This is a genomic window from beta proteobacterium MWH-UniP1 (genome assembly GCA_036362785.1).
Taxonomy (GTDB): Bacteria; Pseudomonadota; Gammaproteobacteria; order Burkholderiales; family Burkholderiaceae_A; genus Lacustribacter.
Genome location: CP143625.1, coordinates 1,432,646 through 1,490,316 on the forward strand (window position 1 = coordinate 1,432,646; position 57,671 = coordinate 1,490,316).

At 54.8% G+C, this 57,671-nt stretch carries 58 protein-coding genes, 1 tRNA gene and 1 pseudogene (2 of these 60 running past the window's edge); 18 read left to right on the forward strand and 42 right to left on the reverse strand.

The window, feature by feature from the left end; all coding sequences use genetic code 11:
* Positions 1 to 607 carry the 3' portion of a transcriptional repressor LexA gene (gene lexA, locus AOB54_06975; GenBank protein ID WVN41232.1) on the forward strand. The gene continues 92 nt to the left of window position 1, outside the view, so the window shows 607 of its 699 coding nt (coding positions 93–699); its start codon lies beyond the left edge, outside the window; it ends in the stop codon at positions 605 to 607.
* 14 nt (positions 608 to 621) lie between these two features.
* Here the strand turns inward: lexA and AOB54_06980 are convergent, their stop codons facing one another.
* On the reverse strand, positions 622 to 942 hold the full coding sequence (locus AOB54_06980; protein ID WVN41233.1) for a type II toxin-antitoxin system YafQ family toxin: 321 nt from the start codon (positions 940 to 942) through the stop codon (positions 622 to 624).
* A complete protein-coding gene (locus AOB54_06985) occupies positions 911 to 1,219 on the reverse strand; it encodes a type II toxin-antitoxin system RelB/DinJ family antitoxin (protein ID WVN41234.1) in 309 nt (102 codons plus the stop codon). The genes AOB54_06980 and AOB54_06985 overlap by 32 nt, the downstream gene beginning before the upstream one ends.
* 196 nt (positions 1,220 to 1,415) lie before the next feature.
* On the opposite strand from AOB54_06985, the gene imuA reads away from it, so the two are divergent.
* Genes imuA through AOB54_07000 form a run of 3 tightly spaced genes read left to right on the forward strand, consistent with a single transcriptional unit; the run spans position 1,416 to position 6,895 of the window.
* Positions 1,416 to 2,228 (forward strand): translesion DNA synthesis-associated protein ImuA, encoded by an 813-nt coding sequence (gene imuA, locus AOB54_06990; GenBank protein WVN41235.1) that lies wholly within the window; start codon positions 1,416 to 1,418, stop codon positions 2,226 to 2,228.
* Positions 2,140 to 3,588, forward strand: coding sequence for a DNA polymerase Y family protein (locus tag AOB54_06995; protein WVN41236.1), 1,449 nt, complete (start codon positions 2,140 to 2,142; stop codon positions 3,586 to 3,588). Before imuA ends, AOB54_06995 begins: the two co-directional genes overlap by 89 nt.
* A 40-nt stretch (positions 3,589 to 3,628) precedes the next feature.
* A complete protein-coding gene (locus tag AOB54_07000; GenBank protein WVN41237.1) occupies positions 3,629 to 6,895 on the forward strand; it encodes an error-prone DNA polymerase in 3,267 nt (1,088 codons plus the stop codon).
* Here AOB54_07000 and AOB54_07005 read toward each other — a convergent pair.
* From AOB54_07005 to AOB54_07100, 20 genes are all read right to left on the reverse strand, one after another.
* A complete protein-coding gene (locus AOB54_07005) occupies positions 6,892 to 7,332 on the reverse strand; it encodes a universal stress protein (GenBank protein WVN41238.1) in 441 nt (146 codons plus the stop codon). The genes AOB54_07000 and AOB54_07005 overlap by 4 nt on opposite strands.
* A 74-nt stretch (positions 7,333 to 7,406) precedes the next feature.
* Positions 7,407 to 8,705, reverse strand: coding sequence for a Coenzyme F420 hydrogenase/dehydrogenase, beta subunit C-terminal domain (locus tag AOB54_07010; GenBank protein ID WVN42797.1), 1,299 nt, complete (start codon positions 8,703 to 8,705; stop codon positions 7,407 to 7,409).
* A gap of 11 nt (positions 8,706 to 8,716) precedes the next feature.
* Positions 8,717 to 9,934, reverse strand: a complete 1,218-nt coding sequence (locus AOB54_07015) for an O-succinylhomoserine sulfhydrylase (protein WVN41239.1) — start codon at positions 9,932 to 9,934, stop codon at positions 8,717 to 8,719.
* On the reverse strand, positions 9,924 to 11,435 hold the full coding sequence (gene purF, locus AOB54_07020) for an amidophosphoribosyltransferase (GenBank protein WVN41240.1): 1,512 nt from the start codon (positions 11,433 to 11,435) through the stop codon (positions 9,924 to 9,926). Before purF ends, AOB54_07015 begins: the two co-directional genes overlap by 11 nt.
* Positions 11,423 to 11,989, reverse strand: coding sequence for a CvpA family protein (locus AOB54_07025; GenBank protein ID WVN41241.1), 567 nt, complete (start codon positions 11,987 to 11,989; stop codon positions 11,423 to 11,425). The genes purF and AOB54_07025 overlap by 13 nt, the downstream gene beginning before the upstream one ends.
* Positions 11,989 to 12,714, reverse strand: coding sequence for an SPOR domain-containing protein (locus AOB54_07030; GenBank protein ID WVN41242.1), 726 nt, complete (start codon positions 12,712 to 12,714; stop codon positions 11,989 to 11,991). The genes AOB54_07025 and AOB54_07030 overlap by 1 nt, the downstream gene beginning before the upstream one ends.
* A complete protein-coding gene (folC, locus tag AOB54_07035) occupies positions 12,701 to 13,993 on the reverse strand; it encodes a bifunctional tetrahydrofolate synthase/dihydrofolate synthase (GenBank protein WVN41243.1) in 1,293 nt (430 codons plus the stop codon). Before folC ends, AOB54_07030 begins: the two co-directional genes overlap by 14 nt.
* A 21-nt stretch (positions 13,994 to 14,014) precedes the next feature.
* Complete coding sequence (accD, locus tag AOB54_07040; GenBank protein WVN41244.1) at positions 14,015 to 14,884, reverse strand: acetyl-CoA carboxylase, carboxyltransferase subunit beta; 870 nt, start codon at positions 14,882 to 14,884, stop codon at positions 14,015 to 14,017.
* Entirely contained in the window at positions 14,881 to 15,708 is an 828-nt protein-coding gene (gene trpA, locus AOB54_07045) for a tryptophan synthase subunit alpha (GenBank protein ID WVN41245.1), read from the reverse strand. The genes accD and trpA overlap by 4 nt, the downstream gene beginning before the upstream one ends.
* Before the next feature lie 11 nt (positions 15,709 to 15,719).
* Positions 15,720 to 16,955: a tryptophan synthase subunit beta gene (gene trpB, locus AOB54_07050; GenBank protein WVN41246.1), complete on the reverse strand. Its 1,236-nt coding sequence runs from the start codon at positions 16,953 to 16,955 to the stop codon at positions 15,720 to 15,722.
* Positions 16,956 to 16,988: 33 nt separating this feature from the next.
* Positions 16,989 to 17,675 (reverse strand): phosphoribosylanthranilate isomerase, encoded by a 687-nt coding sequence (locus tag AOB54_07055; GenBank protein ID WVN41247.1) that lies wholly within the window; start codon positions 17,673 to 17,675, stop codon positions 16,989 to 16,991.
* Complete coding sequence (gene truA, locus AOB54_07060; GenBank protein ID WVN41248.1) at positions 17,645 to 18,418, reverse strand: tRNA pseudouridine(38-40) synthase TruA; 774 nt, start codon at positions 18,416 to 18,418, stop codon at positions 17,645 to 17,647. The genes AOB54_07055 and truA overlap by 31 nt, the downstream gene beginning before the upstream one ends.
* A 15-nt stretch (positions 18,419 to 18,433) precedes the next feature.
* A complete protein-coding gene (gene asd, locus AOB54_07065) occupies positions 18,434 to 19,561 on the reverse strand; it encodes an aspartate-semialdehyde dehydrogenase (protein ID WVN41249.1) in 1,128 nt (375 codons plus the stop codon).
* Between the two features lie 24 nt (positions 19,562 to 19,585).
* Positions 19,586 to 20,656, reverse strand: coding sequence for a 3-isopropylmalate dehydrogenase (gene leuB, locus AOB54_07070; GenBank protein WVN42798.1), 1,071 nt, complete (start codon positions 20,654 to 20,656; stop codon positions 19,586 to 19,588).
* Positions 20,657 to 20,709: 53 nt separating this feature from the next.
* The gene (gene leuD / locus AOB54_07075) at positions 20,710 to 21,378 is read right to left on the reverse strand and encodes a 3-isopropylmalate dehydratase small subunit (protein ID WVN41250.1); all 669 of its coding nucleotides are present in this window, start codon (positions 21,376 to 21,378) and stop codon (positions 20,710 to 20,712) included.
* A 9-nt stretch (positions 21,379 to 21,387) separates the two neighbouring features.
* Positions 21,388 to 22,791: a 3-isopropylmalate dehydratase large subunit gene (gene leuC / locus AOB54_07080; GenBank protein WVN41251.1), complete on the reverse strand. Its 1,404-nt coding sequence runs from the start codon at positions 22,789 to 22,791 to the stop codon at positions 21,388 to 21,390.
* Positions 22,792 to 22,850: 59 nt separating this feature from the next.
* Positions 22,851 to 24,014, reverse strand: coding sequence for an MFS transporter (locus AOB54_07085; protein ID WVN42799.1), 1,164 nt, complete (start codon positions 24,012 to 24,014; stop codon positions 22,851 to 22,853).
* 21 nt (positions 24,015 to 24,035) lie between these two features.
* Positions 24,036 to 25,136, reverse strand: coding sequence for a chorismate synthase (aroC, locus tag AOB54_07090; protein WVN41252.1), 1,101 nt, complete (start codon positions 25,134 to 25,136; stop codon positions 24,036 to 24,038).
* Between the two features lie 25 nt (positions 25,137 to 25,161).
* Positions 25,162 to 26,580 (reverse strand): glutamate--tRNA ligase, encoded by a 1,419-nt coding sequence (gene gltX / locus AOB54_07095; protein WVN41253.1) that lies wholly within the window; start codon positions 26,578 to 26,580, stop codon positions 25,162 to 25,164.
* A gap of 25 nt (positions 26,581 to 26,605) precedes the next feature.
* A complete protein-coding gene (locus tag AOB54_07100; GenBank protein ID WVN41254.1) occupies positions 26,606 to 27,505 on the reverse strand; it encodes a LysR family transcriptional regulator in 900 nt (299 codons plus the stop codon).
* 75 nt (positions 27,506 to 27,580) lie between these two features.
* Between AOB54_07100 and AOB54_07105 the strand changes: the two genes are divergently transcribed.
* From AOB54_07105 to AOB54_07115, 3 genes are all read left to right on the forward strand, one after another.
* Positions 27,581 to 28,372 (forward strand): class III extradiol ring-cleavage dioxygenase, encoded by a 792-nt coding sequence (locus AOB54_07105; protein WVN41255.1) that lies wholly within the window; start codon positions 27,581 to 27,583, stop codon positions 28,370 to 28,372.
* A 54-nt stretch (positions 28,373 to 28,426) separates the two neighbouring features.
* Positions 28,427 to 28,828, forward strand: coding sequence for a DoxX family protein (locus tag AOB54_07110; protein WVN41256.1), 402 nt, complete (start codon positions 28,427 to 28,429; stop codon positions 28,826 to 28,828).
* A gap of 114 nt (positions 28,829 to 28,942) precedes the next feature.
* Positions 28,943 to 29,017: transfer RNA gene (locus AOB54_07115), tRNA-Val, on the forward strand.
* 147 nt (positions 29,018 to 29,164) lie between these two features.
* Here the strand turns inward: AOB54_07115 and AOB54_07120 are convergent.
* On the reverse strand, positions 29,165 to 29,455 hold the full coding sequence (locus tag AOB54_07120; protein WVN41257.1) for a nucleotidyltransferase family protein: 291 nt from the start codon (positions 29,453 to 29,455) through the stop codon (positions 29,165 to 29,167).
* Between the two features lie 30 nt (positions 29,456 to 29,485).
* A pseudogene (locus tag AOB54_07125) lies at positions 29,486 to 29,667 on the reverse strand (type II toxin-antitoxin system HicB family antitoxin).
* 72 nt (positions 29,668 to 29,739) lie between these two features.
* Between AOB54_07125 and AOB54_07130 the strand changes: the two are divergent.
* The 3 genes from AOB54_07130 to AOB54_07140 are packed head-to-tail and all read left to right on the forward strand — an operon-like array spanning position 29,740 to position 34,585.
* The gene (locus AOB54_07130) at positions 29,740 to 30,735 is read left to right on the forward strand and encodes an efflux RND transporter periplasmic adaptor subunit (protein ID WVN41258.1); all 996 of its coding nucleotides are present in this window, start codon (positions 29,740 to 29,742) and stop codon (positions 30,733 to 30,735) included.
* Positions 30,732 to 33,458, forward strand: a complete 2,727-nt coding sequence (gene rbbA, locus AOB54_07135) for a ribosome-associated ATPase/putative transporter RbbA (GenBank protein WVN41259.1) — start codon at positions 30,732 to 30,734, stop codon at positions 33,456 to 33,458. The genes AOB54_07130 and rbbA overlap by 4 nt, the downstream gene beginning before the upstream one ends.
* Positions 33,455 to 34,585, forward strand: coding sequence for an ABC transporter permease (locus AOB54_07140; GenBank protein WVN41260.1), 1,131 nt, complete (start codon positions 33,455 to 33,457; stop codon positions 34,583 to 34,585). Before rbbA ends, AOB54_07140 begins: the two co-directional genes overlap by 4 nt.
* A 30-nt stretch (positions 34,586 to 34,615) precedes the next feature.
* Here AOB54_07140 and AOB54_07145 read toward each other — a convergent pair whose 3' ends face one another.
* The 3 genes from AOB54_07145 to AOB54_07155 form a co-directional block, all read right to left on the reverse strand.
* Entirely contained in the window at positions 34,616 to 35,230 is a 615-nt protein-coding gene (locus AOB54_07145) for a rhodanese-like domain-containing protein (GenBank protein WVN41261.1), read from the reverse strand.
* 84 nt (positions 35,231 to 35,314) lie between these two features.
* Complete coding sequence (locus AOB54_07150) at positions 35,315 to 35,596, reverse strand: DUF167 domain-containing protein (GenBank protein ID WVN41262.1); 282 nt, start codon at positions 35,594 to 35,596, stop codon at positions 35,315 to 35,317.
* Position 35,597: 1 nt separating this feature from the next.
* Positions 35,598 to 35,972 (reverse strand): HNH endonuclease signature motif containing protein, encoded by a 375-nt coding sequence (locus AOB54_07155; GenBank protein ID WVN41263.1) that lies wholly within the window; start codon positions 35,970 to 35,972, stop codon positions 35,598 to 35,600.
* Between AOB54_07155 and AOB54_07160 the strand changes: the two genes are divergently transcribed.
* Entirely contained in the window at positions 35,971 to 36,777 is an 807-nt protein-coding gene (locus tag AOB54_07160) for a cytochrome b/b6 domain-containing protein (GenBank protein ID WVN41264.1), read from the forward strand. The two genes, AOB54_07155 and AOB54_07160, sit on opposite strands and share 2 nt — an antisense overlap.
* A gap of 53 nt (positions 36,778 to 36,830) precedes the next feature.
* Here the strand turns inward: AOB54_07160 and AOB54_07165 are convergent, their stop codons facing one another.
* Positions 36,831 to 37,262, reverse strand: coding sequence for an HU family DNA-binding protein (locus tag AOB54_07165; protein ID WVN41265.1), 432 nt, complete (start codon positions 37,260 to 37,262; stop codon positions 36,831 to 36,833).
* Positions 37,263 to 37,343: 81 nt separating this feature from the next.
* Between AOB54_07165 and AOB54_07170 the strand changes: the two genes are divergently transcribed.
* Positions 37,344 to 37,520 carry a DUF2256 domain-containing protein gene (locus tag AOB54_07170; GenBank protein WVN42800.1) on the forward strand — a complete coding sequence of 59 codons (177 nt, stop codon included), beginning with the start codon at positions 37,344 to 37,346 and terminating at the stop codon, positions 37,518 to 37,520.
* On the opposite strand, the gene fabI is transcribed toward AOB54_07170, so the two are convergent.
* The 6 genes from fabI to AOB54_07200 all read right to left on the reverse strand — a co-directional run bounded on the left by fabI (position 37,517) and on the right by AOB54_07200 (position 44,026).
* Positions 37,517 to 38,269 (reverse strand): enoyl-ACP reductase FabI, encoded by a 753-nt coding sequence (fabI, locus tag AOB54_07175; protein ID WVN41266.1) that lies wholly within the window; start codon positions 38,267 to 38,269, stop codon positions 37,517 to 37,519. The genes AOB54_07170 and fabI overlap by 4 nt on opposite strands.
* Before the next feature lie 117 nt (positions 38,270 to 38,386).
* Complete coding sequence (katG, locus tag AOB54_07180; protein WVN41267.1) at positions 38,387 to 40,561, reverse strand: catalase/peroxidase HPI; 2,175 nt, start codon at positions 40,559 to 40,561, stop codon at positions 38,387 to 38,389.
* 270 nt (positions 40,562 to 40,831) lie between these two features.
* On the reverse strand, positions 40,832 to 41,482 hold the full coding sequence (locus tag AOB54_07185) for a cytochrome b/b6 domain-containing protein (protein WVN41268.1): 651 nt from the start codon (positions 41,480 to 41,482) through the stop codon (positions 40,832 to 40,834).
* Positions 41,482 to 43,098 carry a tetrathionate reductase family octaheme c-type cytochrome gene (locus tag AOB54_07190; protein WVN41269.1) on the reverse strand — a complete coding sequence of 539 codons (1,617 nt, stop codon included), beginning with the start codon at positions 43,096 to 43,098 and terminating at the stop codon, positions 41,482 to 41,484. The genes AOB54_07185 and AOB54_07190 overlap by 1 nt, the downstream gene beginning before the upstream one ends.
* A 156-nt stretch (positions 43,099 to 43,254) precedes the next feature.
* Entirely contained in the window at positions 43,255 to 43,695 is a 441-nt protein-coding gene (locus AOB54_07195) for a DUF4395 family protein (GenBank protein WVN41270.1), read from the reverse strand.
* A 25-nt stretch (positions 43,696 to 43,720) separates the two neighbouring features.
* A complete protein-coding gene (locus tag AOB54_07200; protein ID WVN41271.1) occupies positions 43,721 to 44,026 on the reverse strand; it encodes a metalloregulator ArsR/SmtB family transcription factor in 306 nt (101 codons plus the stop codon).
* A 217-nt stretch (positions 44,027 to 44,243) separates the two neighbouring features.
* Between AOB54_07200 and AOB54_07205 the strand changes: the two genes are divergently transcribed.
* From AOB54_07205 to AOB54_07215, 3 genes are all read left to right on the forward strand, one after another.
* Positions 44,244 to 45,200 (forward strand): sodium-dependent bicarbonate transport family permease, encoded by a 957-nt coding sequence (locus tag AOB54_07205; GenBank protein ID WVN41272.1) that lies wholly within the window; start codon positions 44,244 to 44,246, stop codon positions 45,198 to 45,200.
* An 88-nt stretch (positions 45,201 to 45,288) separates the two neighbouring features.
* Positions 45,289 to 45,750, forward strand: a complete 462-nt coding sequence (locus AOB54_07210; protein WVN41273.1) for a BLUF domain-containing protein — start codon at positions 45,289 to 45,291, stop codon at positions 45,748 to 45,750.
* Between the two features lie 26 nt (positions 45,751 to 45,776).
* Complete coding sequence (locus AOB54_07215) at positions 45,777 to 47,006, forward strand: MFS transporter (protein WVN41274.1); 1,230 nt, start codon at positions 45,777 to 45,779, stop codon at positions 47,004 to 47,006.
* Here AOB54_07215 and AOB54_07220 read toward each other — a convergent pair.
* The 5 genes from AOB54_07220 to AOB54_07240 all read right to left on the reverse strand — a co-directional run bounded on the left by AOB54_07220 (position 47,003) and on the right by AOB54_07240 (position 52,681).
* On the reverse strand, positions 47,003 to 48,379 hold the full coding sequence (locus AOB54_07220; protein ID WVN41275.1) for a phenylacetate--CoA ligase family protein: 1,377 nt from the start codon (positions 48,377 to 48,379) through the stop codon (positions 47,003 to 47,005). The two genes, AOB54_07215 and AOB54_07220, sit on opposite strands and share 4 nt — an antisense overlap.
* A 10-nt stretch (positions 48,380 to 48,389) precedes the next feature.
* Entirely contained in the window at positions 48,390 to 48,824 is a 435-nt protein-coding gene (locus AOB54_07225; protein ID WVN41276.1) for a DUF3429 domain-containing protein, read from the reverse strand.
* Between the two features lie 64 nt (positions 48,825 to 48,888).
* Complete coding sequence (locus tag AOB54_07230; GenBank protein ID WVN41277.1) at positions 48,889 to 49,818, reverse strand: ZIP family metal transporter; 930 nt, start codon at positions 49,816 to 49,818, stop codon at positions 48,889 to 48,891.
* A 129-nt stretch (positions 49,819 to 49,947) separates the two neighbouring features.
* A complete protein-coding gene (locus AOB54_07235) occupies positions 49,948 to 51,423 on the reverse strand; it encodes a ferric reductase-like transmembrane domain-containing protein (protein WVN41278.1) in 1,476 nt (491 codons plus the stop codon).
* 52 nt (positions 51,424 to 51,475) lie between these two features.
* Positions 51,476 to 52,681, reverse strand: coding sequence for an aminoacetone oxidase family FAD-binding enzyme (locus tag AOB54_07240; protein WVN41279.1), 1,206 nt, complete (start codon positions 52,679 to 52,681; stop codon positions 51,476 to 51,478).
* Between the two features lie 80 nt (positions 52,682 to 52,761).
* Here AOB54_07240 and AOB54_07245 point away from each other — a divergent pair, with 80 nt between their 5' ends.
* Positions 52,762 to 53,493 carry an SDR family oxidoreductase gene (locus AOB54_07245; protein WVN41280.1) on the forward strand — a complete coding sequence of 244 codons (732 nt, stop codon included), beginning with the start codon at positions 52,762 to 52,764 and terminating at the stop codon, positions 53,491 to 53,493.
* On the opposite strand, the gene AOB54_07250 is transcribed toward AOB54_07245, so the two are convergent.
* Genes AOB54_07250 through AOB54_07260 form a run of 3 tightly spaced genes read right to left on the reverse strand, consistent with a single transcriptional unit; the run spans position 53,488 to position 56,322 of the window.
* Positions 53,488 to 54,270, reverse strand: coding sequence for a sulfite exporter TauE/SafE family protein (locus AOB54_07250; protein ID WVN41281.1), 783 nt, complete (start codon positions 54,268 to 54,270; stop codon positions 53,488 to 53,490). The two genes, AOB54_07245 and AOB54_07250, sit on opposite strands and share 6 nt — an antisense overlap.
* On the reverse strand, positions 54,267 to 55,031 hold the full coding sequence (locus AOB54_07255; protein ID WVN41282.1) for a sulfite exporter TauE/SafE family protein: 765 nt from the start codon (positions 55,029 to 55,031) through the stop codon (positions 54,267 to 54,269). Before AOB54_07255 ends, AOB54_07250 begins: the two co-directional genes overlap by 4 nt.
* Before the next feature lie 4 nt (positions 55,032 to 55,035).
* Positions 55,036 to 56,322 (reverse strand): malonyl-CoA decarboxylase family protein, encoded by a 1,287-nt coding sequence (locus AOB54_07260; protein ID WVN41283.1) that lies wholly within the window; start codon positions 56,320 to 56,322, stop codon positions 55,036 to 55,038.
* A 147-nt stretch (positions 56,323 to 56,469) separates the two neighbouring features.
* Between AOB54_07260 and AOB54_07265 the strand changes: the two genes are divergently transcribed.
* On the forward strand, positions 56,470 to 57,327 hold the full coding sequence (locus AOB54_07265) for a class I SAM-dependent methyltransferase (protein ID WVN41284.1): 858 nt from the start codon (positions 56,470 to 56,472) through the stop codon (positions 57,325 to 57,327).
* Positions 57,328 to 57,671, forward strand: partial view of an amino acid permease gene (locus AOB54_07270; protein ID WVN41285.1) — the 5' end (the start) only. The gene runs 991 nt beyond the window's last position; only the first 344 of its 1,335 coding nucleotides appear in the window; it begins with the start codon at positions 57,328 to 57,330; its stop codon lies off the right edge, out of view.

The window sequence follows — 57,671 nt, forward strand, 5'->3', positions numbered from 1 at the left end:
CTGCCAGGCCCTTGGCTTTAAGTCCCCCAATGCCGCCGAAGAGCACCTAAAGGCCTTGGCCCGCAAAGGCGTCATCACCCTGACATCGGGGGCCTCCCGCGGCATTCGGCTAACCGGTGAAACCGTCACCTCCCGAAAACCCAGCAGCAAAGAATCGGGAATCAAGGGGGCATTGCAGCGGGCCCGTGAAATGGCCAGCGACATGGTGAGCATTCCCTTGGTGGGTCGGGTTGCTGCCGGCCAACCCATCTTGGCCCAAGAACATGTGGAAGCCAGCTATGCCATTGACCCCGCACTGTTTGCCCAGGCGCCCGACTACTTTCTGAAAGTCCGCGGCATGAGCATGCGGGATGCTGGCATTTTGGAAGACGATTTATTGGCTGTGAAAAAACTTCCTGGCGGCGTGAACGACGCCCGCAATGGCCAGATCGTGGTGGCCCGCCTGCAAGACGATGTCACCGTGAAGCGTTTTAAGCGTGACGGCCAGCAGATTTTTTTGCTGCCCGAAAACCCAGACTTCAAGCCGATTGTGGTTACCCCCGACGATGACTTTGCCATCGAGGGCTTGGGCGTTGGCGTAATTCGTAATCCGAAGTTGCTGTCGTAATAAAAGCAAACGCCCTATTTAAAAAGCTCTGAGTGCGTTCCTATACGTGCGAAAACGAGCCTTTCGACTTTAGATTCATGTGCGATTTTATAAATCAGTAAAAAATCGCCCCCAATATGGCACTCTCGGTAATCACTGTACTCACCCTGTAAAGGGTGGTCTCTCCACTCTGGGCCAAGCAGCTCACCCCCAATCAAAAGCATCATGACCGCTTTTGCACGCGAAAGATCATATCTACCAGACTGAGTAAGCCGCTCCCAATCTTTTAGAAACTGACTTGTTTTGAGAACGTCGCGCGGGGGTTTATCGCGCTTTCCGTTTTGATTGGGTCTCAAGCTCTTCAAAAAATACTCGCGGTGTTTGCCCCCGTTTGCCAGATTTTGCTAATTGACGGCCTTCTTGAAGCGCTGCAACAGTTGTCGCGTTTGGCGCCTTGACCTTGAAAGGTAAACCACGTTGCGAAACAACTTGGCGCAAAAACAAACGAACCGCATCAGAAATATTGAGCCCACAATCGGCGAGCACAGCCGTCGCTTCATTTTTTAATTGTGGTGATATCCGAGTGCGGACTTCAGCGGTCATATTTTTACTATCAGCGGTAACAGGGATCATGGTGGACTCCGTTTGTAGCTACATTGACGGAGTATATTGTTCCGGATTCTTCCGGGAAATGCTTTAAAAATCTTAGAGATCCCGGACCCGTCCAACCATCAACCAAGCGCCGTAGACCGAATCTATCCCCCCCAGGCTTGCAGTCTTAGGCTGAAAGAAGTACTGTACGCATATTCAGTACTTTCGATAGCCAACCATGCAAACCATCACCACCCCCCATCCCGCCGTCTGGCGCGGCCAAGCCATCCAGGCCCAGGCCAGTACTGGCGTGAGCAGCAGCTTTCGTCTTTTAGACCGGGAACTCCCGGGCAATGGCTGGCCACGTGGCTGTCTGACCGAACTGCTGGTCCAATCCATGGGCATTGGCGAGCTGCGCTTTCTGGCCCCCACCCTGCGGGCGCTCACCCAGGCCGGTAAACACATTGTTCTGCTCGCCCCACCCCACACGCCTTACGCCCCCGCCTTTGCAGCCATGGGCATCGATCACAGCAAGATCCTGGTGGTCCACGCCAATCGGCCAGTCGATCGGCTCTGGGCAGTAGAACAGGCCATCAAAAGCAATTCTTTTGGTGCACTGATTACCTGGCTGGATCACAGCACCGGCCCGCACGCCACCCCGGTGAAACCGGAACTCATTCGTCGACTGCAATTGGCAGCCGCCAGCACACAGGGGCTGACCTTTGTATTTCGGCCATTTGATGCCCAACACCATGCATCGCCAGCGCCACTGCGTTTATTGCTGCTGCCACGTCGCTACCCCGGCCTAGCGGTGCAGATCATCAAGCGCCGTGGGCCAGTCATGTCGGCACCAATCGACATCGCCATTCCTATTCCTGGGGTTGGACTGCGGCCACTCGAAGACCGCGAGGCCATCATCGCTGCGCCTGCCGCAGCACCGACCACCAACATTAGCCGTCATCATGCTGTGGATCGCATGCGTTATTCCTCGTCGTTACCGGGCGCCATTTCACCAGCCGCTTCCGTTAACGGTTCGGCAGCACGCAACTGAGTCCTGTGGCCAGGTCGTGGCACGCATGGCCCAATGGGCCCTGCAGTTCACGCCCTGCGTGACCACGCATGACCAACATCACACGCTGCTCTTGGAAGTCGCCGCTAGCCTGCGGCTATGGGGTGGCCATGCTGCGCTTCTTACTCGTTTAACCCAGGGTTGGCGCGACTTCGGCTGGCTGCCCCCAGACACAGTCACGATGGCATGCGGCCCCACGGCACGTTATGCCCAGTGGTTAGCAATCTATGGCGCTGAACTTGACCACCCCCCTGAGCTCATGCCGGTTGTGGTGTCAGGCACCTCGCTCTTATCGCCACTACCAGTTTCAGTCATCGAAGAATTACAGCCCCACTTAGATGTCTTGGCCCGAATGGGGGTTCGCACAATTGGACAGCTCAACAAACTGCCGCGTGGCGGCATGACACGGCGATTCGGCAAAACGATTTTGCATGTCTTGGATCAGGCGTATGGAAAAGCACCCGATACCCGTCTATGGCTAAAGAGTGCCGAGCACTTTTCAGTGCGCCGTGAGTTATCTGCACGTGCAGACAACACCGCATTGATTGAGCAGGCTGCATCCCGCTGCCTGCACGAACTTGCAGCCTGGCTTACCGCACGTCAGCTGGGCGCCAAAGAGATCGCCCTTACACTGCATCACGACAACCCGCCACCCACACCACTGCCACTTCGGTTTGCCAGCCCCACACGGGACATCACACGGTTTCAACGGCTACTCAGTGAGCGGCTTGCTCGCTTTCAGGTGAATCAGCCTGTCTATGAGATTGAACTGCACGCCAACACTACCGAATCACTTGCCCATACGACCAAAGATTTTCTAGGGGGCGGTGCGTCTGAAAAAGAAGACCTGCAGATTCTGATTGAGCGTTTGGAAGCACGGCTTGGCCCAGAACAAGTGCAACGTTTGTGCGTACTCGATGAACATCGGCCAGAGCAATCCGTCGCACTGCAGGCAGTCGCTGATCAAACTAGCGAATCTAAGACGTCTTACTCGCGACAATCAGCCCAACCGCTCTCTGCAGTCAAATCTTCAAATTCGCTACCTTCAGCGCCACTCACTGCAACTCTATTGGCCCAGGAGCCTTTTCACTTAAGTAGCCACCGGCCAAGCTGGTTGCTCAATCCGCCCATACCACTGCGCATCCAGGGCCATCGGCCCCATTACCAGGGGCCACTGCAACTACTCTGCGGCCCAGAGCGTATCGAAGCGGGCTGGTGGGATGACAGCCCGAACGGCCCGACACAGCGAGACTACTTCGTTGCCCGCACCACACAAGAGGCCATGGTCTGGGTTTTTCGCACGCCTGCCCATGAGTGGTATCTGCATGGATTTTTTAGCTGACCGTTTTTATACGCGGATATCCAACAGGGTTTGCTAATCCATGGACTATGCTGAGCTCTTTTGCCGCAGCAACTATTCGTTTTTGCAGGGTGCGTCTCACCCTGCAGAATTAGTCGAGCGGGCCCACAGTCTTGGCTATACGGCGCTTGCCATCACGGATGAAGCATCGGTAGCAGGGGTTGTCCAGGCCCACGTGGCTGCAAAGTCAGTGGGCCTGAAGTTATTGATTGGCGCACAGTTTGCCTCTAGTGATTTTTCTGGTCGCATCAGTGTGCTGGCCACATCGCGAACAGGCTACGCCCAGCTTGGCCACTTAATCACCCAGACACGGCGGCGCGAAGCCAAAGGCCAGTATCGACTCCATCGCCAAGACTTAGAATCTGGCTTAACGGAATGCTTGGTCATTTGGCTACCCGACCCCAGCGATAGCCCAACGGATCACCACCGTTGCGCCACCTGGTTAAAAGCATTATTTGATGATCGGCTCTATATTGCCTGCACACTACTTTTGCGCGGCACAGATGCCGTCTGGCGAGATCACTTACACACACTGGCCGCACTCCAGCGATTGCGCATTACCGCAAGCAGTGATGTGCTCATGCACCGCCGATCACGCAAGCCACTGGCCGACACACTCACGGCCATTCGGCATGGCCTGCCACTCTCGCAGTGCGGCAGGCGATTCACACCGAACGCTGAACAGCACCTGCGCAACCGGTTGCGGCTGGCCCGGCTCTACCCCCCAGAAATGCTTGCCACCAGCATTGAGATTGCCAGCCGTTGCCACTTTTCATTAGATGAGCTGCGCTATGAGTACCCAGATGAAATCGTGCCCAATGGCTTTACACCCACCCATTGGCTTCGGCACTTAACTGAAGAAGGCATTCGCCACCGCTACCCTGCTGATCGCTATCCCAACGGCCTGCCAGAAAAAGTACGCCGCCAGATTGAACATGAACTCACGCTGATCCAGGAGCTGCGTTACGAAGCCTACTTTTTAACGGTCTATGACATTGTGGCCTTTGCCAAAGGCCGTGGAATTCTATGCCAAGGCCGGGGCTCAGCGGCCAACTCTGCAGTCTGCTATTGCCTGGGCATTACCGAAGTCGACCCCGACCGTATGAGCATGCTGTTTGAGCGCTTTATTTCTAAAGAACGCAACGAGCCGCCCGATATTGATGTCGACTTTGAACACCAGCGGCGCGAAGAAGTTATTCAGTACATCTATCAAAAATATGGCCGTGATCGGGCAGCCTTGGCCGCATCGGTCACCACCTATCGGCCACGCTCTGCCCTGCGCGACACGGGCAAGGCCTTGGGCTTTGATCCGCAGCTGATTGACCATGTGGCCAAACACCACCAATGGTGGGACGGCAGGCGTGTTCAAGTCGAGGCCTTGCGTGAACACATTCACTGTGCCGTAACCGAGCTTTGTAACGACATTGGAGAGCCCATCATCCCCATGCCCAGTGATCAACAGATTGAACGCTGGGCTGATCTTTGCAATCAACTCATTGGCTTTCCACGACACTTATCTCAGCACGTGGGCGGATTCATTATTGCCCGCACACGGCTATCGGACTTAGTGCCCGTTGAAAACGCGGCCATGCCCGAGCGAAGTGTCATTCAATGGGACAAAGACGACATTGAAGCACTCGGCCTACTAAAGGTGGATGTCTTGGCGCTCGGCATGCTCTCCGCTATTCGGCGGGCCATGGAATTCATTGGTCAGAAACTCGGCAGGCCCATGCTGATACAAGACATTCCACCGCAAGACAGTGCCACTTACGACATGATCTGCGCCGCGCAAACAGTGGGCGTATTTCAGATTGAGTCGCGGGCCCAGATGTCGATGCTGCCGCGGCTCAAGCCCCGCTGTTTTTACGACCTGGTGATTGAGGTTGCTATTGTTCGGCCGGGACCCATTCAGGGCGGCATGGTGCACCCCTACCTGCGCAGACGTCAGGGCTTAGAGCCCGTGGACTATCCCAGCCCTGCCGTGAAAGAAGCACTCTCGCGCACTTTGGGCGTGCCCATCTTTCAAGAGCAAGTCATGCAGCTGGCCATTCTCGCAGCGGGTTTCACTGCGGGGGAAGCCGATCAACTGCGCCGCTCTATGGCCGCCTGGCGGCGCAAGGGTGGCTTAGAGCACTTTCATGATCGAGTGGTGGGCGGCATGCTGGCCCGCGGCTATCCACGGGAATTTGCCGATCGTGTCTTTCGTCAGATCGAAGGCTTTGGTGAATACGGCTTTCCCGAATCTCATGCCGCCAGTTTCGCGCTACTGGTTTATATCAGCTGCTGGATGAAATGCCATCATCCGGATGCATTTTTGGCCGCCATGCTCAATGCACAGCCCCTTGGGTTTTATTCACCATCTCAACTCGTGCAAGATGCTCGCCGCAACGGGGTGAAAGTGCTGCCGGTGGATGTCACCGTCAGTGATATTGAGAGCAGTTTAGAGATCCCACCATCAAAGCACTCGGCAACGGTTCGTGCGTCACACCAGACGCAGGGCAATACGTCATGTATTACGCAATACAGCAATCATTTACCGCAGGCACGTCATCCTGTGCGTCTGGGCCTGAATCGAATCGCCCAACTTCCCATAACGGCTGCCGAACGCATCGTGGCAGCACGCCAACAACATGCATTTGATAGCGTAGAAGATCTGGCCGCGCGGGCCGAACTTGATCGTGCCGACTTAAATGCGCTTGCCGCCGCTGGCGCATTGAAGTCTCTTGCGGGCAATCGCCATCAGGCCGTTTGGGAAAGCAGTGGTTATCAGCCTATGCCCAAGGTGCTGAAACAAAGCCGGATTGATGAACCCAAACTCACATTAACAGCGCCCACCGAGGGCGACGATCTGGTGGCTGACTATGCCAGCCTGGGATTGACACTGGGCCGCCATCCAATGGCCATACTACGCCCGCAATTGGCAGCGCTGGGTGCGCAGCCTGCTATCAAATTAGCCGGCTATCGACACGGGCAACTCGCCCGCGCGGCGGGCCTGGTCACCCACCGACAACGGCCTGGCACCGCCAATGGCACCTTGTTTATTTCTTTGGAAGATGACACTGGCATGGTGAATGTGATTGTCTGGCCAGATGTCTTGCAACGGTTTTACGATGCCGTATTGTATTCGCAGCTCATGCTGGTCTATGGCACCTGGCAGCGGGACACCACCATCAACCCCGCTGCGCCTGGCCAAGTCCGCAACCTACTCGCCCAGCGAGTAGAAGACCAAAGCCATCTGTTGCAGACACTCATTGGCGACCTAACGGTGCAGTCCCGGGATTTCCATTAACGCAGTACTAGCACCGGAATATTGGCGTGGGCCAATACCTTTTGGGTTTGACTGCCAAGCATCATCTTGGCCAAGCCAGTGCGGCCATGAGAGGCGATTGCAATCAAATCACAGCCATGTTGCTTGGCGGCCTCAACAATTTCGTCTGCCACGAATTCACTCACCACATAGCTGGTAACACAAGCCACCCCGGCTGCCTGACAGGCTTGCTGTATCTCTTTCAGAACCTGCTGTCCGCTTTCCGCCGCTTTTTCGCTGTAGTCCTCGGGCATGTAGGCTGCTTCCGGAAGATAAGCACGAACGGTGGAGTTGATATCCGGCACCACATGAAAGCCGGTGACTTTTGCGCCCACACTCTTGGCCAATGCTACGGCACTGGCCAGTCCACGCTTTGAGACTTCCGAGCCGTCGTAAGGCACCAAAATATTTTTAAACATAACGTTCCCCTTCGTAAATGAACCTGATTGCCGTCCATTATGAGCAGGCGGGTGAACTTTGGAATTGACTTAGATCAGGAGTCTACCCGGTGGGCCTGGGGTGGCGGCTCAGGTCGCTCGTCTGACGTGGGCGTCACCCCATAAGGGGCGACCAGCTGCCAGACATGCCCAGGCACCATGTTCTTGATCCGCCTGGGCTCTTGGCGGCGCAGATGAATCACCGTTTCGACAGCCTTCATCTCCACCCGGGCCCTGGCAAATTCCAAGCCGCGTGGGCCGACCTTGGGCATAAGCCAGCCCACCAAAGGCCGCAGCCAATTGGGCATGCTGCGCAGCGGCAGACCGCCCGCCGCACGTTCGGTGTTTTGCATAAAGCCTTTAACAGGCCCCTGCCGCTTGCCGGCAGAACCCGGCCCGGCCAACGAGACTTCATCGCCCAGCAATTCCAATAATTCCACACCACGTGGGTTACGCACCACCAACCACTGCTGCCCCTCGCCCCCCATATAGCCCACCGTGATGTCGGACAAGACATTGGTGTAATCCACGCAGGTACGACAAGTTAGCGGAAAAAAATCAGAGGGCAGCTTCGATAAGGGCAGCATCAAAAACGGAATACGTTTGATTCGGCCATCAACAAACCGAATCTCCACGTGATAGTCCGCACAAAACTCGAGATAGGTAATGGTCTCGGGCCGATCTGAAATCAGACTTAAAAACTCATGAAACCGCTCGGTGGTGGTGTTGTCTGAACACGGCGTGCCAATCACATAGAGTTTTTCAAACCCAAGCTCTGCTTCAAGTGAGCGCAGCGCATACACCTGACAAGGAATACCAATCACGGCCAGCCGTTTTATCCCTTGGGCCCTGGCAGGCTCGAGCATTGCAAGCAAAGGGGCATAGCCCATCCGCATGCCACGGCAGGCGGCCAGATCTTCTTTGCGGGTCACCAACACGGGCACAGGCCGCCATTGATCCTGCTCATCCGGCGCCATGGTCAGCACGGCATCGACACGACCCTCTTCTAATAGGCGCTCTGCAAGTCGGGTGGTAATGCCCGTCCACTGGGCGCCAACCGAGGGCGACTTGAGCGCAGCGCGATAGAGCCGCTGATAAGGGCCAAAGAAGAGCTCGTCGGCGTTAGCCTGGACTGCACCAGCGCTTGATGCTGTGTGTTGATCCCCGCTCGTATTTACGCCTAGCGCCGGTGATCCGCGTGTGCGGCCATGGACCTGGGTTTCCATCTTGGGGTAGTCCGGCGCAATAAATTGGCAGGCAGTGCCGCAGCGCTTCGGATCGCTGGTGCGCGAGACGCCACAGTCAGTACAAAGATCGCGATGGGGTGCAGGTTCTTTCGAGACCCAACGCTGCATGGCGGTCACACTTAGCCAGCTAGGCCGCGTTCAAGATCTTGCTTCAGGTCTTCTATATCTTCCAGACCAACAGCGACACGCAGCAAGGACTGTTTAATACCCGCCTTAGCACGCGCCTCTTCCGAGATGCGGCCATGCGTGGTGGTGCCGGGGTGCGTAATGATGGTGCGCGTATCGCCCAAATTACCCGTAACCGACATGATCTCGACCGAGTTGATCACACGATGGGCATTGGCACGTTGCTCTTCTGGGGTGCTCCCCACCACCTCGAAGGACACCACCGCGCCACCAGTCGACTGCTGCTGCATGGCCAGGGCATGCTGGGGGTGGGACGGCAGGCCGGGATAAAGCACACGGCTTACCCGTGGGTGTTGCTCTAACCACTGGGCCAACGCAAGCGCCGATGCACTGTGGGCCTTCATGCGTATATCGAGTGTTTCCAAACTCTTATGCAAAACCCAGGCATTAAAGGGGGCAAGTGATGGGCCACAGGTTCGCACGAACTGATAAATCGGATCAGTCAAGGCCTTGCTGCCTGCCACGGCACCACCCAAGACACGGCCCTGCCCGTCAATATATTTGGTGGCCGAGTGAAGCGTGAGGTCTGCGCCCAAGGCCAAGGGCTGCTGGATCGCAGGTGTGCAAAAACAGTTATCCACCACCAATACAACACCAGCCGCTTTGGCAGTCGCCGCAATTGCACGAATATCTGCAACTTCGGTAAGAGGATTCGACGGCGTTTCCAGATAAAAGAGTTTCGTGTTGGGCTGGATCGCAGCCTTCCAAGCAGCCGAATCGGTCAGCGAGACATAGGTCACGCTCACACCGAACTTCACCATGTAGTTGTCAAAGAGCTGGACGGTAGAACCAAACAGGCTGGGGGTAGTGACGATATGGTCCCCCGCTTTGAGAAGCGCCATGCAAGTCGCCAAAATAGCAGCCATGCCAGAGCTGGTGGCCACACAACGCTCAGCATTTTCAAGCGAGGCAAGCCGCTCTTCAAACATCTGCACCGATGGGTTGGTAAACCGCGAATAGACCATGCCTGGCTCTTGATTCTGGAACCGGCGCGCTGCCTGCTCTGCATCATCAAACACAAAGCTCGATGTCAGATACATGGCTTCCGAATGCTCGCCGTATTCCGAGCGCGTGGTGCCCGCACGCACAGCCCGCGTTGCGAAACGCAGGTCGCGCCGGGTGGCCGATTTCGGGGTCTTTTTAGTCGTCATTGTTTAAGTTTAATGCCAGCTGCTTGCGGGTGGCTTCAGTGCCGCCATGAATTCTGGAAGATTCCAAAATATCCAAGAGCTTATCGGTGACATCGCCGGTAACGTAGTGGCCATCAAAACATGAGGCTTCTAGCTCCTGGATGGACTTATTTAAGCCCATCACATCACGCTTCATTGACTCAATATCTTGATAGATCAAGGCATCGGCGCCGATGGCCTTGCAGATTTCGTCATCGGTTCGGTTAAAGGCAATCAGCTCACTGCGGGTGGGCATGTCAATGCCGTAGACATTGGGAAAGCGCACCGGCGGCGCAGCAGAGGCAAATATCACTCGCTTGGCACCCGAATCCCGGGCCATCTGAACAATCTCTTGGCTGGTGGTGCCGCGAACAATCGAATCGTCTACGATCAAGACACTCTTGCCCTTGAACTCGTAGGGAATCGCATTGAGTTTTTGGCGAACCGACTTTTTACGCGCCGCCTGGCCCGGCATGATAAATGTGCGGCCGATATAGCGGTTTTTAATAAAACCTTCCCGGTAGTCAATGCCAAGCTTCATGGCCAATTGCATCGCCGCTGGCCGGCTGGAGTCAGGAATGGGCATGACCACATCAATCTCACCGCTTGGAAACGCTGCGCGGATTTTTTCTGCAAGTGATTCACCCATGCGCAGCCGTGCATCGTAGACACTCACGCCATCAATCACCGAATCTGGCCGGGCAAAGTACACGTATTCAAATACGCACGGGTTAAGCGATGTTTTCGCCGCACAGATCTGAGAATGGACTTCGCCATCCAGCGTGATGATCACGCACTCACCCGGTGCGACATCTCGCACGGGGGTAAAGCCCAGGCCCTGAATGGCCACGCTTTCCGAGGCCACCATCCACTCTTCACCAAGCGCATCAATGTTTTTACCAAGAACCAGAGGGCGAATGCCATATGGGTCACGAAAGGCCACCACACCAAAGCCTGCAATCATGGCCACGCAGGCATAGGCACCACGCACACGAGCATCCAAGGCTGACACTGCCGCAAAGACCGAACGTGCGTCGAGCGATAAGCCCGAGACCGCCTGCTGCAGCTCATGAGCAAACACATTGAGCAACACCTCCGAATCGGATTCGGTGTTGATGTGCCGGCGATCCCGCCGATACATGTCTTGCTGTAACTCTTCGGCATTGGTCAGGTTGCCGTTGTGTCCCAGCACAATCCCAAAAGGCGCATTCACATAAAACGGTTGCGCCTCTTCAGAATTGGCGGCGCTACCGGCAGTGGGGTAACGGACATGGCCAATACCCATCTGCCCCTGCAGATTACGCATATCACGTGTGCGAAAAACGTCGCGCACCAGGCCGTTGTTGCGGTGAATATGAATACGCTTGCCCTGGGCAGTTGCAATGCCTGCGGCATCCTGACCACGGTGCTGCAAAAGCAATAGGCCATCGTATAAGAGCTGGTTAACCGGTGAATGTCCAACAATGCCGATTACGCCACACATGGCCGAACTCCTTGCAGATTCAAATCATCAGATAGCGCGGAAGACTTGCCCGTCTTAAGTAGGCGTTCTTCCACCACATCCGGCAGCCACGGCGTGGCCGTGCGAATGCCCAACTCTAAAAATGGTCTTGTCTTGGCTTCTCGCCAGGCAGGCTCCCCGGGCAGCGATGTCATAGCGGCCAACACTGCCAAGACCACAACAATCAAGACGCCGCGGGCCAGGCCAAAAAAAGTGCCCAAGAAACGATCAAAGCCTGCCACGCCCGTGGCACTCACCAACTCTTTGAGTGCCATGGTCACCAGTTTTCCGATCAACAAAATGATCACCAAGACCACCAAAAATCCCACCGTTTGCTGGATGGGGGGCGTGAGCCACTGTGGCAATAACTCGGCAACGAAATGGGCCAGCCGACTGGCGCCCACCACGGCAATCACCCACACCGCCAGCGAGGCCACCTCTTTTACTAGACCACGGGCCAGCGACAACAGCGTTGAGGCGGTGATCACCACAATGACCACCATGTCGACCCAAGTCAGTGCGCCAAAGAAATCCATCAGGGGTTCACCACCACGGCGTCGTAACCTTGGCCCTTGGCACGATCACGCACCGAGAGGGCCTGTTCACGAGTTTCAAAAGGACCGATCCGAACCCGATACCGGTCGGCACCGTCTTCAGCTTTGATGGTTTCCATCACCACGCGATGGCCGCCTGCAGCGAGCTTTGTTTTTACTGCATTTGCAGATTCCAGCTTGGCATAGGCGCCCACCTGCACCAAGAAACCTTTGGCAGGTGCCACTTTCTTATCAGTAGCGGTCGCTGGTGCTGCAGCAGTGGTTGCGGACTTGGCAGTAGCCTTTGCATCGGCCGTAGCTTTGGTATCAACAGCAGACTTGCCATTGGTCTTCGCTTCCGACTTAGTGTCGGCTTTTTGCTCTGGCTTGGCCTCTGCCTTTGCTTCGGCTTTTGGTGCGCTTGCCGCCGGCGCAACGGGGGCTGTTGCCGGTGTCGCGGCTGCAGGTGCCTGTGGCGCTTCTGTTGCAGCAGGCTTCAGACTATCAATCTTGTTGAAAGCCGAATTCTTGGACGGAATATCGATCAACAAATCCTGAGAAAGCGGCCGGGCCTGATCTTCTAGAAAAATTGGGGCAACCGCTGCTACCGCACCTGTAATGATCAGCGCGCCCAACAGGCGCCAACGGGCACGACGTTTGTGTTCCGCCATGGGATCGGATCGTTGGTGCTCACGTTGTGATGAACCGGAATCGCTATCGGCGGGCATGGCGCAATGAGATGATCTCTGCAACGGTCACAAAGGAACCGAAGACCAGAATTCTATCATCGGGCTTAGCCAACCCAAGCGCATCCGCATAAGCCTGTGCAGGCCCATCAAAGCAACTCACCTTGGCCTTGGGGAGCACGGCAAGCAGCTCTTGCTTCAGGTCCTCTGCACTTCTGGGTCTGCCGTTGGTATCTGGGCCAGACAGGCCCGCAAGGCACCAATGATCCACACGATCGCCCATGCGCTTAAAGAGCGCTTTCGCATCTTTTCCAGCCAAGATGCCCACCACCGCGTAGGTATTCGGAAAAAACCCCATCTGATCCAGATTGGCTGCCAGTACTGCTGCCGCATGGGGGTTGTGGGCCACATCCAAGACAATCGCAGGCTGGCCGGGCAAAACCTGGAATCGGCCTGGCAGCTCGACCAAGGCCAGGCCAGCGCGCACGGCCCCCTGCGTGACCGGCAGTCGCTCGCGCAACGCAGCCAGCGCGGCCAAGGCTGCCGATGCATTGAGCAACTGATTGGCGCCGCGCAGCGCGGGATAGGCCAGCGCGTTACGCCGCTGCCCACGGCCAGCCCAGCTCCACTGCTGCCTGTCCCCCTGAAAGTTGTAATCCACTCCAAATTGCCAGAGATCTGCCCCAATGGCCTGAGCGACTTCTATCACCGTGTGGGGTGGTTCAGGGTCAGCACAGATAAAGGGCCGATTGGGCCGGGCAATATGGGCCTTTTCCCAGCCAATGGCCTCTCGGGTGTCGCCCAGAAAATCCTGGTGGTCCATATCGACCGACACCAAGACCGAGCAATCGGCATCGACAATGTTGACCGCATCCAATCGGCCCCCAAGACCAATCTCTAATACGGCCACATCCACTTTGGCCCGCTTAATCAAATCAAAACAGGCCAGCGTTGTGAATTCAAAGTAAGTGAGCGATGTACCAGCCTGCGCGGCTTCCACACGTTCAAAGGCAGCGATGAGATCGGTGTCAGACACCATCTCGCCGTTAATCCGCAGCCGCTCATTAAAGTGCAGTAAGTGCGGTGATGTGTAAGTCGCCACACGAAAACCGGACTGCAACAGAATCGATTCCAAAGTGGCGCAAGTTGATCCCTTGCCGTTGGTACCGCCAACCAGAATCGACAAGCAGCCCAGCGCAACGCCATGGGCGCCCTTTTCAAAGCCCATGGCATGGGCCACCTTGGTGACGCGATCTAGGCCAAGCTCAATGGTCTTGGCGTGTCGCGACGATATCTTGCTAAGCCAGTCCGAAAGCGTCAATTGGCCATCAACGCTTCAAGATTAACGCACTGCCTCTGCTGGCTGACGCATCAAAATGGTCAACAAGTCGGCGATCTCGTCCCGCATCTTGCGCCGATCCACAATGCGATCCACGGCGCCCTTTTCTAGCAAGAACTCTGCCCGCTGAAAGCCTGGCGGTAGTTTTTCGCGCACCGTCTGCTCAATCACACGCGGCCCCGCAAAACCCACCAGGGCCTTGGGTTCAGCAATCACCACATCGCCCAGGAAGGCAAAGCTGGCGGACACCCCACCCATGGTGGGGTCGGTGAGAATCGAGATGTAGGGCAAGCGGCGCATGGCCAGCTGCTGCAAGACTGCAGTCGTTCTAGCCATCTGCATGAGTGATAGCAGACCCTCTTGCATACGGGCACCGCCACTGGCGGCAATGCTAATAAACGGCACCCTGGCTTCAATCGCAGCTTCTGCGGCGCGAACAAAACGCTCCCCCACCACCGAGCCCATCGAACCGCCCATGAATTCAAATTCAAAGCAGGCCACCACGACCGGCACAGACTTAATGGCACCGCCCAGCGCAATTAACGCGTCGGTCTCCCCCGTCTGCTCCATGGCCTCCGACAAACGTTCGGGATATTTGCGGCTATCTTTAAATTTCAGCGTGTCAACGGGAAGGACTTCCTGGCCAATTTCATAACGGCCCTCGGGGTCGAGCAATTTATCCAAACGGTCACGCGCACGAATGCGCAGGTGATGATCACACTTCGGGCAGACCTGCTGGTTGCTCTCTAGATCGGTTCGATACAGCACCGACTCACAGGCCGGGCATTTGAGCCACAGGCCCTCGGGCACGCTTCGGCGCGGACCCTCTGCGCGTTGAATCTTGGGTGGTAGTAGCTTGTCAATCCAGCTCATGCCTTCTCCTGTGTTGCGGGCATGGCATCCAATGCCTTGCGAATGCCCGCCATAAACTCACCCGCTTTTTGAATCGGGTCTTGCGCATTTTTTTGCGCATCTTCCATCAATCGGATGAGCGCACTGCCAATCACCACAGCGTCAGCAGTGCTTGCCACTGCAACCGCAGAAGCGGCATCGCTAATGCCAAATCCAACACCAATTGGCATGGATGTAAACGAGCGAATATGGTCCACACGCTGCGCCACTGCGGTCGGGTCCAAATGGCCCGCCCCCGTCACGCCACGCAGGGACACGTAATACAAATAACCCGACCCAAGACGGGCCACATCTTTCATCCGCTGATCGGTGGATGTGGGGGCCAACAAGAAGATGGGATCAATGTCTGCAGCACGCAGCAGGCCACTGAACTCTTCGCACTCCTCGGGCGGGTAGTCCACGATGATGGTGCCATCGACACCCGACTGTTTCGCCGCTTTTACAAAAGCATCCACACCAAAGCGTTCCACAGGATTGGCGTAGCCCATCAACACCACTGGCGTTGTCGCGTCTGTCTTTCGAAACTCAGCCACCCAATCTAAACAATCGTGCAGCGTCACGTGACGGGTGAGCGCACGCTCGCTCGATCGCTGAATCACGGGGCCGTCGGCCATGGGGTCGGAAAATGGCACACCCAGCTCAAGCACATCCGCACCGTTTTGCACCAGACCATGCATCAGCGCAACCACTGTTTCACGCGAGGGATCCCCGGCCGTGATGTAAGGCACCAGACCTGTTTTACCGGCCTGCTTTAAGCGATCAAAGGTTGTTTTTAGTCGAGACACAGTGAAATGAATTAAAAGTTAATGCCGCTTTTTTCTGCAACGGTATGCATGTCTTTGTCACCACGGCCAGACAAATTCACCAAGATGACTTTGTCTTTGGGCATCGAAGGCGCGATTTTGGCGGCATAGGCCAGCGCGTGACTCGTTTCAAGCGCAGGAATAATGCCCTCAATTCGGCAACAGGTATGGAATGCGTCCAGACTCTCTTGGTCGGTGATGGCCACGTATTCGGCACGATGCGTGTCTTTTAACCAAGAGTGCTCGGGACCAACACCAGGGTAGTCCAGTCCAGCGGAGACTGAATGGGTCTCGGCGATCTGACCATCGGCATCTTGAATCAAATAGGTGCGATTGCCGTGCAGCACACCCGGCGTTCCCGCCGATAGCGTTGCTGCGTGATGTCCGGTCGCAATGCCCTCACCACCAGCCTCAACGCCCACCAGTTTTACACCAGGCACATTCAGGTAATCGTAAAAAATTCCCATGGCATTACTACCACCACCCACACAGGCCACGATCATGTCGGGCTGGCGGCCCACCATTTCGGGCATCTGCCACAAACACTCTTTGCCCACCACGGAATTAAAGTCGCGCACCATCATGGGGTAAGGATGAGGGCCTGCGACCGTGCCGATGATGTAGTAAGTGTTGTCAATATTGGTGACCCAGTCGCGCATGGCTTCATTTAATGCGTCTTTCAGCGTCTTTGAGCCACTTTCCACGGGCACCACGGTCGCGCCCAAGAGCTTCATGCGATAGACGTTGGCGGCTTGGCGAGCCACATCAGTCGCCCCCATGTAGACCACACACTCCATGCCAAATCGCGCCGCCACAGTTGCCGATGCCACGCCATGCTGGCCTGCACCTGTTTCGGCAATCACGCGGGGCTTGCCCATGCGCTTGGCCAAGAGTGCCTGACCAATGGTGTTGTTCACCTTGTGGGCGCCAGTGTGATTTAAGTCTTCACGTTTAAAGTAAATCTGCGCGCCACCCAACTTCTCTGACCAACGCTTGGCGTGGTAAATCGGGCTGGGCCGGCCAACGAAGTGTTTCAGCTCACGGTGAAACTCTTCTAAGAATTCCGGATCCTGCTGGTAGTGGGCGTAGGCATCTCGCAGCTCATTTAATGCGTGGGTCAGCGTTTCAGACACGAAGCTGCCGCCATAGGGCCCAAAGTGACCGCGGGAATCCGGATAGTGATAGGGCTCGCTTCGCGGGTCAGTCGCAGGAAGATCGTTCGGTTTCATGGAAACTTGATTTAGCCTTTAAGTTTTGAACGCCTAACGGTCAGCGGCGCCCACCGCAGCAACAAACTGCGCAATTCGCTGGGGATCCTTGATGCCCTTTCGCGTGACACCGTCTTGGATCAACTCGACCCCACTACTCACATCGACACAGGGGGGCCGCAGTGCAGCAATCGCCTGACCAACAGACCCCGATTCTAGCCCTCCGGACAGAACCCATGTGGGGGGCAGGCCGGGGGCTTTGGCTAGCGCAGAAGACAGAATCGACCAGTCAAAGGCCTGGCCACTGCCACCAAAGCCAGTACTGTCGGCATCAAACAAAACCGCCTGGCAGTTGGAGAAGTCTTGAATCTGGCCCGCCAGCCGCTCGATTTCAGCGGCGGCCGCTGCCTCGGCCAGGCCCGTCTTGACCCGCAGGGCCTTGATGACCGGTCGACCAAGGCCCAGACAATCACCAGGGGTCTCATCCCCGTGGAGCTGGATATGGGACAGGCCCGCTTGGTCTGCCACCTGCAGAATAGTTTCGCGCTTGGCGTTAACAAATAGGCCCACTGCCGAGACCCAGGCCGGTAACCGGCGGATCAAGGCGCGGGCCTGTGCCGCACTGACCGCCCGGGGGCTGGCTTCATAAAAGACAAAACCCACCGCATCCACGCCTGCCGAAACGGCGGCATCGACGTCGGATTCGCGGGTTAGTCCACAAACTTTGATTCGGGTACGCATAGCAAGTTGGAATCGTACTCGACATGCTCCAAGCACAGGCCTTGTGCCGGAAAAGTTGGACCAGCCAAGATACGGTTACGACTCTCTAAAACCTCTTTGGCCCAGGCCATGGGCTTTGCCCCACGGCCCACCTCGATCAATGTGCCCACCAGATTGCGGACCATGTGATGCAAAAACGCATTGCCTTTTAGCGTGAAGACCAGGAGCTCATCTTCTTTGGCCAAATCAAAGGCCATGAGATTGCGCATGGGTGATTTGGCCTGACACTCCGATGATCGAAAGGCACTGAAATCATGTTCGCCGATAAAAATCCTGGCGGTTTCTTGCATGGCCGCGATATCCAGTGGTCGATAAAACCAGGTGGCCTGCCGATGATGCAGCGGCGATCGGGTGGGCGAATGCAAGATGCGATATTGGTACTGCCGCCAGACGGCGGAATAACGGGCATGAAAGGTGTCTGACACCACTTTGGCCCAACGAACGGAGATGCTGTCAGGCAGCAGGGTATTTAATCCCCGCACCCAGCTCCAATCGGTGCGATCAATATCGGTATCGAAATGCACCACCTGGCAACGGGCATGCACACCGGCATCGGTGCGGCCCGCGCAGATCGTGCTATGCGGTTTTCCGGTGAATTCACCAATCGCCGACTCAAGACGATCTTGAACGGTGTTGCCGTTGGGCTGGGTCTGCCAGCCGTTCCAGTCGGTGCCGTCGTACTCCAGCCCGAGGGCGATTCTCACGGGTGAAAGACCGGTTTAGCGTTCGAGCAAGATGCGCAGCATGCGGCGCAGGGGCTCGGCCGCACCCCACAAGAGCTGATCGCCCACGGTGAAGGCCGCCAGATACTCAGGGCCCATGGCCATTTTATGCAGACGGCCCACAGGTACATGCATCTGGCCACTCACTGCGGCCGGTGTCAGCTCACGCTCCGAGCGCTCACGCTCATTGGGAATCACACGGACCCAGTCGTTCGCCTTCGCCAGCATGTCGGTGATTTCATCCAAAGGCACATCCTTGGTCATCTTCACGGTCAAGGCCTGAGAGTGGCAACGCATGGCGCTAATACGCACGCACAGGCCATCAATTGGAATAGAGCCCGCGGTACGGAAGGCAGGCTTGCCCAAGATCTTGTTGCACTCTGCACCGCCCTTCCACTCTTCCTTGCTCTGGCCGTTATCAACGGGCACATCAATCCAAGGAATCAGGCTGCCTGCAAGCGGTACACCACGGAAGTTTTGCACGGGCAGATCACCACCACGCAGGGCATCACTAATCTTGCGATCAATATCCAAAATTGCAGAAGACGGATCGGCCAATTCTTTTTCAACAATGCTGTGCAGCTTGCCCATCTGCGAGAGCAGCTCACGCATGTTCTGGGCACCCGCACCCGAGGCTGCCTGATAGGTCATGGCACTGACCCACTCGACCAGCCCTGCTTTAAACAATCCGCCCATGGCCATCAGCATCAGACTCACGGTGCAGTTGCCGCCAATCCAGTTCTTGCCGCCAGCGGCCATGGCGGCATCAATCACGGGGCGGTTGACCGGGTCTAGAATAATCACGGCGTCTTTTTCCATGCGCAGAGCAGAGGCCGCATCAATCCAGTGGCCCGCCCAGCCCGTTGCGCGCAGCTTGGGAAAAACTTCTTTCGTGTAATCACCACCCTGGCAGGTGATGATGATGTCCATCGCCTTCAAGGCATCAATGTCGGTTGCCGACTTCAACGGCTCATTCGATTTCGCAAAGGCGGGGGCTGCACCACCCGCATTGGATGTGCTGAAAAACACTGGGTCGATCAAAGCAAAATCGTTTTCTTGCTGCATGCGCTGCATGAGCACCGAACCCACCATGCCACGCCAACCGACTAATCCGACTTTTTTCATTTTGGACTCTCTTTGTTCAGATGTTTATTTCAAAGCCGCCAAGACCGCATCGCCCATTTCTTTGGTGCCAACACGGGTGCAGCCATCACGATAGATATCGCCGGTAGCCACGCCAGAAGCTAGGGTCTTGCGAACCGCCGCCTCGATCAGATCTGCAGCAGCAGCCAGGCCAAAGGTATAACGCAGCATCATGGCCGCCGACAAAATGGTGGCCAACGGGTTGGCAAGGTTCTTGCCCGCAATATCCGGCGCTGAGCCATGGATGGGCTCATACAGGCCCTTGTTGTTGGCATCTAACGATGCCGAGGGCAGCATGCCAATCGAACCGGTGAGCATGGACGCTTCGTCTGACAAGATGTCACCAAACATATTGCCAGTCACCATCACATCAAACTGCTTTGGATTTTTCAGCAGCTGCATGGCGGCGTTGTCCACGTACATGTGGGACAGTTCGACATCAGGGTATTGCTTGCCAATTTCAATCATCACATCGCGCCAAAGCTGTGTGGTCTCTAAGACATTGGCCTTGTCCACTGAACACAATTTTTTACCGCGCTTGCGTGCCGCCTGAAAGGCTACGTGGGCAATGCGCACAATCTCGCTTTCGCGATAGACCATGGTGTCAAAGCCCTCACGCTCGCCGTTTTCCAATATACGGATACCGCGGGGCTTGCCAAAATAAATATCGCCCGTGAGTTCGCGAATGATCATAATGTCCATACCCGACACCACTTCGGGCTTAAGTGTAGATGCACCGGCCAGCTCAGGGTAAATCGTGGCAGGGCGCAGGTTGGCAAAAAGCTGTAACTCTTTACGCAGGCCTAGAATCGCCTGCTCTGGCCGAAGCTCACGCGGCAGGCTATCCAGGCTAAAGTCACCCACCGACCCAAACAAAATCGCATCGCTGTCTTTGGCGAGTTTCAAGGTGGCCTCTGGCAGTGGGTGACCACTGGCCCGATAGCCCGCACCGCCCACAGGGGCCTCTTGCAATGTGAGACCAAAGTGGCCTTGCGCAGACAGGTGCTTGAGCACACGCACCGCCTCGTGCGTGATCTCTGGGCCGATGCCATCACCCGGCAAGACGGCGATATTCAAATGCTGTGACATGAGCAACTTTCTAATGAATACTTTTTAAATAACAACGCGCTCTACGCCCGGTCCATCACCTGGTGCAGGTCCGTGCCCAACCAGGGTTTTTCGGCAAGCCGCTTGGCCTCATAGGCCTTAATCTTGTCGGCATGCACCAGCGTCAGACCAATGTCGTCTAAGCCATTGATCAGGCAATGTTTACGGAAGGGCTCGACTTCAAAGGGACGGGTAAAGCTGCCATCCACCGTTGAAACCGTCTGCGCCGAGAGATCCACCTTCAGCTCAAAACCCTCTTGGCTGGCGACTTTTTGAAACAGCGTTTCGACATCGTCTTCCGACAGCACGATGGGCAGCAGCCCATTTTTAAAACAGTTGTTAAAAAAGATGTCGGCAAACGACGGCGCGATGATGATGCGAAAGCCGGCGTCTTCCAATGCCCAGGGCGCATGCTCACGGCTAGAACCACAGCCAAAGTTACGGCGGGCCAACAAAATACTGGCGCCCTTGTAACGCGGCTGATTGAGCACAAAGTCTTTGCGCAGGGGCCGCTTGCTGCAGTCCACACCAGGCTGGCCTTCATCTTCATAGCGCCAGGCATCAAACAGATGCGGGCCAAAGCCACTGCGTTTGATCGACTTTAAAAACTGCTTCGGAATGATGGCATCCGTGTCCACATTGGCACGGTCCATGGGTGCCACGATGCCCTGATGTTGATTAATTGGTTTCATGGTCAATCCTTAGAATTTGCGGACATCAACAAAGTGGCCGGCCAATGCGGCAGCAGCAGCCATCGCCGGCGAGACCAGGTGTGTGCGGCCACCCGCACCCTGCCGGCCTTCGAAGTTTCGATTCGATGTCGACGCACTGCGCTCACCCGACTCTAACCGGTCAGCATTCATGGCCAGGCACATGGAGCAGCCCGGCTCTCGCCACTCAAATCCCGCTTCAGTGAAGACCTTGTCCAGGCCTTCGGCCTCGGCCTGGGCTTTGACCAGGCCCGAGCCTGGCACGACCATGGCGATCTTCACGTTAGCGGCCTTTTTGCGGCCTTTGATCACGGCAGCAGCGGCACGCAAGTCTTCAATACGCGAGTTGGTGCAAGAGCCAATAAAGACTTTATCGATCTTGATGTCGGTAAGTGGTGTATTGGCAGTCAGCCCCATATAAGTCAGAGCCCGCTCCATGCCCTCTCGGCGTGATGGGTCGGATTCTTTGGCGGGATCAGGCACACGATCGCCAACGGGCAGCACCATCTCTGGCGAAGTGCCCCAAGTGACTTGTGGCTCAATTTCTGCGGCATTGAACTCCACGACTTTATCGAACTGGGCATCGCTATCGGTATGCAGTGTCTTCCAATACGCCACGGCCTTGTCCCAATCGGCACCTGTGGGTGAGAGCGGACGGTTTTTCACGTAGTCAATTGTTTTGTCATCGACCGCCACCATGCCGGCGCGGGCACCGGCTTCAATAGCCATATTGCAAATGGTCATGCGGCCTTCCATGGACAGGTCACGAATGGTGCTGCCGCCAAACTCAATGGCGTAGCCCGTGCCGCCAGCTGTACCAATCTTGCCAATCACGGCCAAGACAATATCTTTCGCCGTTACGCCAACGGGCAGCTTGCCTTCGACTTTGACCAGCATGCGCTTGGCTTTTTTCTGCAGCAGACACTGGGTGGCCAAGACATGCTCCACTTCCGAAGTGCCAATGCCATGGGCCAGACAGCCAAAAGCACCATGGGTGCTGGTGTGCGAATCACCGCAGACCACGGTCATGCCGGGCAGGGTTGCGCCCTGCTCTGGGCCAATCACGTGGACGATGCCCTGACGACGATCTTTAATGTCGAAGTAGGTCAGGTTGAATTTTTTGGCGTTGCTGTCCAGGGTCTCCACCTGAAGGCGGGAGACGGGGTCGGCAATGCCCTTGGACCGATCGGTGGTGGGCACGTTGTGATCCACCACGGCCAGGTTGGCGGAGTTACGCCACAGGCTTCGGCCTGCCAGCTCTAAGCCCTCAAAGGCCTGTGGGCTGGTGACTTCATGAACCAAGTGACGGTCGATATAGATCAGACAGGTGCCATCCGCTTCCTGATGGACCACATGCTCATCCCAAAGTTTGTCGTAAAGGGTGCGTCCTGCCATGGCCAAAATTCCTTAAGAGTCCGTGCATTTCTGCGAAACCCTTAATTATGCCTTTTGACCTAGGTCTTCGGGGTGGCAGGGCCCGCAATCCGTAGCGCACTCCAAGCCATCGCAACGCCAACCATGGCCGCAAGCGATGCCGCCACAAAGCTGAACTCTGGTGAGACCACCTCCCAGAGCCAGCCAGCGGCAATGCCACCCAGCGAGCCCCCCAGACCGTAAGAGGCCATGGTGTAGAAGGCCTGGCCCCGCGCCTGGGCCTGGGTTGGGAACCACTGGCGAATCAGTGACATCGAGGCACTGTGGTGCACGCCAAAGGTCACGGCGTGCAGCAACTGGGCCAAGACAATCACCCAGAGTGAACCGCCTGAAAACGCAATCATCAGAAAACGCAGGGCCGTCACAGCATAAGACGCAACCCAGCAGGCCCCCACTGAGAAGCGATCAAAGAGCCGATGCTGAAACTGAAACATCACGATCTCGGCCACCACCCCCAAGGCCCAGAGCAGGCCAATTTCGGTCCGGCTAAAGCCCTGTTCAAAGAGCCACAAGGAAAACAGGCTGTAGAGCGGCGCATGGGCAAGCAGCATAAAAAACGATGCCACCAAAAATCGTTGAATTTTCTTGTCTCGAAACAGATCACGCACCAGGGTTGGCACAGGTGCCAAATCATGGACTTCTCGGTGGGGCAAAAAGAAGGTCACGGCCAGAATCAAGGCCAGCATGGCAATTAACGATGCCGGCAGCCAATCAATCCCCACCCGATCAAACCAGGGGCCAGCCAGCATGACTGCTGCAATAAAGCCAATGGACCCCCAGACCCGCATGCGGCCATAGGCCCGCAGATTGCCGTGGCTGGTCTGCATGGCCAGTGATTCGGTAATGGGCACCTGACCACTTAAGAAAAAACTCATCACGCACAACACGATAAAAAGCGGCCAGAAATTCAGGTCGGCCAAGAGCATCACACTTGTGAGCACTGCAAGACCAGCAGAGATCTGAATGAGTCGGGCCACGCCATGTCGGCCCTTCACATGGTCGGCCATCCAACCCCAGGCAGGTGGCCCCACCACGCGGGCCCACTGCATGGGCGAGATCAAAACACCAATTTCAGCGGGGCTAAAGCCACGGCCATTGAGCCAAAGCGACAGATAAGGGGCAAAGAGCCCCACGTAAGCGAAATAAACGCCAAAAAACGATGCGAGTCGTGTAGTGGGTTTCAGAGTGCTAAAAAGAAAAAGGAGTTACTTCGCCACGCCCGATATCACCGGCGTTGCTACGGAGACATCTGCATTCTGGGCACGGTGGCGCAGGGCATGGTCCATGAGGACCAATGCCAACATAGCTTCGGCAATCGGTGTTGCCCGAATCCCTACACACGGGTCATGCCGGCCATGGGTCTCGACCACCGTAGGATTACCCTGCAAATCAATCGATCGACGTGGCGTACGAATGCTGGACGTTGGCTTGATCGCTATCGACACGGTGATCGGCTGGCCCGTTGAGATACCACCCAACACACCACCTGCATGATTGGTCACAAAACCCTGGGGCGTTAACTCATCGCCATGCTCAGAACCGCGCTGGGCCACACTACAAAAACCCGCACCGATTTCCACACCCTTCACGGCATTGATGCCCATCATGGCGTGAGCAATTTCGGCATCCAGCCGATCAAACACTGGCTCACCCCAACCCACCGGCACATTGTCGGCACGGACATTGATTCGCGCACCGCAAGAGTCGCCTGCTTTGCGCAACGAATCCATGTAGCTTTCTAATTCAGCGATCTGAGATTTGTTGGCGGCAAAAAACGGGTTGTTTGGAATCTCGGCGGCGTCTTCAAACCTGATCGAGATCTCACCCAGCTGCGACATCCAGCCCTGAATCTGAATGTTGAATTTTTCAGCCAGCCACTTTTTGGCAATGGCGCCCGCAGCGACACGCACGGCAGTCTCACGGGCCGATGAGCGGCCACCCCCGCGATAGTCTCGAATGCCGTACTTATGCCAGTACGTGTAATCAGCATGGCCCGGCCGGAAGGTGTTGGCGATATCGCTGTAGTCTTTGCTGCGCTGGTCTTGGTTGCGAATCAACAGTGCAATCGGCGCGCCCGTGGTCTTGCCCTCAAACACACCCGACAGAATCTCAACGGTGTCAGGCTCTTGTCGCTGAGTGACATGCCGCGATGTGCCGGGCCGCCGGCGATCCAACTCCGGCTGAATATCGTCCACCGACAGGGCCAGCCCCGGTGGGCAGCCGTCGACCACAGCACCAATAGCTGGGCCGTGGGACTCCCCAAACGAAGTCACAGTAAAAAGGTGGCCGAAGGTGTTTCCTGACATGGCGCGAGTTTACCGTGTGAAGGCCTTAACCGCCGAGCCGCTCTTGGAGCCGGCGCACCACGCAGTCCCGGCCCAACACCGCCATAACCTTGTCAATCGACGGGGTGTCGGTGCGGCCCATCAGCATGAGCCGAAGTGGCATGGCCAACTGGGGCATCTTCAGGCCTGTCACTGCCAAGACCGCCTTCATCTGAGCCGACAAGGCCGCTGGCGTCCATTCCTGGGGAAGGCCCGCGACAAACTGACGAATTGCATCGGCAACGCCGGGCTGCATTTTTTCTGTAAGTGCATCGGATGACACCGGCGGCTCAAGGTAGAACATCGAGACCTCTTCGGCCAGATCGTTGAGCGTATTGGCCCGGTCTTTGAGTAACTCGCAAACATCTGCCAATGCCGGGCCGTTTTGTAGCGAGAAGCCTTCCTCTTTTACGCGACCGGCAATACGTTTTGCCAGATCCTGGCCCGACTTCTGGCGCAGGTAGTGGTTGTTTAACCACTTCAACTTTTCAAAATCGAACTGAGCGGCCGACTTGCTGCAGTGCTCTAGCGTGAACCACTCAATCAATTGATCTAGAGAAATAATTTCATCATCGCCATGGCTCCAACCCAGGCGGGCCAAGTAATTCAACAACGCTTCTGGAAGATAACCGTCGTCGTCGTATTGCATCACCGACACTGCGCCATGCCGCTTCGATAGCTTTTCACCGTCAGGCCCATGAATCATGGGCAGGTGGGCGTATTGGGGAACAGTAGCGCCCAGAGCCTTCAAGATATTGATCTGCCGTGGCGTGTTATTCACATGATCATCGCCACGAATCACGTGGGTGATGGCCATATCCATGTCATCCACCACCACGCAGAAGTTATACGTTGGCGTGCCATCGCCACGGGCAATGATCAGATCGTCTAACTCTTCATTTGAAATGGTGATGCGGCCTTTAACACCATCTTCCCAGCTAACCGCGCCGGCTTCAGGGTTACGAAAGCGCACAACAGGTTTGACACCCGCTGGTGGCTCAAGTTTTTTCAGCTTTGCGTTTTCAGGCCGCCAACGGCCGTCATAGCGGGGCTTTAAGCCACGGGCCCGTTGGTCTTCGCGCATGGCATCTAGTTCCGCTGGTGTGGCGTAACAGTAGTACGCCGTGCCCGCTTCCAGCATCTGGGCAATCACTTCCCGATACCGATCCATGCGCTGCATTTGATAAAAGGGGCCCTCGTCTGGGTTTAGGCCAAGCCAGGCCATGCCGTCCAGAATGGCCTTGACGGCTTCAGGCGTGGAGCGTTCTAGATCGGTGTCTTCGATACGCAAGATGAACTGGCCGCCGTAATGCCGGGCAAAGGCCCAACAATAAAGCGCGGTGCGGGCACCGCCCACATGCAAGTAACCCGTGGGGCTGGGGGCAAACCGTGTACGGACTGGAGAATGAGGTGCAGAAGTGGTCATAACCCAAGAGTTTATAGGCTTCCGATTACGGATGTTCGGTCGGCAGTGCCATGCGCTCAGCCAGAAACTTCATCAACACACTAATTCGATGCGGGATATACCGGTTGCTTGGTAACACCGCATACACACCCAAGGGCGACACCTCGTATTTTTCCAAAATTGGCTTGACCAGGCCCGCGTCTAAATAAGACTTTGCGATGAAGTACGGCTGCCGTGTAATGCCCACGCCCTGCGCTGCCGCCTCAGTAAGTAACAAGCCACTGTTGGCCGTGATTCGACCGCGGACTGCCACACTAATTTTTTGCTGCTGCTCTTGAAACACCCATTGGGCACGCGTCGGTGCGTTGGAGTACACCAGGCACTCATGCTGCTCCAGGTCGTGCGGATGCATTGGGGTGCCATGTAAAGACAGATATCCGGGCGACGCAAAGGTCACCATGGGACAGTCCGCCAGTTTGCGCACCACATCACCAGGCTGAAGATGGCTGGTAATACGAATCGAGAGATCCAAACCCTGCTCAATCAAATTCACTTTTTCATCTGACAAATCTACCGACAACTCAATGGCGGGATAGGTCTTTGAAAACGCCAACAACCAAGGTGTTAATACCTGTAAGCCAAAGGCCAAAGGAATCCCCAATCGTATAGGGCCTTTTGGCACAGCACGCTCTTCAACCGCGTCCGATTCAGCCGCATCCACCAGGTTCAGAATGACCCGCGACTTTTCTAAATAGATAGACCCCGCAGGCGTTAAAGAGAGCCGCCGGGTGCTTCGGGTAAAGAGTTTTACGCCAAGATGTTTTTCCAAGGCGGCCACCTGCCGCGTGACCCAGGAGCGGTCCACGTTGAGCTGCTGGCTCACCGCGGAAAAGCTTCCGGTCTGCGCCACCCGCACAAAGACTTGCATGGCTTCGAGTCTGTCCATTGTTGCAAATTATGCAACAAATATTTCACGAATAGCGGCTTTTTCTAATCAATCGAACACCGCATAGTTCGGGCCATGATGACTAGCCCACTTCCAACCCTCTTCGTGCCGCATGGCTCGCCCATGTTTGCCCTGGAGCCCGGTATTGCCGGTAAGCAGCTGGCGCTTGCGGCCCAAGAGCTGCCGACCCCCCGGGCCATTGTGATTTTCAGCCCCCACTGGGAGACATCGGTGCCGGTGGTGGGTGCCGCCACTCGATTCGAAACAATTCACGATTTCCATGGGTTCGACCCACGGCTTTATGAACTGCATTACCCGGCAGCGGGCTGCCCCGATGCGGCTGCCCAAGTTGTGGCGGCGCTCAAGCAGGCGGGGTTCGACGTGCAGGTGGATACAGAGCGTGGCCTTGACCATGGCGCCTGGGTGCCGCTCATGCACCTGTTCCCCGATGCAGATGTTCCCGTGATTCCGGTGTCGATTCAGCATCACGGCGGGCCGGCGCATGCCTATCGCGTTGGCCAGGCACTTGCGCACTTGCGCCACAAAGGACTTTTAGTGATTGGGTCGGGCAACTTGACCCACAACCTGGGTGACTGGCACCGGGCGATTTCAACGTCTGGTTCAACGCCCGCCTATGTTCAGGAGTTTTCCGACTGGGTAGCCAGCCGACTTAGTGCTGGTGACATTCAAGCATTGCTGAACTATCGGCAGACAGAAAAAAACGGCGTGCAGGCCCATCCGCGAGATGAGCATTTCTTGCCCTTTTTTACCGCCTTGGGCGCAGCGGGGGAAACCCCCCAGGCAGAGGCAATTTACCGTGGCATCTCAGACATCGTGCTTGCGATGGATGGATACCGATTTCATTAACCCAACCCTTTCACCAACCCGAAGCATTTTTCACATTTAACCAAGGAGTATTCAATGCAATCCACTACCAATCTTGTTGCTCGGCTTTTGTTTGTTGCGCTGTTCCTGCCAGCAGGCATTTCAAAATTAACTGGCTTTGACGGCACAGTGGGCTATTTCAACTCGCTGGGCATCCCTGCCGCCGCGCTGGCTGTCAGCGTGACCATCGCAATCGAGATCTTAGGAAGCCTGGCAGTGCTGGTCGGCTTTAAAACACGCGCAGCCGCTATCGTGCTGGCAGTGTTCACGCTTGCGGCCAGCATTGCCGGCCACGCCTACTGGGCTGTCCCAGCTGAGCAGGTGTTTGTTCAAAAGCTCCTGTTCTTTAAGAACATGGCTGTGGTGGGTGGTCTGTTGTTACTCGCGATCCAGGGCGCTGGCAAGCTGAGTATTGATGGCAAAACAGAGAACGCCTAACCAAAACCTAAGCCGGCCTGAAACGCCGGCTAAACCAGCCGCCTACGATCGGTCGCAATGACCGGTCGTAGGCTTTTGGTGTTAGACTTTCGCCCTCGAAAACACCTCACTATTGGACGCGTAGCTCAGCGGTAGAGCACTGCCTTCACACGGCAGGGGTCACAGGTTCGATCCCTGTCGCGTCCACCAAAATACTTTTGCTTAAGCCCCGAGTTTTCGCTTTGCGGAGATAACCTGCTGACTGAGGGAAGGCAGGACTAAAGTTGTAGTCCTGAATTCGATCGATCGACGCGAGTATGTGGTCGAGAAAGTCCTGCAAGCGCGGAGATCCAACCGTCATACCGGCTTTGCTTCAGAAACAACAGACTGACGAAATTTTTCCGGAAGCGCTCCAGGAGTCAAAACATCCACTGGGACCCCGAGTAAGTTCCGCAGCTTATATCGAATTGCTCCGACGTCAAATAGAGTTGTATCTTCAGTTGGGTCAATCAAGATATCGAGATCGCTAACCTCCGAGTCCGTGCCATGTAATACCGACCCAAATACGCGAGCGTTACTGGCCCGATGAGCCGTTACGATCTCTCGTATCTCCCTGCGGTGTGCTTCTAAAGCGTCGGACGGTTTCATCTCTTAGTCGTTTCCTGGTAAATCAAAAGTTTACGGCCAAGGAACCCGGCTGCCAACCACTCTTAGTACAAATTTATAGGGAAAACTCCTCAAACAAAAGAGATCGGTAGCCTCCTTCAGATTCCTCGCCGCCTCCTCGACAGTCGGCCCCTGGGTGGTCGCGCCCGTCTCCGGAATGGGGCCGCATAGCCACCCTCTCCCGCTGGGGTCACAGGTTAGATCCCTGTCGCGTACACCATCTAGTACATTCTCCCGGTAGACTAAGCCCCAAGGGACTCAAAACAATGACTATCAACCGCCGCCTCGGTCTCATCGTTCTAGCAGTTGTTGTAACCGCGGTCCTGCTCGGGGTCTGGTACACACAAAAGAAACCACCGGCAACGTTATCGTTTGCCTCGGGCAATGGCCGCATCGAAGCCATTGAAGTCAACATCGCCACCAAACAAAGCGGGCGGCTCAAGGAAATTCTTGTTCGCGAAGGCGATGACGTTTCCGAAGGCCAAGTCATCGCCCGAATGGACACAGCATCGTTATCGGCAGATCTGCGCCAGGCCCAGGCCCAGCTGGATCAGGCGAAACACAACCAAGACACCGTTCGGGCCACGATCGCACAAGAACAGAGCAAGCTCTCTCTGGCCGAAAAACAGGTCGAACGTTCCGAACAATTGGTGAAAAAAGGGTTTGTCTCGCCACAAAAAATTGATATCGATCGAACTGCACGGGATTCCGCTGCCGCATCACTGCGCGCTGCAAAGTTCCAGCTTGAAGAAGCGGCGGCGGCGATTAATGCCGCCCAAGCACGTGTCGATCGGATTTACGCCGACATTCAAGACGCATCACTTTCCTCACCCATCAGTGGTCGAGTGCTCTATCGACTCGTGCAGCCCGGGGAAGTGCTCTCCGCCGGTGGAAATGTCGTCACGCTAGTGGACTTAACAGATGTCTACATGACCATCTTTCTTCCAACATCTCAAGTGGGTCGAGTGGCACTTGGTTCCGAAGCACGGATTGTGCTGGATGTACGCAAGGACATCTCTATTCCGGCCAGCGTCACCTTTATCTCTCCCGAGGCACAATTCACACCGAAAACGGTCGAAACAGCGTCGGAACGGGAAAAGCTTATGTTTCGCGTAAAACTTACCATTCCAAAGGCCTTGCTCAAGGACCACGCCAAACAGGTCAAGACTGGACTACCAGGCGTTGGCTATGTGCGGCTTGACCCAAACGCTGCCTGGCCTGACAGCATCCCGCCATTGGTCGGACAACAAGCCGGCAAATGAACCCTGAGCAATACGTTGCCAAGCTCAGTAATGTCCGCCTGCTGTACGGTCAAAAAATTGCACTCGATGTCGCCGACCTAAAAATCCCCACGGGTTGTATCACGGGCCTGATTGGCCCGGATGGCGTTGGCAAATCAAGCCTGCTTGCCCTAGTCGCTGGTGTGCGCCGAATCCAAAGCGGGGAAGTTGAGACCCTTGGCCATGACCTGCGCCAGGGCGCACAGCGTCGGGCTGTGACATCGCGAATTGCCTTCATGCCCCAAGGCCTTGGAAAAAATCTCTACATGCGGCTAACGGTCGCTGAAAACATCGAGTTCTTCGGTCGTCTTTTCGGACAGACACGTGCCGAGCGGCGTGCCCGCATAGACGAATTACTGTCGAGCACCGAACTAACAAAGTTTCGTGATCGCGCTGCAGGCAAATTGTCCGGCGGTATGAAACAAAAGCTTGGACTGTGCTGCGCGCTTGTCCATGATCCAGATTTGCTGATTCTCGACGAACCGACCACTGGCGTGGATCCACTATCCCGCCTACAGTTCTGGCGTTTGATTGAACGGATTCGGGCGCGGCACCCACGCATGAGCGTGGTGGTCTCCAGCGCCTACATGGAAGAGGCTGCCCGCTTCGACTGGCTGATTGCCATGAATGCAGGCCAGGTGCTCGCCCAAGGCAGCCCGTCGTCCCTCATCGAACAGACAGGAACTTCCAATCTGGACGACGCCTTTATCGAGCTACTGCCGAAAGACCAGCGAATCAGCGGCCCCGCTCGCACTACTCAAGCAGAGCACCACCAGCCAAACCCCGAGATTGCGATTCGGGCCAAGGGGCTCACCAAACGATTTGGCAGCTTCACGGCAGTCGACCGGGTCAGTTTCGAAATACACCGTGGCGAGATCTTTGGCTTTCTTGGCTCAAACGGATGTGGCAAGACCACCACCATGAAGATGTTAACCGGGCTGACGCCACCCACCGAAGGGCAGGCCTGGCTTTTTGGCGAAACCACTGATGCTCACGGAGCGGAAATTCGTAAACGAGTGGGCTACATGACCCAATCGTTCTCTCTTTACACCGAACTTACCGTAGCGCAAAACCTAACACTGCACGGCCAGCTCTTTGGGCTTACTTCCGAAAAAATTCAAAGTCGTGCCCAACAGTTAATGCAGCGCTTTGACTTGGGTGAGTATGCAGATCGCCACCCCATGACGCTTCCATTGGGTGTGCGCCAGCGATTGTCGCTCGCCGTGGCACTGATTCACGAGCCGGAAATTTTAATACTCGATGAGCCCACATCAGGTGTCGACCCTGTTGCCAGAAACCAATTCTGGGATCACCTCACCACCCTGGCCAGGCAAGACCAAGTCACCATTTTCGTATCGACTCACTTTATGAACGAGGGTGAGCGGTGTGATCGTATCTCTCTGATGCACGCGGGGCGTGTTCTTGCCAGCGGGGCACCCAGCGAAATAGCGGCATCACACGGAAAAACCAATCTTGAAGATGCCTTTATCGAATGCCTTGAAAGCGCCATAACGGATAAACCGCGCAGTGACAGCAAACCGCGCAAACCAGTCAAAGAAAGGCAACAATCCAACTGGGCAGTCGGATTTCAACGGCTCATGGCCTACACCATCCGAGAGCTACTAGAAGTATTGCGGGACCCAGTCCGCATGATCTTTTCACTCCTGGGGTCGGCCTTGCTCATGATGATCATGGGGTACGGCATTAGTGTCGATGTGAATCATCTACGATTCGCGGTGCTGGATCATGACCAGTCACCAGAAAGCCGCCAATACATACAAAACATTGCGGGGTCACGCTATTTCATAGAGCAGCCCCCCATTACTAGCAGCGCCGAGCTCGACCGGCGCATGGCCAGTGCCGAAGTCAGCGTTGCATTAGAGATTCCGCCAAGCTTTGGCAAGCACCTGCAACAAGGGCGGCCTGTGGCCATTGCAGCGTGGGTAGACGGTGCCATGCCGTTTCGGGGAGAAACAATCGTGGGCTATGTGCAGGGCCTTCACCGAGACACGCTGACGCAAATCGCCCGGAACACATCTATCAGCAACCCAACACTGCCAGCCGTTGATGTCGAAATGCGCTATCGATACAACCAAGACTTCAAAAGCCTGTTTGCCATGGTGCCGGCCATCATTCCCATACTGCTCGTATTTATTCCCGCAATCTTGACTGCGGTTGGGGTGGTGCGCGAAAAGGAACTGGGGTCGATTGCCAACTTCTATGCAACGCCAGTCAGCCGCCTGCAGTTCCTGCTTGGCAAACAACTGCCTTACATCGCCGTTTCAATGGTGAGCTTTTATGCCTTGGTACTGATGTCGGTCTTCGTTTTCGAGGTACCCATCAAGGGGAGCATCTGGGTCTTGTCGTTAGCTGCGCTGCTATTCGTGACCGCAACCACCGGAATCGGATTGGTGATGTCGGCCTTTACCAAAACCCAGATTGCCGCACTGACGGCGACTGCTATTTTAACGATGCTACCCACCGTGAATTTTTCTGGGCTGACCGACCCGGTCACGTCACTGACAGGGGCAGGCGCCATCATTGGGCAACTCTTTCCTGCGACTTATTTTTTAAATATTAGCCGTGGAATCTTCACAAAGGCGCTGGAGTGGCAAGACGTTGCAAACGATATGCTTGCAATCGCAGCATTTATACCAGTGCTAACCATCACCAGTGTTTTGCTTCTTCAAAAACAAGAAAAATGACACGCCAAGCCTTTAAAAACATCTATCGGCTCGGCGTTAAAGAGCTTCGAAGTGTGTTTCATGACTGGGCACTTATGGCCCTGATTGTGCTGTCTTTTACCGGCGCAATCTACAGTGCGGCAACGGCGACCTCACAAGAGCTGCACAACGCCCCAATCGCGATTGTCGACCAAGACGATTCCACACTCTCAAGAGCCATCACAAACGCCTTTTACGGCCCCTACTTTAAGACTCCGATTCATGTCACCCCCGCTGAAATCGACCGCGGACTCGACGCTGGGCGCTATACGTTTACGGTCGAGTTTCCACCCCATTTCGAGCGTGATCTACGCCAAGGAAAAACCGCACGCCTACAGGTCAATATCGATGCAACCCGAATGACACAGGCGTTTATTGGGGCGGGCTACATTCAAACCATTGTTCATGACGAAGTGCGCCACTTTCTAAAGCAGGTCAACCTGGTCAGCAATGCCCCGATTGATCTCGTCACACGGGTCAAGTTCAATCCAAATCTAGACAGCACCTGGTTCGGGTCTGTCATGGAACTGATCAACAACATTACGATGCTCTCGATCATTTTGACCGGAGCCGCACTGATTCGAGAACGAGAGCACGGCACCCTGGAACACTTGTTGGTAATGCCAATCAGCGCGACCGAAATTGTGCTGTCCAAAATCTGGTCGATGGCCCTGATTGTGATGGTTGCCGCCTGGCTGTCGATTTATCTGGTGCTAAAGGGCGCCATTGGCGTTCCGCTTGCGGGCTCTATTCCCCTTTTTATGCTTGGGGCCTGCCTGCATCTGTTTGCCACAACATCTATTGGGATCTTTTTGGGCACAGTCTCACGCAGCATGCCGCAGTTCGGGCTTCTGATTATTCTGGTGACTCTGCCGCTGGAGATGCTTTCCGGTGGCATGACCCCACGTGAAAGCATGCCGACCGCTATTCAGAACATCATGTTGGCTGCCCCCACCACCCATTTTGTAAGCCTGGCCCAGGCGGTGCTCTTTCGCGGCGCGGCGCTAGACGTTGTCTGGCCGCGGCTGTTGTGGCTCATTGCAATCGGCGCGATCTTCTTTCTGGGATCGCTTGCCCTATTTCGCAGGCGTGTCGCAGACGCGAATTAAGACAAGCAACCCCCCGCCAAGATTTCCCCTTTAGCGCGGGAAATAGGCCTTGGCCTTGTCGAGCTTGTAAGTCCAGGGAAGCCCAGCATTTTTCCAGCCGTTCACCACACGCTGGCCCTTTTTGTCACCAGCTGAAGCGGTATCGCCTTCAAAGCCCTCGGCAACCGAGTACACCTTGGTGTAACCCGCTTTGGCAAGAAAATCAGCAGCCTTGGAGCTGCGATCGCCCGAGCGGCAAATCAGGATGATGGCAGCGTCTTTACCAAGCCCCATTGCTTTGAGCCGTCTTCCAATCTCAGACTCGAAATTATTGTTTGGCTCAAGCTTATACATGCTTCGCTTCTCGTCCCAATCCAGCATCACTTCTTGGTGTTCAACGTAGGGCACCAGTGCATCCATCACTGTTGGGTGACCCACATACATCGCCTCTGCACGGGTACGCACGTCAAAAAACGCCACAGTCTGCGCCGCTCCTGTTTTCATCTCATACGCCTGCTTGGGTGTCAGATACAAAGCGGACTGAGTCCGTTTTGCTTCAGGCAGCTTTTGCCACTCTGTAGATCCCGCAGCCCAATCGGCTGCCATCGTCTGCCCACCCAGCACCAGGGCCGATGCCATCAAAAAAATACGGAAAATTGCCTTCATAGTTACCCCCATTTGAATTTCATCGCCCCACGTTAGCAGAGTGCGAGGTGTTTCAACACAATAGACGTTGAAAACTTGATTTTTTTAAAATTTCGACTCCACGATGGCCAAGAGCCGCTCTTGAATGCGGCCAGCATCGTCTACCGACTCAATCTCAAGCCGTTTGGTTCGGCTTGATTGGCCAGCCACCAGCACCACCTTTGCTTTGGGCAAGCCAAGTGCGCCAGATAGAAACCGAATTAACTCGTTGTTCGCTTCACCATCTTGGGGCTGGGCGGCCAACTGAAGCTTTACCTTGCCGTCATGCAATCCAGCAACCCGCGATCGCTTGGCACCCGGCTGGCAATAGACCGTTAGCGTGGTCACCTTATTTCTTCCGAATTCTTTGGCTTTTACTTACTCGCTGGTAAAAATCGTTGGGCTTATTTTTCACCCAACTCACGAAGCTCTGTATTTCCGGGTGGGCGAGTAAGGCATCTACCGTTTGGTAATGTTTGGCCAGTTCGTTTTCTTTGAACAAGGCGTGGATTTGTCGGTGACAAATCCTGTGCAAATACTCAGTGGCCTTGCCCCCTTTGGATTTTGGAACCAAATGGTGGGCATCTTTTTGGGATTCGGGGATCTCGCGGCCACACAAGGGGCAGACCAAGGCCTGAGCCTGCGCGGAATCCCGCGCGAGTTGATCTCGCTCAATAAGTAGGCGCTGAATCCGTCCGCTCATGGGTCTATGATGCCAGTTCATGTCAGTCTCGAAATCTAAAACCGCAGCGCCAGGCCGGGTCTATATCCGTGTCTGGGACCCGATCGTACGGATTGGGCATTGGCTGCTGGTGCTGTGTTTTGCGGCGGTGTACTTCTACGCCGACAAGTTTCCGCTCCACGCTTACGCCGCCTACTTGATCATGGCCTATATGGCGTTTCGCATTTTCTGGGGCGTGATCGGCCCCCGCCCAGTGCGCTTTCGCGCCTTTGTCTATAGCCCAAAGGCCGTTCTTCGCTATGGCCAAGACTCGCTCCATGGCCACTCCCCCCACACGATCTCCCACAACCCATTGGGCGGCCTGATGGTGATCAGCCTAATTCTAATCATGCTGATTTGCGGGGTGCTGGGCCTGATGGTCTACAGCGCAGGCCAAGAAATGGGGCTTTTGGGAAGCCTGGTCCCCAGCCATTGGGAGGGTGAATGGTTTACCCTGCGACTCTTTAATGAAACGCACAGCATTGGGTTAAAAGAGTTGCATCATTGGTCGGGCAACCTTGCTGCGCTGCTGGTCGCCGCCCACGTGATCGGCAATTTGATCACGACCGCCCTTCACCGATCACGGCCAGTGGTTGGCATGATCACCGGCGTGAAAGACGCTGATCGCGATGACCCAGAACTGGCGTATTACCCGAAGACGTCTGCACCACAGCTGGCGAATTCCCTGTACCGAGCACTCGGGCCCGTGGGTTCAGAATTGGTGATTGTGTTGGGGATCTTGTTGCTGGTGACTTGGCCACTCGTGGAATTGCTCGTTTGGGCCAACCGGTTTATTCCGTCGTATTAAACGGAAAGTAAGTGTTTCAGGGGGGATTCCCCTGAAACACTTTCATGCGCAAATTACAGAACTGCGTCTTTCAGTTTCTTCAGAGCGCGAACCTTGACCTTGATGGTCGCGGGTTTCGCTGCAAACCACTGCTCTTCACCCGTGAATGGGTTTTTGCCAAAGCGCTTGGGCTTGGCGGGAACTTTCTGAGCCATCACTTTGAGCAGGCCAGGCAGCGTGAATTCGCCAACACCCTTTTTGCTCACAGCAGCCAACGTGGTTGCCTCGAGTGCGGCCAACACGGCCTTAACAGACTTCGACTCAACGCCAGAAGCCTCAACCAGGTGAGCGACCAAAGAGGTCTTGTTCAGCGCGGTCTTGATTGCTTTGACGGCAGGTTTCGCAACTACGGTTTTCTTTGCTGCGGCTTTTTTAACCGGGGCTTTTTTTACTGCTTTTGCAACTACTTTTTTAGCTGCTTTTTTGGCTGGTTTTTTAGCGGCCATGTTGACTCCGTGTAATTTAAAGAAAGGGTGAAACGAGCGAATTCTAGCAGGCGTAGCGCAAAAAACGCTATTCTTTTGCAGGTGAAATCTAACTCCTTCCGGGGCAACAAAAGCTTTCTCCCCAGCAAACCCTGTGCCGCCTGCGGCCGAGAAATGACATGGCGAAAAGCCTGGGCGAAGAACTGGGATGCCGTGAAATACTGTTCAGACGCCTGCCGCAGCAAAAAAAGCCCTAAAAAACAGGGAGATAACGACTAGTCAACAGCATGGACACCCGCATCGACAAAGATGGTCTGGCCGGTCATGCCGGTTGCGCCGGGGCCACAAAGAAAGGCTGTCAGCTCGGCAACTTCTTCGGTTGTGACCAAGCGTCCAAGCGGGGCCTTGTTCACGGCCCGGGCCATTAACTCATCAAAGGCCTGAATCCCCGAGGCTGCTCGGGTAGCGATTGGGCCGGGCGATACCGCGTGGACTCGAATCCCCTGGGGGCCAAGCTCGGCAGCCATGTATTTCACGAGCGATTCCAACGCGGCCTTCACTGGCCCCATTAAGCCGTAGTGGGGCACCACCTCGTCTGCGCCGAGGTAGCTCATGGTGACCATGCTGCCGCCATTGGGCATCAAGGGTGCGACTAACTTGGCCACCTTGGCAAACGAATGGCAGCTGACTTCCATTGCCCGACTAAAGCCGGTGCTGGAGCTGTCCACCACACGGCCATGCAGATCTTCAATCGGTGCCCAGGCAATCGAGTGGACCACAAAATCGATCTGGCCAAGCTCGGCGGCAGCGCTTTGGACAAAGGCCTCGAGCTCGCCTTCTTTTTCCACATTGCATGGATAAAGGGAGACCCCAAGAGGCCTGGTCAGCGGCGAGACCACATCAAACGCTTTTTGATTCAAACACGACGCCACCACCGATGCGCCGCTGTCAGCGAACTTCTTCGCTACGGCATAAGCAATGCTTTTGTCGTTGGCAAGCCCTAGAACAATTCCTTTTAACTTTTTCATTTATGTCATCTTCAATTAGAAAGCCCACCTGTGAATACTGCCATGTTTCTTGGTGGCCACCCCAGTAAAAAGGGGGCATTGCTGCCCCCTTTTGCTCATGATCAATAAAGCGCCGAATTACTGCAAATCAAACCGATCGGCGTTCATGACTTTCACCCATGCCGCAACAAAGTCCTGAACAAACTTTTCTTTGTTGTCGTCTTGCGCGTAGACCTCGGCATAGGCCCGTAAAATCGAGTTTGACCCGAATACGAGATCGACCCGCGTTGCGGTCCACTTAACCGCACCAGACTTACGATCCCGAATTTCATATAGATTTCGACCTGCTGGTTTCCATGTATAGGCCATATCCGTCAGGTTGACGAAGAAGTCATTCGTCAGGGTCCCAACACGATCTGTAAAGACACCGTGCTTGCTTGCGCCATGATTAGTGCCGAGTACGCGCATTCCACCAACCAAGACCGTCATCTCGGCAGCGGTCAAGCGCATCAACTGCGCACGATCCAAGAGCAGCTCTTCAGCACTCACGACATAGTCTTTCTTCAACCAATTGCGAAAACCATCGGCAAGCGGCTCAAGCACATCAAAAGATTCCACATCGGTCATTTCCTGGGTGGCATCACCCCGGCCGGGCGCAAATGGAACGGTGACCGTCACACCCGCCGCCTTGGCGGCCTGCTCAATACCCACGTTGCCCGCCAGAACGATCATATCGGCAAGGCTCGCACCTGAATCAGAGGCGATTTTTCCGAGCACAGCCAACACCTTGGATAACCTTGCGGGCTCGTTGCCCTCCCAGTCTTTCTGGGGTGCAAGACGAATCCGGGCGCCATTGGCGCCACCACGCTTATCGGATCCACGGAAGGTTCTTGCGCTATCCCAAGCAGTGCTCACCATCTCAGCGATCGTCAGGCCACTTGCTGCGATCTTGGTTTTGGCTGCAGCCACGTCGTAGTCCTTGCGGCCTGCTGGTACCGGGTCCTGCCAAATTAAATCTTCTTTGGGTACATCCGGGCCGATATATCGCGCCTTTGGGCCCATATCGCGGTGGGTCAGCTTAAACCAAGCACGGGCAAAGACCTCTGAAAAATAATCTGGGTCTTTGTAAAAACGGTCCGAGATCTTTCGGTACTCAGGATCCATCTTCATAGCCATATCCGCATCAGTCATGATGGGGTTGTAGCGAATCGACGGATCTTCGACATCCACCGGTTTATCTTCTTCCTTGATGTTGATAGGCTCCCACTGCCATGCACCGGCGGGACTCTTTTTAAGCTCCCAGTCGTAGTTCAACAACAGATAGAAGTAACCGTTGTCCCACTTCGTGGGATGGGTTGTCCAGGCGCCCTCGATACCGCTGGTGACGGTATCACGGCCAACACCGCGGCTTTTGTGGTTATTCCAGCCCAAACCCTGCTCATCAATCTCAGCACCTTCGGGGGCCGGGCCAAGATTGGCAGCGCTACCATTACCGTGGGCCTTGCCTACCGTGTGGCCACCAGCCGTCAGCGCGACGGTCTCTTCATCATTCATGGCCATACGAGCAAACGTCACACGCACGTCATGGGCGGTCTTCAGCGGATCAGGCTTTCCGTCAACCCCCTCTGGGTTTACATAAATCAAACCCATCATCACAGCGGCTAAGGGGTTTTCCAAATCACGCTGACCAGAGTAACGGCTACCCGCAGACCCTGTTGGCGCGAGCCATTCTCTTTCGGAACCCCAGTAAATGTCTTTCTCGGGATGCCAAATATCTTCGCGGCCAAAAGCGAACCCGTAGGTCTTCAGGCCCATCGACTCGTACGCCATGTTGCCGGCGAGAATCATCAAATCAGCCCAGCTAAGTTTATTACCGTACTTTTTCTTAATCGGCCACAGCAGACGACGGGCCTTGTCCAAATTGGCGTTATCGGGCCAAGAGTTCAATGGCGCAAAGCGCTGATTGCCCGTCCCACCACCGCCACGCCCATCGGCAATTCGATAGGTGCCGGCCGAGTGCCAGGCCATACGAATCATCAGACCCCCATAGTGCCCCCAGTCGGCAGGCCACCAGTCCTGGCTGTCAGTCATCAGAGCCTTCAGATCTTTTTTCAGTGCGTCGACATCGAGCTTTTTAACCTCTTCACGATAGTTGAACTCTTTACCCAGGGGATTAGTTTTGGTGTCGTGCTGGTGCAGGATGTCCAGATTCAGTGACTTGGGCCACCAATCCATCTTGGCCATATTGGCCGATGTCACCCCGCCATGCATGACCGGACACTTACCGGCAGATACTGCGTTACTTTCGCTCATGCTTTTTCTCCTTAAGGTTTGATACGACTGCGCTGAAACCTACTGATGAACCCAACGAGTTGATAGACTAAATCGCTTAATTAATTTTGTTTAACGGATTTTTTCGATTTGTCTGATCGTCCCAGCAAATAAGACTACCTAAGCAGGTTGGAAGTTCAACCCACGTAGTTGGATATCCCTGTAAAAAAGCAGATAAAAAAAGCCCGGATAACCGGGCTTTTTCTCTCTGGGGATCAGGTTACAAAGACTGCTGGGAAGCCAAGAAAAAACTTATTTCTTACTCGGGGTTTGACCCGAGTCGTGAATTTCTTCCCAGCCAGTAATCATGGATTTAACGTGAGCAAACGGCGTGTGGCCCGTCGTAACCAAATACAAATGCCCAACTAGGAAGACTAACATCATAAAAGCGGCTGCGGTATGAATCGTAGCAACCGCTTCGAAACTGAGGCCGGACAAACCAATTTCATTCCACAGCGGGCGCAAGAGATACAGTATTCCGGAGACCCAGATAACCGGCGATACCACCGTGAGTAGCAACAAGTATGTCATTCGCTGAAGCGGGTTGTGCTTTCGATCTGTTGTTTTTCGATACGGATTCGGCGCATTTAGAAAAATACCATGGGAGTAATACATCATCATTGCGTCAATTTTTTTCAATGTTGGCTTGTACTGTCTCCACTCCCCGGTGGTGAAATGCCAGAAGAGCGTAAAAATCCAAAGCAGCACGAGCAATATCGCAGAAAACGAATGGAGCCGAACCGCAAGCTCATACCCAATGAAAGCGTAAGAGCCATGGATTTCAAACCCTGAAATCAACATAAAAATAATGAGAAGGGCCTGGGTCCAATGCCAGAAACGCTCATAGCGCTTGTACAGATAGACTCGCTCAACAGGCGCAGAAGTTTTAAATTGATTTGTCATTACCGCACTCCTCTGGAACTTCTATAGTGGGCTACGACTCGGCCCAGCGCGTGCAGCAACACGCCAGCTAAAGCAGCAATCGTAGCGAACCAACCAAGACGGTCTACCCAAGTGTTGCGATCACGACCCGGAACATAGATTCCAGTGAGCCCCACCAATCGACCGCCTGCACTTGTATGACACTGAACACAAGCCACACTCTTCTCTTTCGGCGCGATCATGTGAGTGATAGGCCAGACCATTTCAGTTTTAACGAAGTCATATTGACCGCTGTAGGGAAGTCCCGTTGAAGCCGCGCCAGCCTTCAGTGCCTTTGACCAATCAAAGTTAAGCCAATATGCGTTGTCTTTATCCATCGCTACGTTAGGCACTAACAGGGTGTTATGGATCTTGTCATAGGGCTGTTTGCCCTCGAATCGCTTTACTGGCCAGATGCGGGCGTCTGGGTCATCAGGGCTACCCAAAAATTTATTGATCTGTACGATCGTTTTGGGGTCGATCTTATCTTTGGTCGTGATGTAGTCCACCTTGCCGTTAAACCAGACATACTCGGGTACAACGTGGTCGCCAAAGGTAAAGGATCCTTTTTTGCTGTCATAAATCACGCGGCCCTTAGCATCTTTTTCGAGGATAGGCTTGCCATCAGCACTCAGACGGCCTGCGACTGACCAGTCCCAACTCATCTTCGTCGGCACACCACCCCGGGCATACTCAGGAATATGGCAGGCCTGACACGCAAGCTTATTGGTATGGCCATTTAATAGCTGCATGGCAAGTAAACCCTCTTTGTGGGGCTTGCTGCCATGACAAGACTGACAGCTTGCAGCATTGCGCAGGCTGTGGGTTGTACCCCGCATAATCGGGCCATGGGGATCCGATGCGGTCATCTGAATACGGCTACCCGCAATTTCATGACCATCGGATTTATGGCAAGTTGTGCAAGTGAATCCGGCGCCTTTCTGGCCCTTTGTGGCCATATGCACATCTAGATCACGGCTCGCTTTGTTTAGAGAAGAATCTAGGTCGCCATGCTTAACGCCATCGCCACCTCCACCAAAGAAGTGACAGGTACCGCAGGTACGGATACTAGTCGGGCCGACTGCCTGCGCAATCAGCGCCAAATCCAACGGCCCAACAAACTTGCCGGAGCCCACCGGAAATTCACGCTTCTCAACGGGCACTTCGCCCGCCATCCCAGGCAACTTTCGGTAGCCGCCCTGATTGTGACAAATCAGGCAATCAACGCGAGATTCAGCTTTAAAGTCAAATGTTTTGTCTCTCCATCCATAGCCAATATGGCAAGACTGACAAAAAGCCTCATTCGACTGATTACCAATACAAAAATTATTGACCATGGTTTTCTTGCCCAAGGTCTTACCATCCTGCGGGTTGGTGTACTCCCAAGTCCAATGCCGAGTATTCATCACCTGTTTGGATGCTTCGGTATGGCAGCTGAGACACGCCTTGGTAACTTCATCACCAGATTTAAAGGGGCCTTTTAACTCTTTAAATTTGCTGTGATCAGCCGTAGATTTAATTTGATCGACGACGGTCAATGCCCACCCCGGCTGGGCTATCACGAAGAGCAAACTAATAACAAGTAAAAGACGACGCATAAACAACTCCATTGGATTCAATCGACAGTCTAGTTATCGATTCATCAAGAGTGTTTGATCAAGCGCAAAGCACTAAAGAAATACGAGACATTTTTGCAAAAAAAAACGGCGCAATGTTTCCATTACGCCGCCACTGATTCAAAACACTGTCACATATTAGCCAGCATTAAATGTGTCTTTCGGTGGAAATTTTTTGTACCAAAACCCATATGCCCAGCAGGCAGCGCAGAACGAAAAGGCCCACTCCAGCGACGAGAAAATCAGCAACGCAATGGTTGGGACGACCCACATACTGATGTCCATAAAGTAAAGCACTGATGCGACAGATGCGGCGATAAACAAAATCTTGTTAGCAAACATCTTCGCGCCGGCGTTTTCTTTCTTCCCAGCGATACCCATACGGGTCATCAAAGCAGCCCATAGTCGATGGGACGGGCAGCGATAGTGGCCGAAGAAGCCACGGATCAGCCCCATCACCGCCAGCACAGGAAGCAGATAGGGGAAGCCGAGCAATGCGATTGCGCAGAAACTGGTCGTAATAAATGCCTCAAGTCGTGCCACATTGGCATGAACTGGTGGTACATCAAATCGCAACATGTTGAATACTCCCTTTAAAAATGAATTAGCGTGAACAAAATTCGGTGTAGAGCACTTGCATCATGGCCATCGCCTGGGGGCTTTTCATTTGGTAATGAATGTTTTTACCCTGACGACGTGTCTTAACAAGATTCTCTTTTCGCAAAACGGTGAGTTGCTGAGACAAGGTTGGCTGGACAATCCCAAGCACCTGCTCGAGCTCGCTCACACACTTCTCTCCCTGACTTAGCTGACACAGGATCAAGAGCCGATCCGGATTGGACAAGACCTTCAGCAGCCGACAGGCTTTGTCAGCAGAGGACTGCATTTTTTTAAGATCAAGAGTGGCCATAAAACTGTTTTCTCGTCAGCGTAAGGTCAGCTATGAAAAGGAATAACCAACAGCCTCGATATATTAAACAATATTTTATAACAATTGCAAGTGTTTGTGGCTCGTCAATGTCCTTGCAGGCCTAGATCGGGGGCATTCAGCCCCCGAAGTGAGCACTTTGCGTACAATTTCACCGTCAAGACAGCCTTGACGCGCTTGACCACCCCACGGACTGAAGATGGCCAACTTCCTAGACCCCGCAATTCTCTTTTTCATCTTCGGTGTCTTTGCCGGTCTGGTGAAATCCAACCTGGAGATTCCCCAGCCGATCGCCCGTTTCTTATCGCTTTATCTGCTGATGGCCCTGGGGCTGAAAGGCGGCTTTGCACTCGAGCAGTCGGGTTTTACCGCCGATATTGGCTTAGCCCTTGGGCTTGCCGTGGCGCTGGCTGCACTGACCCCATTGGCTGGCTACGCCCTGCTTCGCAGCCGCTTAAACCCATATGATTCCGCCGCGATTGCCGCGACCTATGGCTCGGTTAGCGCGGTCACGTTTATCACTGCCACACAGGCACTGAGCCTGTATGGGGTGCCCTATGGCGGACACATGGCTGCCGCCATGGCGCTCATGGAATCCCCGGCCATCATTCTGGCGATTCTTCTGGCCAACAAGGCCCGCGCCACCGCCACACAATCCCACCAGCCCATTCGCATGGGCAAGATCCTGCATGAATCATTCACCGACGGTGCCCAGCTCTTGCTCTTGGGGTCAATGGTTGTTGGCATGGTGAGCGGAGAGGCAGGCAAGGCATTAATGGCACCTTTTTCAATTGACCTGTTCAAGGGCATGTTGGCCTTTTTCCTGCTCGATATGGGCCTGATGGCGGCGAAGAATTTCTCGGGCTTACAGGGCAAGCCGGCGATCACGCTCATTTATGCCGTGGCTGGCCCCCTGGCCCATGCGGCAATTGCCCTACTGTGCTGCAAACTCTTGGCACTGCCACTGGGCGACTCCATTTTGCTGATGGTGTTGGCCGCAAGCGCTTCTTATATTGCCGTGCCTGCAGTGCTGCGGCATGCCCTGCCCGAGGTCAATCCCGGCCTGTATATGGGCATGTCACTGGGGATTACCTTCCCGCTGAACATCATCTTCGGCATCCCGCTCTATACCTTCGTGGCGAAGGCAGTGCTGTAAATTTCTGAGCTCACACGACGCAAGATCGTCTGTTTTTGGCGCCCTTTTCGCCCCTATGATTATCGAATTCGTTTAATCTTACGAAGTTATGGATCCATTTGACTTTATCGACGACAACGACAGCGAAGACAGCCTGTTGTACAACATCGTTTACTGTAGCCGTGCTGCACCAGGTGTGGGCAAGGCGGCCGTAGACAAGATTTTGCAAAGCGCCCACCGCAATAACCCAGCCCACAGCATTACCGGCCTGCTGGTCTTCGGTGGCGGCATATTCTTTCAATGGTTAGAAGGCCCCAAGGCGAGCGTCACCCACCTGATGGACAGAATCAGAGTGGATGGACGCCACCATGACGTTGTGGAGCTCACCAGTGGCGAAGAAGTCCGCGAACGGATGTTCCCCAACTGGGATATGGAACTTGTCAGCGTACAAGATATCCGTGATGTGCTTTCAGACGCCAAAGAAAGCGCTGATGACGAGCGCAGCCAGCAGACACTTCGACGACTGATCGAGGAACTAGACTCCGGAAAACTGGCCGATCTGGGTGCCTGACACCCCCTTGTCTCGGAGCCCTCCGATTGTCTAGCCCGGCCAACCCGTTACCGGACACGCAACGCAACAGCGTTATCCTGATTCTCACCTTTGCGGCCTTTTGTAGCCTGGTTGCAATGCGTGTCACCGACCCCCTGCTGCCTGCGGTTGCCGCTGAATTTGGCATGCAGGCAGGTAGCGCCTCAAAAGTAGTGAGCAGTTTTGCCATCGTCTACGGCATTGTGCAATTTCTTTATGGGCCGCTCGCTGAGCGATTTGGCAAGCTCTTCGTCATTGGTCTTGGCCTGGGATTGTCAACACTTGCCAATATCGGGGTGGCCCTATCCAGCAGCTTTGAAAACATTGTGATCTGGCGCGGCATTTCTGGGGGCGCAACAGCCGGCATCATTCCGCTGTCCATGGCCTGGATTGGCGAGACCGTGGACTACAAAGAGCGCCAACCAATCTTGGCCCGTTACCTGATGGGCGTCATGATTGGCACCATTGCTGCACAAGTGATTGGTGGCGTCTGCGCTGATTCCGGCTACTGGCGAATCGGCTTTTATCTGATTGCTGTGTTTTATTTAACCTGCTGGTTTTTGCTTTTTCGAAGCGGCGCATCCAGAAGCCAACATCGTCATGCGGCAGACACCTATTCCAAAGCGAAAAGCCTGGAACACTTCGCCAATGTACTGAGCAAACCATGGCCACGCGTTGTGATTGGCATAGCTGGGCTTGAGGGCATTATTTTTTACGGCGCACTGGTGTTTATTCCAACCTATCTACACCTGCACTTAAACGTATCACTCACTTCTGCGGGTTTCATCATGACGGCCTTTGCGGTGGGCGGGCTGCTCTATGCCGGCAATGCAGCCTATCTGGTCAAACGATTGGGTGAAATTGGCCTGGTCCGCACCGGAGGGGTTTTGATTGGACTGTCATTTGTTGGACTGATTTTCGCTCCCACATGGTGGCTGGCAGTGATTGCTATTTTTCTGATTGGTCTGGGCTTATATATGCTTCACAACACCCTGCAGACCCACGCCACACAAATGACACCCGAATCCCGTGGTACAGCGGTCACGCTATTTTCTTGCTCTATTTTTTTGGGGCAGTTTATCGGCGTGAGTGCGGCTGGATGGATGTTTGACAATTTCAGCATGACCTCTGTTTTTTGGGTGTCTGTGGTGTGCCTGCCCACCATCGGCTTGACGCTTGGGCAGCTGCTCAAGCGCCACCCCCACCATCAGCCGCAAGCCCCATCGACTGGCGCTTAAACGCAGACAACTCGCTTGGTCTTGCCAGATCGTTCGATGCAATGAACCGATAGGGGTTCAATGTCAATATCAATCTCAGCTGCCCCCTGGCTATCAAAGTAACTTAGCAGCACGGATCGGCACCGTGTCATTGCGCCCAGGGAGTGATCCTCGCCGCAACCGAGGTAGAGCGAGAATCGATGCTTGGCTTTTTGAATTAACTGAAAATCAAATACGCCCGCCTCTTCCTCTAAGACAGTCGTGATCGCCATTGGTGACAGTAAGAGCCGCTTGCCGTGTTTGTCATGTAGCCGAAGAACATCATCCTGACGGCCCAGCACTTCAATGGTCGGCAGGTGACTGCCACAGGCGCACGGCCCGTGAAACATACGAACGCGGTCTTGCAAATCATAACGAACCAAGGGCTGCGTTGTATTGACCAGATTGGTCAGCAACACGGTGTCGGAAAGCTCTCCTTCCGCAACCAGACGCTGGTTTCGATCAACGGGCTCCAATAACACCCAGTCGGCATTGACATGTAAACGCCCCGCCTCACACTCGCGGGCGATTGGTAAAAACTCAGAAGCACCGTAGCTTGCCCGAACCCGGCACTGAAAGACCTGTTTGATTTTCTTGCGTGCTGCCTCGGAGAGATGCTCGCCACCGGTCCAAATCTCAATTGGCCGAATTCCCAAATCATTTCGCTCAGCAAGGCAGGCGAGTTGCAAGGCAGTGCTGGGATAGGTGGCCAAAATCGTGGGGGCAAAGTCTTCTAGCTCCGCAACCAAGCTGGCAATCGGCTGAAGGATTGAAAAGGTCTGCATGGACTGGCGCAAAAAAGGCAGGCTGTTGCGCAGCCGCTCAAAAGTCACGTTACTCGCGAAGTGGCCATTTACCGCTCCGACAAAAGCCAGCCGCTGACCCACCCACAGGGGGTTACAAAGACGTTGAAACGATTCGGTTGGCGTAATACGCAGGCTCTCTAGCGCATCGTAGACCTGCATGGATGCGGCATCTTGGATAAAGATGCCCGGAATGCCGCTGCTTCCCGAACTTTCCCAGACCAAATATCGACCCAAATACGGCTGCGCAATTTTTTCTAAGTCGCCCAAATGGGCCGTGAGGGAAGCGAGCGAGACTTCGGGATCGGTCACCCAATCGGAAAAATGCGCCATCAACTCAGGCTTGGTAACCGGCGGCAAATCCGAGAAGTGCGCCCCCTGTTTTAGGTGTTTCCCAAAATGCCTTTGATAAAACCTGGAGCGCTGGACGGTAATGTCCAGCAGGGCATCACGCCTTTGGGTTTGTGTCCTTTCAATCGCATCACGACCAGCATAAGCCATCCACGCCACAGAACTAGCGTTTGGATTTAATGCCATTGGCGTGATGTTCATAGCATGGACACTAGAAAACTCCGACCAATAAACAAAGGCTCGCGACAATCGAGAGCTGCGCCCTCAGCCGGGGATACCAGCCAGGTAAGCTAATCTTATTCGCCAGATCTGCATCTTGCCAATAGGCCAGTGCAAAACCAACAATGAGCAAGGAATAACTCAGCGTGGAATTCAGGATTAAGGCCAAAAAACCAATCAAGGCGGGCACCACACTCCAGACGTAGCACTGGGTGCGCCGCGCCCGATCAATTTTAGGTGCCAGCATGGCAAACCCCCAGTGCAGGGCCCCAACAAAACTCAAAATAACCGCACCATAGGCCAAGAGCCAGGCACCCGGATTGGAGACGATGTCGCGCGACCCGGAAAGCAACAGCACCGCAAGTCCAACAAAGGGAATGAGGCCGCCATAACCGAGCAAGGCAACAGGGAAAGGGGGAGTATTCACACGAGCTCCGAAATAAAAGGGTTAATCAGCAGGCTAAATTTTTTTCGACACTTTAAAGTGCAACTTAACCCAAAGCCGTATCTAACACCATCATCACCGCAAAGCCTGCCATTAAGCCCAATGTGGCCGATGTCTGGTGACCATTACGATGCGTCTCTGGAATCACTTCGTGCGACACCACAAAAATCATGGCGCCTGCAGCAAGGCCCAAGCCCATGGGGTACGCCATTGCAAAACCACTGGCCAAGGTGGCACCCAACAAGGCGCCCACCGGCTCTAATGCGCCGCTTAACCCCGCCACCATGACTGACCGCATGGCCGAAAAGCCCGCTCCACGCAATGCCAAGGCCACGGCCAAGCCCTCTGGGATGTCTTGTAATGCAATTGCCGAGGCCATCGGGACACCAATCGACATATCGGCCTGAGAAAAGGCAACGCCAATTGCCATGCCTTCCGGAAGATTGTGGATCGCAATCGCAAACACGAATAACCAGATCCGGCTGCAACGTTCTGGGTGGGGACCACATGGGCCCGTCTTGTCGTGCTCATGTGGTGTGAAGACATCTAAGCCCAACATCAACAACACGCCGAGGGCCATGCCTACCACCACCACAGCGGCCCCTGCGAACTTCCCACCCATCAAGGATTCGCCCGCAGCCAAGCCAGGAAGAATTAAGGAAAAGGCACTGGCCGCCAACATCATGCCGGCGGCAAGCCCCAACAGACTGTCTTCGGCCCGCTGCGAAACACCACGCAACAAAAATGCGACGGACGCACCAAGGGTGGTGGTGGCAAAACCAGCGGCACCGCCCAATATGGCGTACTGAAGGCCCTGCGGCGCATCGCCAAGCATCGCCCGATAAACGCTCTGGCCCACCATCAACACAAGCGTGAGAAGACCAAGCCCAAGACCCACGGCCGCCCAACGGTGGGTGCGGGCATGATCCCGCAATGTCCAAGCCTGAACGGTAGAGATTGCTGCTGCCATGTTCATTGAGTCCTCCACTTACGATATGCGGACATTTTGAATCAATGAGAGATATCTATCCAATTGATTATTTAGTGTTTTATGATCGATTAAATCGATTTAAGATGGCCGCCCTTGTTGCGGACACATGATCGGCTAGATCATCCAAGCCAACACGGCCAAGACCAGAAGCATAACGACCGACAGCGTAAGCCACTGCAGGTTATGGCGGCGGGACACAGGGGAGGTGAGATCCAGGTCGTACTGATAACGCTCACTGCGAAGCTGCGCCATTGGTAGCCCGCCGTCAATGAGTGCCTTTTCAATACTGTCAATCATGGGGTTCGGGCCACAGACCATCACCACTAGGCCAGGATCCTTCACTGAGAGTCCAAGTTCGGTGAATAACTGAATCAGGCGGGGGCCATCACACTGCCCCACCCTGCCCGGCCAGACCGAATCCGGCTGCTCCACCATTTGCACAATCTCCAGTGCTTTCAGATCTGATGCAGAAACAAATGCATGGACATCCACCTGCAGTGCCGGCGCACCGGTGGCCTGAATCAACACGATTCGGCGGCTATCTTTTTTGTGTGCCAAATCGGACAGAATTCCAAGAAACGGCGCCAGGCCAATGCCACCCGCAACCAAGACAATCGTCTTGGCGGTGTCTGACACCTTGGTGTCTGACACCTGAAATTCAGGCACCTGAAAATCGCCATTTGGTCCATCAAGGTAGAACAACTCTCCTGATGCCACTTTAGGCAAAGCCGATGTGAAATCTCCAGCGGCTTTGATTAAAAAACGAATAGATCGCCCGTCATCACTCTGGCCTGCTACCGAAAAAGGATGGTCCCGCTGGCCCCAGGGACTGCCCCGCTTTACCCAGAAAAACTGGCCTGGCTGCGGCACCGACACGGGCGTTGAAACGGCTGAGACCAAAAGCTCCCAGGTCCGCTCTGCCCGCTGTATCACCGCATCACAGCGATACGGCTTGGCCTTTTGCGCCAATGGCCGAATGACATAAATGAATGCCACTGAAAAAACAGCGGTGGCTGTCAATGTCCACCAGAACGCCTGCACCAAAGGCAGCGACGCATACAGGCCGGCGTGTAGCGTGTGATGCAAGCCAAAACCCACCACCAGCACGCCAAGGGTTACATGCCAAAACCGCCAACGCTCGTAATTGGTGTCAGGTGCGTGGCGGCCAATGGCCAAAAACACCAAGGCCAACACCAGCACCCAGGCCAATGCCCCGGTTAATAAAGAGCCAGCCGACAGCCCGAGTGCCTTGGCTGTTGGCCCCTTGGCGGCTGCCGTTGTTCCCATGGTGGACAAAAGGCTGTAAAGAAAGGGGTGGAGTACCACGAAAAACGTAGCGGTTCTTGCAAACAACTGATGAGTCCGCATCACCACGTCGCAGCCAAATCGCTCAGACAGGTGCCGGTAGCGCCCAATCAGCACAAACTCAAGAAAAAGGATGGCCAGACCCACCATGGCCATAGCCGAGGCGAGATCATCGCGCCAGCTGCGGCCAGCCAGCCCATCTGGCAGATCCGTTCCCAGCACGATCAGCAATGGACCAAACGGTATGGCCAGATACAAAACGATCAACACCAGACGCAGCGCCAAATGCATCTCCTTAGAGAAAAACTGCAAACACCTGCTACTTCAATAACATTAATCAGGAACTATTGGCAATCGCCTGGGCAGCAGCGTAGCCACTTGCCCAGGCCCATTGGAAATTATGGCCGCCCAGGTGGCCCGTGACATCCACGCACTCGCCGATGAAATACAGACTGGGAAATTTCTTAGTCGACATGGTCTTGCTATCGAGTTCCTGAGTATCCACACCCCCCAGCATTACTTCGGCTTTTTTCCAACCCAGAGTTGCTGCAGGCTTGACCTGCCACTGCGTTAACTCATGAGCAACCCGCTGCCGCTCTTTCTTGGGCAACTCTGCCCATTTGCGCTTAGCCAACCCAAGATGCACTGTTAAGGCCAGAGCCAATCGCTCGGGCAGAATCAGGGAAAGAACAGACTCCACGGTCTTCGCACCAACAACTCGCTCATCAAATGCCAGCGACAGATTAGCGCCGTTGGTCCAATCAACGCCAATGGTTTCGCCCTCTTGCCAATAACTACTCGCCTGCAACACCGCAGGGCCGGACAGGCCCTTGTGGGTGACCAACAAATCTTCAGAAAATTCGCCCCGGCCATAGCGATGATCTGCTTGACCCGCCCAGATTCTTACCGGCAGGCTCACGCCAGACAAATCACCCCCACCAAAAAACACCTCAGAGGTAAATGAAAGTGGTACGAGCGCAGGCCGCGGCTCAATCACCGCTATTCCCATCTGTCTTGCGAAATCGAGCGCAAATCCAGTGGCTCCAATTGCGGGAACCGGTAAACCGCCAGTCGCCAACACGAGTTGGTGGGCATGCTGCAGCCCCTGTGATGTCTCCACCGCCCACTGTGCCACCGACTGCCGGATCTGCACAACCGACACCGGATGCATCAGCGCCACACCACCAAGGCGACATTCCGCGAGCAGCATCTCAATGATTTGTGTTGATGCCTCATTACAAAACAACTGGCCACGGTGTTTTTCATGAAAGCCAATCTTGTGGCGCCTGACCAAATCGATGAAGTCTTGTGGGCTGTAGCGCGACAGCGCACTTTTACAGAAGTGGGGGTTGAGTGACAAAAAGTTCTGGTGCTGACTGTCACGATTTGTAAAGTTACAGCGGCCACCGCCACTAATCCGAATTTTTTCGCCAATCGTTTTCGCGTGATCCAAGACCAAGACACGCCGGCCCATCTGGCCCAAGATACCAGCACAAAAAAGACCTGCGGCCCCAGCCCCCACCACAACGGCATCCCAGATCATGTCAGTCTTTATCCAAATTCATAGGCGCCAATGGTAACCGTAGCCATGACAGGACCCTTAGGCCAAAGTAGAATTTTCTGATGGCAACCATTCTTCTCACCGGACACAGCCGCGGCCTTGGCGCGGCGATGACGCAGCAGTTGTTGGCCGCCGGCCACCGCGTGATTGGTTTTTCGCGAAGCCCGATTACCAGCCTAAATCCAACGCTCACCGAGCAATTGCACGAAATCCCAATTAACCTGGCCGACCCGCTCGAGATCGAAGGCGCCCTGAATCCTGGCGTGCTGGCAGACTTGTTACGAGATCAGTCACAGATGGTGCTGATCAACAATGCGGGGCTCTTATCGCCGATTGGATTCGCTGGCGGGCTATCCACAGCCGAGATTTTGCAGTCGGTCACGGCCAATACGGCTGCCGCGATCGCACTCACCAATGCATTTATCAAGGCAAGCCACGATTGCCCAGACCGGCGAATTCTGCAAATCTCAAGTGGCGCAGCGCGAAGCCCCTATGCCGGATGGAGTGTCTATTGCGCCACCAAAGCTGCACTTGATCATTTTTCTCGTGCAGTACACGCTGAGCAACATCCGCGACTACGAATTGAGAGTCTGGCTCCCGGCATTATCGACACCGATATGCAGGCCCAGGTGCGGGCGACATCGCTGGACACTTTTCCCATGCGGCCAAAATTTGATCAGCTGAAGGCATCCGGCGCACTCGCTAAGCCGGCCGATGCCGCAAAAGCCATCATTGATCATTTATTCAGCGACGCGTTTGGAAAAGAGGTCTGTACTGATATTCGGCAGCTATGAGCCCAACGCCCGCCACAGGCCAGCAAGACTCACAATAATCAGCGTAGCACCCAGATAGCGAAAAAAAGTGGGGCTTTCTGCAGCCACCACGCGCTCATGCAGCTTATCGCCCAGCACATGGCCAATCATGGAGCAAGGCAAGAGCCACAAATGATGAATCAGCTGCAGATCAACACCCGCCACCACAAAAGAGGCCAGCTTAATTGAGGTCAGAATAAACCAAAGCACAAACAGGGTGTCTCGCAGCTGATGCTTTTGCACATTAGAGGCGTAGATCGGAACGATCAATGGCGCACCGGTGAGTGATGTACCACTGACATACCCCCCCAGCATCAGAAAAAACTTTTCTACCGCCTTGCGCTTGGGGCGAATCGGTCGGTTGAGCACGTAACCCACGGCATAGCTCATGACAATCACAAAAATGATGGTGCTCATGAACTTTGGGGGCAGTGTCAGTAACCCGATCACCCCGATCAGCTTGGGGACGATCATGATCTTGAGTGACTGTCGCAGATAGCCCCAGTCAATACTGGTCTGAGTGACGGTGACATCGCCCGACAGATTTTGGCGATGATGGCTTCGCCACATGATATGAGTCGACGCCAACAACAGATGGACTGCAATCAGCGGCAAAAAGATCACCGGGTCATTCACGACCAACAGCAAAAACGGCAAGGCCAACACCGCCCCACCAAAGCCAATGCCAGTGCGAACAAACCCACTCCACACAAAAATCAGCCCAATCAACACGTACTGATACCAAGCCAAATCACTCATGTCAGCAAAACAACCTTTCCAAGCAACACCACCACCATCAACTTTAAAAATACCTTTAACCAGCCCCGATAGGTTTCAACATCTGTCTTTGCCCGCCGCCGAGCGCCCTGATAGCAAAGCCAGATGCACAGGGGTGCGATTAAAAAGCCGGGCAACCACTCGATGGGGGTGACTGGTGCCACCTGAGCACCGCCCACCGACAGGGTAATAAAGTGGATAGTCTTGCCCGTAAAAAAGCAAAGGTTAATCAGTTGGACGACCGCTGTCGGCGAGAAGCCCGACAAGAGGCAGAAAATCAAAAGAAACGGGGCTCCCATATTGACCGCAGTCTCTGTATTGCCCGCCAAAAACCCAAACAACATTGCGGCCGGGTGGGCCCAGCTTGCTGGCACATGCACATGGGCCTTTTTTAGAAAATCCAACGACAGAAACAAGACAATGGCCCCGGCAATCACAAGCAGGAGCCATTCCTGCCGGGCATGCTGAAAAACCCACGCGCCGCTCACAGCGCCTGCCGCCATAAAAATGGGCAGATACCAAAAGCGGCCGATGCTTTGGCGAATATTTCCGCCCAGGAATGTGAGTTGAAACGCAAGAATCCAGGCGGCCGGCACGCTGAGCACCATGGTGAGCCGAAGATCCAAGACCATCACCAACAGTGGCATGGCCACGGTAACAAACCCCAGGCCCAAAAGGCCATGCAGATAGGCCGCAAGCGGAAGAACGGCCAACACCCAGAGCAGTTCTGGCCAGCCAGGCAAGACGTCAAGAGAGAAGATTTTTTACCTGCCTAGATGCAATAACTTCACCAGCAACGAAACGCTCATGATTGGTTTCGATGTCATTTAAGTCGTAAGCGTAATTGACCATGAGCCCAAGGGACTGCCGAGAACCCTTGGCAGAGCTATCGGCGTTTAGATTGATGCGCTCTAGTCGTGCGCCGTTATTCAGATGGAAGCGGGCCACCGGATCACTGGCGACATTTTCATCTGGCGATGTCTGCAGCAGATAGGCCGCGCAAAGCTTCTGAACAGACCCCAGAGTCGATGCAGAGTATTCACTGCCGGAACCCAGCTGGGCCCGTATCTCTTCACGCAAGGCCTGTAACTCAACCGACTGTTTCGGGGAAAACGGCGTGCGCTCAAACGGCTGGCGCGACGATAGAAACGATGCCAGGGTTGGAATGGGCGACAAGGTGCAAAAGGTTTTCAGGCTTGGAAACTCTGCCTTCAGGTATTCAGCAACCCGCTTAATCAAAAAGTTACCCAGGTGAATGCCCTTTAAGCCGGGCTGGCAATTCGAGATGGAATAAAAGGTGGCGACCTTGTAGTTCTTACGCTCGCTGTCAGGCGTTGCCTTTCGGTCTAACAAGGGGCCAACAGACTCGGGCATTTCTGGCACCAAAGCGACTTCCACGAAAATCAGGGGCTCGTTGGGCAAGGCCGGGTGAAAGTAAGCGAACAAACGCCGGTCCTGTTCAAGTCGCCGGCGCAAATCAGCCCAGCCATCAATGGCATGGACCGCTTCGTGCTGGATAATTTTTTCCAGTAAGTGGGCTGGGGAATTCCAATCAATCTTTTCAAGCCGCAAAAACCCCGGATTAAACCAAGACGACAAGAGATGCTCAAAGTCGGCATCGACTGCCGCGAGCTGGGGGGACTTTTTAAGTCGGCCAAGTATCTCTTCCCGCATTTGCACAATCACCGCAGTGCCCTCGGGAGCGCGATTCAGCCGGCGCAATAATTCCTGGCGTGGTGGTTCAGCCGCCTGCGTGATTCGAATGAGATCGCGGGGGTCTTTGCTGGCACTGTAAGCCGCCACTGCCTGCTCAATCGCGGCCAGGTCGGGGTTGTACTGCAACGCCAGCGTGTTGTAAAACGCAAGGCGGGTGTCTTGGTCCATTTTTTGAAAACGGGCCAAGGCCTGTCGCGCCAAGCTCACGCTGATCGACTCACCCGCCTCGCCCAAGAGACGAGCACAGTCCGATAACAACCGCTTCAGTTCTGTTTTCTGGGCAGATTGTTTCCTGGCTTGTTTCAGGGCTTCAAACATAGGTCAATTTTAAAATGAGATCGGCTGCGCAGGACCCGTTTTTCACGAATTAGGGCAAATCAGGAGGGGGTTTCATGTCCAAACCTTTTTAAACTCAAGGCTTTCGATTGCCACTTTCCGTTAACCCCCTGATCAGAGGTAGACCCCATGAGCGCAATTCAGAAATTCATTGCCGTTTTGATACTTGGTGCAGCATTGTCTGGCACGGCCTATGCCCAAAACGGCAGCGGCCTGTACGGTGATGAACAATACAGGCCGGATGTTGGTCAAGAAGGCAAAGATGTCATTTGGGTGCCAACCAATGACGAACTGGTGAATAAGATGCTCGATGTCGCCAAAGTCACTGCAACGGATATCGTGTATGACTTGGGGGCCGGCGACGGAAAGATTCCAATTGCAGCCGCTCAAAAATATGGCGCCCGCGCTGTTGGAATTGAATTCAACCCTGATATGGCCGCTTTGGCCACCCGAAACGCAAAACGGGCGGGGGTAGCAGACAAAGTCAAAATTATTAATGGCGACATTTTCAAAGAAAATTTCTCTGAGGCGACTGTGGTCACGCTTTATCTGTTGCCGGATTTGAACTTAAAACTTCGCCCAATTATTTTGAATATGAAACCCGGCACACGGGTGGTCTCGCATGCATTCACCATGGGGGATTGGGAAGCAGACCAACGCATCGATACGCAGATTGCACGGGCGTACTACTGGGTAGTGCCTGCCAATGTCGCTGGCACGTGGCATTTAGAAAACATTGACGAACAGAAAGCCAAAACCACGCTAAAACTGGATCAGCGCTATCAAAAAATTGGCGGCACGATCACAGTGGGTAACGCGACCCAGCCACTGCTTGGGGCCACCATCAACGGTGATCGTCTTGCCTTTAGCTATCTGGGTGAAAAAGGCAATATCCTGCACGTGAAGGCCACCGTCAAAGGCAATGAGCTGACCGGCGACTACGAGAGCGGCCTGATGTTTTCCAAGCTCAAGGGCACCCGTCGCTAAATGAAGCACGACGATCCGCAGCGGCTGCTCCACCCCTGGGGTGCAGTCGCCATTATCGTCGGCATCGTTATTGGTGCCGGTATCTTTAAAACCCCATCCATGGTGGCGGGAGTTGCTGGGGATATCGGCTGGATCATGTTGATCTGGGGGGCGGGCGCGGTCGTCTCACTCGCGGGTGCGCTTTGTTACGCTGAACTTTCCACCACCTATCCCCATACGGGTGGCGACTACCATTTCTTGTCGCAAGCCTATGGCAAGAGCATCTCGTTTCTTTACGCCTGGGCCAAGGCCATGGTGATCAATACCGGATCGATCGCTCTGCTCGGATTTGTATTCGGGGATTA

Coding starts and splice junctions, on each gene's coding strand:
- AOB54_07030 (WVN41242.1), bottom strand. CDS start 12,714: ATGCCCGCCGATAGCGATTCCGGTTCATCACAACGTGAGCACCAACGA.
- AOB54_07145 (WVN41261.1), bottom strand. CDS start 35,230: ATGAAGGCAATTTTCCGTATTTTTTTGATGGCATCGGCCCTGGTGCTG.
- AOB54_06985 (WVN41234.1), bottom strand. CDS start 1,219: ATGATCCCTGTTACCGCTGATAGTAAAAATATGACCGCTGAAGTCCGC.
- AOB54_07120 (WVN41257.1), bottom strand. CDS start 29,455: ATGAAACCGTCCGACGCTTTAGAAGCACACCGCAGGGAGATACGAGAG.
- AOB54_07140 (WVN41260.1), top strand. CDS start 33,455: ATGACACGCCAAGCCTTTAAAAACATCTATCGGCTCGGCGTTAAAGAG.
- AOB54_07220 (WVN41275.1), bottom strand. CDS start 48,379: ATGAACATCACGCCAATGGCATTAAATCCAAACGCTAGTTCTGTGGCG.
- AOB54_07130 (WVN41258.1), top strand. CDS start 29,740: ATGACTATCAACCGCCGCCTCGGTCTCATCGTTCTAGCAGTTGTTGTA.
- AOB54_07100 (WVN41254.1), bottom strand. CDS start 27,505: ATGGACAGACTCGAAGCCATGCAAGTCTTTGTGCGGGTGGCGCAGACC.
- AOB54_07110 (WVN41256.1), top strand. CDS start 28,427: ATGCAATCCACTACCAATCTTGTTGCTCGGCTTTTGTTTGTTGCGCTG.
- aroC (WVN41252.1), bottom strand. CDS start 25,136: ATGTCAGGAAACACCTTCGGCCACCTTTTTACTGTGACTTCGTTTGGG.
- accD (WVN41244.1), bottom strand. CDS start 14,884: ATGAGCTGGATTGACAAGCTACTACCACCCAAGATTCAACGCGCAGAG.
- AOB54_07160 (WVN41264.1), top strand. CDS start 35,971: ATGTCAGTCTCGAAATCTAAAACCGCAGCGCCAGGCCGGGTCTATATC.
- AOB54_07240 (WVN41279.1), bottom strand. CDS start 52,681: ATGATCTGGGATGCCGTTGTGGTGGGGGCTGGGGCCGCAGGTCTTTTT.
- AOB54_07265 (WVN41284.1), top strand. CDS start 56,470: ATGAGCGCAATTCAGAAATTCATTGCCGTTTTGATACTTGGTGCAGCA.
- AOB54_07250 (WVN41281.1), bottom strand. CDS start 54,270: ATGAGTGATTTGGCTTGGTATCAGTACGTGTTGATTGGGCTGATTTTT.
- AOB54_07015 (WVN41239.1), bottom strand. CDS start 9,934: ATGACGACTAAAAAGACCCCGAAATCGGCCACCCGGCGCGACCTGCGT.
- AOB54_06995 (WVN41236.1), top strand. CDS start 2,140: ATGCTGTGGATCGCATGCGTTATTCCTCGTCGTTACCGGGCGCCATTT.
- AOB54_07190 (WVN41269.1), bottom strand. CDS start 43,098: ATGCGTCGTCTTTTACTTGTTATTAGTTTGCTCTTCGTGATAGCCCAG.
- AOB54_07230 (WVN41277.1), bottom strand. CDS start 49,818: ATGAACATGGCAGCAGCAATCTCTACCGTTCAGGCTTGGACATTGCGG.
- fabI (WVN41266.1), bottom strand. CDS start 38,269: ATGAAAAAGTTAAAAGGAATTGTTCTAGGGCTTGCCAACGACAAAAGC.
- purF (WVN41240.1), bottom strand. CDS start 11,435: ATGTGTGGCGTAATCGGCATTGTTGGACATTCACCGGTTAACCAGCTC.
- imuA (WVN41235.1), top strand. CDS start 1,416: ATGCAAACCATCACCACCCCCCATCCCGCCGTCTGGCGCGGCCAAGCC.
- leuD (WVN41250.1), bottom strand. CDS start 21,378: ATGAAACCAATTAATCAACATCAGGGCATCGTGGCACCCATGGACCGT.
- rbbA (WVN41259.1), top strand. CDS start 30,732: ATGAACCCTGAGCAATACGTTGCCAAGCTCAGTAATGTCCGCCTGCTG.
- trpB (WVN41246.1), bottom strand. CDS start 16,955: ATGAAACCGAACGATCTTCCTGCGACTGACCCGCGAAGCGAGCCCTAT.
- AOB54_07105 (WVN41255.1), top strand. CDS start 27,581: ATGATGACTAGCCCACTTCCAACCCTCTTCGTGCCGCATGGCTCGCCC.
- asd (WVN41249.1), bottom strand. CDS start 19,561: ATGAAAAAAGTCGGATTAGTCGGTTGGCGTGGCATGGTGGGTTCGGTG.
- AOB54_07210 (WVN41273.1), top strand. CDS start 45,289: ATGGATCCATTTGACTTTATCGACGACAACGACAGCGAAGACAGCCTG.
- AOB54_07010 (WVN42797.1), bottom strand. CDS start 8,705: ATGCAGCGTTGGGTCTCGAAAGAACCTGCACCCCATCGCGATCTTTGT.
- AOB54_07245 (WVN41280.1), top strand. CDS start 52,762: ATGGCAACCATTCTTCTCACCGGACACAGCCGCGGCCTTGGCGCGGCG.
- leuC (WVN41251.1), bottom strand. CDS start 22,791: ATGGCAGGACGCACCCTTTACGACAAACTTTGGGATGAGCATGTGGTC.
- AOB54_07185 (WVN41268.1), bottom strand. CDS start 41,482: ATGACAAATCAATTTAAAACTTCTGCGCCTGTTGAGCGAGTCTATCTG.
- AOB54_07025 (WVN41241.1), bottom strand. CDS start 11,989: ATGGATTTCTTTGGCGCACTGACTTGGGTCGACATGGTGGTCATTGTG.
- AOB54_07195 (WVN41270.1), bottom strand. CDS start 43,695: ATGTTGCGATTTGATGTACCACCAGTTCATGCCAATGTGGCACGACTT.
- AOB54_07005 (WVN41238.1), bottom strand. CDS start 7,332: ATGTTTAAAAATATTTTGGTGCCTTACGACGGCTCGGAAGTCTCAAAG.
- AOB54_07155 (WVN41263.1), bottom strand. CDS start 35,972: ATGAACTGGCATCATAGACCCATGAGCGGACGGATTCAGCGCCTACTT.
- AOB54_07055 (WVN41247.1), bottom strand. CDS start 17,675: ATGCGTACCCGAATCAAAGTTTGTGGACTAACCCGCGAATCCGACGTC.
- AOB54_07205 (WVN41272.1), top strand. CDS start 44,244: ATGGCCAACTTCCTAGACCCCGCAATTCTCTTTTTCATCTTCGGTGTC.
- AOB54_07200 (WVN41271.1), bottom strand. CDS start 44,026: ATGGCCACTCTTGATCTTAAAAAAATGCAGTCCTCTGCTGACAAAGCC.
- katG (WVN41267.1), bottom strand. CDS start 40,561: ATGAGCGAAAGTAACGCAGTATCTGCCGGTAAGTGTCCGGTCATGCAT.
- AOB54_07000 (WVN41237.1), top strand. CDS start 3,629: ATGGACTATGCTGAGCTCTTTTGCCGCAGCAACTATTCGTTTTTGCAG.
- AOB54_07165 (WVN41265.1), bottom strand. CDS start 37,262: ATGGCCGCTAAAAAACCAGCCAAAAAAGCAGCTAAAAAAGTAGTTGCA.
- gltX (WVN41253.1), bottom strand. CDS start 26,580: ATGACCACTTCTGCACCTCATTCTCCAGTCCGTACACGGTTTGCCCCC.
- AOB54_07260 (WVN41283.1), bottom strand. CDS start 56,322: ATGTTTGAAGCCCTGAAACAAGCCAGGAAACAATCTGCCCAGAAAACA.